Source organism: Pseudomonas sp. GW458-11-26-14-LB4, assembly GCF_059423925.1.
On sequence record NZ_JBWKYU010000029.1, the window covers coordinates 1 to 54,720 of the forward strand.

General features: G+C 61.9%; 56 protein-coding genes and 1 pseudogene (1 of these 57 only partly in view). 28 read left to right on the forward strand and 29 right to left on the reverse strand.

What is annotated here, in order from left to right; translation table 11 throughout:
• Positions 1 to 974 (reverse strand): hypothetical protein (locus AC07XZ_RS27300; protein ID WP_102688490.1); only part of this gene is annotated, 974 nt, incomplete at its 3' end.
• A 223-nt stretch (positions 975 to 1,197) separates the two neighbouring features.
• On the opposite strand from AC07XZ_RS27300, the gene AC07XZ_RS27305 reads away from it, so the two are divergent.
• On the forward strand, positions 1,198 to 1,470 hold the full coding sequence (locus AC07XZ_RS27305) for a hypothetical protein (protein WP_102688489.1): 273 nt from the start codon (positions 1,198 to 1,200) through the stop codon (positions 1,468 to 1,470).
• Between the two features lie 43 nt (positions 1,471 to 1,513).
• Here AC07XZ_RS27305 and AC07XZ_RS27310 read toward each other — a convergent pair whose 3' ends face one another.
• On the reverse strand, positions 1,514 to 1,720 hold the full coding sequence (locus AC07XZ_RS27310; protein ID WP_064382340.1) for a hypothetical protein: 207 nt from the start codon (positions 1,718 to 1,720) through the stop codon (positions 1,514 to 1,516).
• 234 nt (positions 1,721 to 1,954) lie between these two features.
• On the opposite strand from AC07XZ_RS27310, the gene AC07XZ_RS27315 reads away from it, so the two are divergent.
• The 4 genes from AC07XZ_RS27315 to paoC all read left to right on the forward strand — a co-directional run bounded on the left by AC07XZ_RS27315 (position 1,955) and on the right by paoC (position 7,723).
• On the forward strand, positions 1,955 to 3,709 hold the full coding sequence (locus AC07XZ_RS27315) for an L-lactate permease (protein WP_102688488.1): 1,755 nt from the start codon (positions 1,955 to 1,957) through the stop codon (positions 3,707 to 3,709).
• 242 nt (positions 3,710 to 3,951) lie between these two features.
• A complete protein-coding gene (paoA, locus tag AC07XZ_RS27320) occupies positions 3,952 to 4,575 on the forward strand; it encodes an aldehyde dehydrogenase iron-sulfur subunit PaoA (protein WP_064600752.1) in 624 nt (207 codons plus the stop codon).
• The gene (locus AC07XZ_RS27325) at positions 4,572 to 5,528 is read left to right on the forward strand and encodes an FAD binding domain-containing protein (protein ID WP_102688487.1); all 957 of its coding nucleotides are present in this window, start codon (positions 4,572 to 4,574) and stop codon (positions 5,526 to 5,528) included. Before paoA ends, AC07XZ_RS27325 begins: the two co-directional genes overlap by 4 nt.
• Positions 5,525 to 7,723 (forward strand): aldehyde oxidoreductase molybdenum-binding subunit PaoC, encoded by a 2,199-nt coding sequence (gene paoC / locus AC07XZ_RS27330; RefSeq protein ID WP_102688486.1) that lies wholly within the window; start codon positions 5,525 to 5,527, stop codon positions 7,721 to 7,723. Before AC07XZ_RS27325 ends, paoC begins: the two co-directional genes overlap by 4 nt.
• A 56-nt stretch (positions 7,724 to 7,779) precedes the next feature.
• Here the strand turns inward: paoC and AC07XZ_RS27335 are convergent, their stop codons facing one another.
• A complete protein-coding gene (locus tag AC07XZ_RS27335; protein ID WP_085748271.1) occupies positions 7,780 to 8,256 on the reverse strand; it encodes a (R)-mandelonitrile lyase in 477 nt (158 codons plus the stop codon).
• Between the two features lie 99 nt (positions 8,257 to 8,355).
• Between AC07XZ_RS27335 and AC07XZ_RS27340 the strand changes: the two genes are divergently transcribed.
• Positions 8,356 to 9,249: a LysR family transcriptional regulator gene (locus tag AC07XZ_RS27340; protein ID WP_085748270.1), complete on the forward strand. Its 894-nt coding sequence runs from the start codon at positions 8,356 to 8,358 to the stop codon at positions 9,247 to 9,249.
• Between the two features lie 6 nt (positions 9,250 to 9,255).
• Here the strand turns inward: AC07XZ_RS27340 and AC07XZ_RS27345 are convergent, their stop codons facing one another.
• Positions 9,256 to 10,200, reverse strand: coding sequence for an aldo/keto reductase (locus tag AC07XZ_RS27345; RefSeq protein WP_173892854.1), 945 nt, complete (start codon positions 10,198 to 10,200; stop codon positions 9,256 to 9,258).
• Between the two features lie 111 nt (positions 10,201 to 10,311).
• Here AC07XZ_RS27345 and AC07XZ_RS27350 point away from each other — a divergent pair, with 111 nt between their 5' ends.
• The 3 genes from AC07XZ_RS27350 to AC07XZ_RS27360 all read left to right on the forward strand — a co-directional run bounded on the left by AC07XZ_RS27350 (position 10,312) and on the right by AC07XZ_RS27360 (position 12,911).
• Positions 10,312 to 11,082, forward strand: a complete 771-nt coding sequence (locus tag AC07XZ_RS27350; RefSeq protein ID WP_102688484.1) for an alpha/beta hydrolase — start codon at positions 10,312 to 10,314, stop codon at positions 11,080 to 11,082.
• Between the two features lie 130 nt (positions 11,083 to 11,212).
• The gene (locus AC07XZ_RS27355) at positions 11,213 to 12,079 is read left to right on the forward strand and encodes a CAP domain-containing protein (RefSeq protein ID WP_102688483.1); all 867 of its coding nucleotides are present in this window, start codon (positions 11,213 to 11,215) and stop codon (positions 12,077 to 12,079) included.
• Positions 12,080 to 12,482: 403 nt separating this feature from the next.
• Positions 12,483 to 12,911: a nuclear transport factor 2 family protein gene (locus tag AC07XZ_RS27360; protein ID WP_102688482.1), complete on the forward strand. Its 429-nt coding sequence runs from the start codon at positions 12,483 to 12,485 to the stop codon at positions 12,909 to 12,911.
• A 67-nt stretch (positions 12,912 to 12,978) separates the two neighbouring features.
• Here AC07XZ_RS27360 and mqo read toward each other — a convergent pair whose 3' ends face one another.
• Complete coding sequence (mqo, locus tag AC07XZ_RS27365) at positions 12,979 to 14,628, reverse strand: malate dehydrogenase (quinone) (RefSeq protein ID WP_102688481.1); 1,650 nt, start codon at positions 14,626 to 14,628, stop codon at positions 12,979 to 12,981.
• 433 nt (positions 14,629 to 15,061) lie between these two features.
• Here mqo and AC07XZ_RS27370 point away from each other — a divergent pair, with 433 nt between their 5' ends.
• Positions 15,062 to 15,487: a nuclear transport factor 2 family protein gene (locus tag AC07XZ_RS27370; protein WP_102688480.1), complete on the forward strand. Its 426-nt coding sequence runs from the start codon at positions 15,062 to 15,064 to the stop codon at positions 15,485 to 15,487.
• 40 nt (positions 15,488 to 15,527) lie between these two features.
• Here AC07XZ_RS27370 and AC07XZ_RS27375 read toward each other — a convergent pair whose 3' ends face one another.
• Together AC07XZ_RS27375 and AC07XZ_RS27380 are read right to left on the reverse strand one after the other, a co-directional pair.
• A complete protein-coding gene (locus AC07XZ_RS27375) occupies positions 15,528 to 16,391 on the reverse strand; it encodes a methyl-accepting chemotaxis protein (RefSeq protein ID WP_371915880.1) in 864 nt (287 codons plus the stop codon).
• A pseudogene (locus AC07XZ_RS27380) lies at positions 16,383 to 17,141 on the reverse strand (MCP four helix bundle domain-containing protein); the annotation flags it as partial. The pseudogene AC07XZ_RS27380 and the gene AC07XZ_RS27375, both read right to left, overlap by 9 nt.
• A gap of 247 nt (positions 17,142 to 17,388) precedes the next feature.
• On the opposite strand from AC07XZ_RS27380, the gene AC07XZ_RS27385 reads away from it, so the two are divergent.
• Both AC07XZ_RS27385 and AC07XZ_RS27390 read left to right on the forward strand, forming a co-directional pair.
• Complete coding sequence (locus AC07XZ_RS27385) at positions 17,389 to 17,703, forward strand: DUF2388 domain-containing protein (RefSeq protein ID WP_039770957.1); 315 nt, start codon at positions 17,389 to 17,391, stop codon at positions 17,701 to 17,703.
• Between the two features lie 117 nt (positions 17,704 to 17,820).
• Positions 17,821 to 18,225 (forward strand): hypothetical protein, encoded by a 405-nt coding sequence (locus tag AC07XZ_RS27390; protein ID WP_173892852.1) that lies wholly within the window; start codon positions 17,821 to 17,823, stop codon positions 18,223 to 18,225.
• Here the strand turns inward: AC07XZ_RS27390 and ligD are convergent, their stop codons facing one another.
• The 5 genes from ligD to AC07XZ_RS27415 all read right to left on the reverse strand — a co-directional run bounded on the left by ligD (position 18,226) and on the right by AC07XZ_RS27415 (position 24,853).
• A complete protein-coding gene (ligD, locus tag AC07XZ_RS27395; RefSeq protein WP_102688477.1) occupies positions 18,226 to 20,772 on the reverse strand; it encodes a DNA ligase D in 2,547 nt (848 codons plus the stop codon). It abuts the gene before it with no gap.
• Between the two features lie 17 nt (positions 20,773 to 20,789).
• Positions 20,790 to 21,743: a methyltransferase gene (locus tag AC07XZ_RS27400; protein ID WP_102688476.1), complete on the reverse strand. Its 954-nt coding sequence runs from the start codon at positions 21,741 to 21,743 to the stop codon at positions 20,790 to 20,792.
• A gap of 12 nt (positions 21,744 to 21,755) precedes the next feature.
• Positions 21,756 to 23,132 carry an iron-containing redox enzyme family protein gene (locus AC07XZ_RS27405; protein WP_102688475.1) on the reverse strand — a complete coding sequence of 459 codons (1,377 nt, stop codon included), beginning with the start codon at positions 23,130 to 23,132 and terminating at the stop codon, positions 21,756 to 21,758.
• A 168-nt stretch (positions 23,133 to 23,300) separates the two neighbouring features.
• Positions 23,301 to 24,026, reverse strand: coding sequence for a tellurite resistance TerB family protein (locus AC07XZ_RS27410; protein ID WP_102688474.1), 726 nt, complete (start codon positions 24,024 to 24,026; stop codon positions 23,301 to 23,303).
• A gap of 92 nt (positions 24,027 to 24,118) precedes the next feature.
• Entirely contained in the window at positions 24,119 to 24,853 is a 735-nt protein-coding gene (locus AC07XZ_RS27415) for a GntR family transcriptional regulator (protein WP_007957169.1), read from the reverse strand.
• A gap of 117 nt (positions 24,854 to 24,970) precedes the next feature.
• Here AC07XZ_RS27415 and AC07XZ_RS27420 point away from each other — a divergent pair, with 117 nt between their 5' ends.
• The 3 genes from AC07XZ_RS27420 (at position 24,971) to pcsA (ending at position 28,611) form a co-directional block, all read left to right on the forward strand.
• Complete coding sequence (locus AC07XZ_RS27420; protein WP_085748258.1) at positions 24,971 to 26,326, forward strand: class-II fumarase/aspartase family protein; 1,356 nt, start codon at positions 24,971 to 24,973, stop codon at positions 26,324 to 26,326.
• Positions 26,327 to 26,396: 70 nt separating this feature from the next.
• On the forward strand, positions 26,397 to 27,698 hold the full coding sequence (locus tag AC07XZ_RS27425; RefSeq protein ID WP_102688473.1) for a cation:dicarboxylate symporter family transporter: 1,302 nt from the start codon (positions 26,397 to 26,399) through the stop codon (positions 27,696 to 27,698).
• Between the two features lie 190 nt (positions 27,699 to 27,888).
• The gene (gene pcsA, locus AC07XZ_RS27430; RefSeq protein ID WP_039767868.1) at positions 27,889 to 28,611 is read left to right on the forward strand and encodes a phosphatidylcholine synthase; all 723 of its coding nucleotides are present in this window, start codon (positions 27,889 to 27,891) and stop codon (positions 28,609 to 28,611) included.
• A 41-nt stretch (positions 28,612 to 28,652) separates the two neighbouring features.
• Here the strand turns inward: pcsA and AC07XZ_RS27435 are convergent, their stop codons facing one another.
• Together AC07XZ_RS27435 and AC07XZ_RS27440 are read right to left on the reverse strand one after the other, a co-directional pair.
• On the reverse strand, positions 28,653 to 29,465 hold the full coding sequence (locus tag AC07XZ_RS27435; protein WP_074687803.1) for a class I SAM-dependent methyltransferase: 813 nt from the start codon (positions 29,463 to 29,465) through the stop codon (positions 28,653 to 28,655).
• A gap of 25 nt (positions 29,466 to 29,490) precedes the next feature.
• Positions 29,491 to 29,763 (reverse strand): DUF4242 domain-containing protein, encoded by a 273-nt coding sequence (locus AC07XZ_RS27440; protein ID WP_007957179.1) that lies wholly within the window; start codon positions 29,761 to 29,763, stop codon positions 29,491 to 29,493.
• A gap of 230 nt (positions 29,764 to 29,993) precedes the next feature.
• Here AC07XZ_RS27440 and AC07XZ_RS27445 point away from each other — a divergent pair, with 230 nt between their 5' ends.
• Entirely contained in the window at positions 29,994 to 30,455 is a 462-nt protein-coding gene (locus AC07XZ_RS27445; protein ID WP_102688472.1) for a GNAT family N-acetyltransferase, read from the forward strand.
• A gap of 18 nt (positions 30,456 to 30,473) precedes the next feature.
• Here the strand turns inward: AC07XZ_RS27445 and AC07XZ_RS27450 are convergent, their stop codons facing one another.
• The 3 genes from AC07XZ_RS27450 to AC07XZ_RS27460 form a co-directional block, all read right to left on the reverse strand.
• Entirely contained in the window at positions 30,474 to 31,688 is a 1,215-nt protein-coding gene (locus AC07XZ_RS27450; RefSeq protein ID WP_102688471.1) for a cytochrome c biogenesis protein DipZ, read from the reverse strand.
• A gap of 77 nt (positions 31,689 to 31,765) precedes the next feature.
• Complete coding sequence (locus AC07XZ_RS27455) at positions 31,766 to 32,062, reverse strand: hypothetical protein (RefSeq protein WP_102688470.1); 297 nt, start codon at positions 32,060 to 32,062, stop codon at positions 31,766 to 31,768.
• Between the two features lie 29 nt (positions 32,063 to 32,091).
• The gene (locus tag AC07XZ_RS27460; RefSeq protein ID WP_007956290.1) at positions 32,092 to 32,361 is read right to left on the reverse strand and encodes a DUF2790 domain-containing protein; all 270 of its coding nucleotides are present in this window, start codon (positions 32,359 to 32,361) and stop codon (positions 32,092 to 32,094) included.
• A gap of 304 nt (positions 32,362 to 32,665) precedes the next feature.
• Between AC07XZ_RS27460 and AC07XZ_RS27465 the strand changes: the two genes are divergently transcribed.
• Both AC07XZ_RS27465 and AC07XZ_RS27470 read left to right on the forward strand, forming a co-directional pair.
• Entirely contained in the window at positions 32,666 to 33,406 is a 741-nt protein-coding gene (locus tag AC07XZ_RS27465) for a response regulator (protein WP_011333526.1), read from the forward strand.
• On the forward strand, positions 33,403 to 34,710 hold the full coding sequence (locus AC07XZ_RS27470; RefSeq protein WP_102688469.1) for an ATP-binding protein: 1,308 nt from the start codon (positions 33,403 to 33,405) through the stop codon (positions 34,708 to 34,710). The genes AC07XZ_RS27465 and AC07XZ_RS27470 overlap by 4 nt, the downstream gene beginning before the upstream one ends.
• 59 nt (positions 34,711 to 34,769) lie before the next feature.
• Here the strand turns inward: AC07XZ_RS27470 and AC07XZ_RS27475 are convergent, their stop codons facing one another.
• Positions 34,770 to 35,519 carry an HvfC family RiPP maturation protein gene (locus AC07XZ_RS27475; RefSeq protein ID WP_102688468.1) on the reverse strand — a complete coding sequence of 250 codons (750 nt, stop codon included), beginning with the start codon at positions 35,517 to 35,519 and terminating at the stop codon, positions 34,770 to 34,772.
• Positions 35,512 to 36,351 (reverse strand): HvfB family MNIO-type RiPP peptide maturase, encoded by an 840-nt coding sequence (locus AC07XZ_RS27480; RefSeq protein ID WP_102688467.1) that lies wholly within the window; start codon positions 36,349 to 36,351, stop codon positions 35,512 to 35,514. Before AC07XZ_RS27480 ends, AC07XZ_RS27475 begins: the two co-directional genes overlap by 8 nt.
• 343 nt (positions 36,352 to 36,694) lie before the next feature.
• Here AC07XZ_RS27480 and AC07XZ_RS27485 point away from each other — a divergent pair, with 343 nt between their 5' ends.
• On the forward strand, positions 36,695 to 37,741 hold the full coding sequence (locus tag AC07XZ_RS27485) for a class I SAM-dependent methyltransferase (RefSeq protein ID WP_085748248.1): 1,047 nt from the start codon (positions 36,695 to 36,697) through the stop codon (positions 37,739 to 37,741).
• Between the two features lie 81 nt (positions 37,742 to 37,822).
• On the forward strand, positions 37,823 to 38,665 hold the full coding sequence (locus AC07XZ_RS27490) for an NAD-dependent protein deacetylase (RefSeq protein WP_102688466.1): 843 nt from the start codon (positions 37,823 to 37,825) through the stop codon (positions 38,663 to 38,665).
• 229 nt (positions 38,666 to 38,894) lie between these two features.
• Here AC07XZ_RS27490 and AC07XZ_RS27495 read toward each other — a convergent pair whose 3' ends face one another.
• Positions 38,895 to 39,785 (reverse strand): LysR family transcriptional regulator, encoded by an 891-nt coding sequence (locus AC07XZ_RS27495; protein ID WP_102688465.1) that lies wholly within the window; start codon positions 39,783 to 39,785, stop codon positions 38,895 to 38,897.
• Between the two features lie 284 nt (positions 39,786 to 40,069).
• Between AC07XZ_RS27495 and AC07XZ_RS27500 the strand changes: the two genes are divergently transcribed.
• The 3 genes from AC07XZ_RS27500 to AC07XZ_RS27510 are packed head-to-tail and all read left to right on the forward strand — an operon-like array spanning position 40,070 to position 42,651.
• Positions 40,070 to 40,768 (forward strand): CoA transferase subunit A, encoded by a 699-nt coding sequence (locus AC07XZ_RS27500; protein ID WP_102688464.1) that lies wholly within the window; start codon positions 40,070 to 40,072, stop codon positions 40,766 to 40,768.
• Between the two features lie 24 nt (positions 40,769 to 40,792).
• A complete protein-coding gene (locus AC07XZ_RS27505) occupies positions 40,793 to 41,458 on the forward strand; it encodes a CoA transferase subunit B (RefSeq protein WP_007956272.1) in 666 nt (221 codons plus the stop codon).
• Positions 41,459 to 41,469: 11 nt separating this feature from the next.
• Positions 41,470 to 42,651, forward strand: a complete 1,182-nt coding sequence (locus tag AC07XZ_RS27510) for an acetyl-CoA C-acetyltransferase (protein WP_102688463.1) — start codon at positions 41,470 to 41,472, stop codon at positions 42,649 to 42,651.
• Between the two features lie 106 nt (positions 42,652 to 42,757).
• Here the strand turns inward: AC07XZ_RS27510 and AC07XZ_RS27515 are convergent, their stop codons facing one another.
• Positions 42,758 to 43,360, reverse strand: coding sequence for an NADPH-dependent F420 reductase (locus AC07XZ_RS27515; RefSeq protein WP_102688462.1), 603 nt, complete (start codon positions 43,358 to 43,360; stop codon positions 42,758 to 42,760).
• Positions 43,361 to 43,475: 115 nt separating this feature from the next.
• Between AC07XZ_RS27515 and AC07XZ_RS27520 the strand changes: the two genes are divergently transcribed.
• A complete protein-coding gene (locus AC07XZ_RS27520) occupies positions 43,476 to 44,369 on the forward strand; it encodes a LysR family transcriptional regulator (protein WP_085748314.1) in 894 nt (297 codons plus the stop codon).
• Here AC07XZ_RS27520 and AC07XZ_RS27525 read toward each other — a convergent pair.
• The gene (locus tag AC07XZ_RS27525; RefSeq protein ID WP_102688461.1) at positions 44,366 to 45,685 is read right to left on the reverse strand and encodes an Nramp family divalent metal transporter; all 1,320 of its coding nucleotides are present in this window, start codon (positions 45,683 to 45,685) and stop codon (positions 44,366 to 44,368) included. The genes AC07XZ_RS27520 and AC07XZ_RS27525 overlap by 4 nt on opposite strands.
• Positions 45,686 to 45,761: 76 nt before the next feature.
• On the reverse strand, positions 45,762 to 46,301 hold the full coding sequence (locus tag AC07XZ_RS27530; RefSeq protein WP_085748243.1) for a chalcone isomerase family protein: 540 nt from the start codon (positions 46,299 to 46,301) through the stop codon (positions 45,762 to 45,764).
• A 147-nt stretch (positions 46,302 to 46,448) separates the two neighbouring features.
• On the opposite strand from AC07XZ_RS27530, the gene AC07XZ_RS27535 reads away from it, so the two are divergent.
• Both AC07XZ_RS27535 and AC07XZ_RS27540 read left to right on the forward strand, forming a co-directional pair.
• The gene (locus AC07XZ_RS27535) at positions 46,449 to 47,222 is read left to right on the forward strand and encodes a hypothetical protein (RefSeq protein ID WP_102688460.1); all 774 of its coding nucleotides are present in this window, start codon (positions 46,449 to 46,451) and stop codon (positions 47,220 to 47,222) included.
• 86 nt (positions 47,223 to 47,308) lie between these two features.
• Positions 47,309 to 47,875 carry a DcrB/PsbP domain-containing protein gene (locus AC07XZ_RS27540; protein WP_102688459.1) on the forward strand — a complete coding sequence of 189 codons (567 nt, stop codon included), beginning with the start codon at positions 47,309 to 47,311 and terminating at the stop codon, positions 47,873 to 47,875.
• Between the two features lie 3 nt (positions 47,876 to 47,878).
• Here the strand turns inward: AC07XZ_RS27540 and AC07XZ_RS27545 are convergent, their stop codons facing one another.
• From AC07XZ_RS27545 to AC07XZ_RS27560, 4 genes are all read right to left on the reverse strand, one after another.
• Positions 47,879 to 48,595, reverse strand: coding sequence for an alpha/beta hydrolase (locus tag AC07XZ_RS27545; RefSeq protein WP_102688458.1), 717 nt, complete (start codon positions 48,593 to 48,595; stop codon positions 47,879 to 47,881).
• Between the two features lie 66 nt (positions 48,596 to 48,661).
• Positions 48,662 to 49,774, reverse strand: a complete 1,113-nt coding sequence (locus AC07XZ_RS27550; protein ID WP_102688457.1) for a succinylglutamate desuccinylase/aspartoacylase family protein — start codon at positions 49,772 to 49,774, stop codon at positions 48,662 to 48,664.
• A gap of 129 nt (positions 49,775 to 49,903) precedes the next feature.
• Positions 49,904 to 50,683 (reverse strand): ABC transporter substrate-binding protein, encoded by a 780-nt coding sequence (locus tag AC07XZ_RS27555; protein WP_007956251.1) that lies wholly within the window; start codon positions 50,681 to 50,683, stop codon positions 49,904 to 49,906.
• Between the two features lie 254 nt (positions 50,684 to 50,937).
• The gene (locus tag AC07XZ_RS27560; protein ID WP_102688456.1) at positions 50,938 to 51,372 is read right to left on the reverse strand and encodes a rhodanese-like domain-containing protein; all 435 of its coding nucleotides are present in this window, start codon (positions 51,370 to 51,372) and stop codon (positions 50,938 to 50,940) included.
• 100 nt (positions 51,373 to 51,472) lie between these two features.
• On the opposite strand from AC07XZ_RS27560, the gene ftrA reads away from it, so the two are divergent.
• Complete coding sequence (gene ftrA, locus AC07XZ_RS27565; protein WP_102688455.1) at positions 51,473 to 52,462, forward strand: transcriptional regulator FtrA; 990 nt, start codon at positions 51,473 to 51,475, stop codon at positions 52,460 to 52,462.
• Here ftrA and cobF read toward each other — a convergent pair.
• Together cobF and AC07XZ_RS27575 are read right to left on the reverse strand one after the other, a co-directional pair.
• Positions 52,431 to 53,186: a precorrin-6A synthase (deacetylating) gene (gene cobF, locus AC07XZ_RS27570; protein ID WP_102688454.1), complete on the reverse strand. Its 756-nt coding sequence runs from the start codon at positions 53,184 to 53,186 to the stop codon at positions 52,431 to 52,433. The genes ftrA and cobF overlap by 32 nt on opposite strands.
• Positions 53,183 to 53,755 carry a histidine phosphatase family protein gene (locus AC07XZ_RS27575; RefSeq protein WP_102688453.1) on the reverse strand — a complete coding sequence of 191 codons (573 nt, stop codon included), beginning with the start codon at positions 53,753 to 53,755 and terminating at the stop codon, positions 53,183 to 53,185. Before AC07XZ_RS27575 ends, cobF begins: the two co-directional genes overlap by 4 nt.
• A gap of 320 nt (positions 53,756 to 54,075) precedes the next feature.
• Between AC07XZ_RS27575 and AC07XZ_RS27580 the strand changes: the two genes are divergently transcribed.
• A protein-coding gene (locus tag AC07XZ_RS27580) for a MurR/RpiR family transcriptional regulator (RefSeq protein WP_011333500.1) crosses the window boundary here: on the forward strand, positions 54,076 to 54,720 show its 5' portion. Its footprint extends 210 nt past the window's final position; only the first 645 of its 855 coding nucleotides appear in the window; it begins with the start codon at positions 54,076 to 54,078; its stop codon lies beyond the right edge, outside the window.

Here is a 54,720-nt window from a genome sequence, read left to right on the forward strand (position 1 = left end):
AGATTGCCCTCGACCTGCGCCGCCATGTGCAGCGTGCCGGCCATCACGCCGGTGGTCGGGTTCTGCACCAGTTTCACCCAGGCCTTGTCGAACGTGTTGCCGAGACTGCTGCGGATCAAAGCTTCGCTGTCGGGGCGGTCGTTGGCCTGAATGATTGCGCGCACGCCCGCCACACCGACCGAAATCAGCGCCCCGGCCAGTTTGCCGGCCGCTGCCGCCACCGCGCTCGCGGCGCCGCGCGGGGCCATTTCTGCCTCCATGCGCTGGCTGGCGCGTTTGGCCACCGGCGCCATGGCCGTATCGGTCGAGGCCACGCCTTTCGAGCCGCCGTCGGTGTGGATCTTGTCGATCAGCGCGGCGTAGGCCGGCAGCGTGTTCAACGGTTCAGTGCTGACGATCTGGTACAGCGAAGCATCCCTCGCCGACGGCGGGCCAAGGGCGATGGCGGGGATTTTCTGCAACCGCCCGTTGAGCTGGGCGATGGGCACGCCGTGGCGCTGGGCGATGACCGGCATCTGCTGCGCCATCAGTTGCGCGTAGAACGCGGTGGACTGGCCGAGGATCGCGTCCGGGTCGATCTCCACCGCCACCGGCGCCAGTACGCGTTCCTGATATTGCTCCAGCAGATAGGCCGCCAGACGCTTGGCCGAGGCATCCTGCTCGCCGCTGGCACTGATCGTGTACCAGCTGACCTTCATCGACAGCCATTCCTGGGTCCAGTAGCTGCTGAACCACGGGATGAAATTTTCTTCAGTTTGCTCATAGACCCGAATGCGCCAATGTTCCATCGAGCCACGGGCGAACAGCTTGACCTGCTCGGTGGCCTGCTTCGAGGCACTGACGATTTCCCGGTCGATCTGCTGCCAGGTGGCCGGCGAGACCACCACCGCCGGCGCGCTCACCGGGGCCCGCGCCGTGGTGGCGCAGCCGGCCAGCAACACCAGTGCGGCGACGAGCAGCGCACGCAGGTTCACGGTGGCGGTCCTTATCTGTTCTTCGGGCGGGAGACCTGAAGAATCCGGGGGAGATGACATGAGTATAGGTGCGTGCGGTACGCCGTTTATCCGCTGGTCAGGGCTGCATCAGTCCAACCATCAATGGCGTCGATATTCACCATTGCGACGATTGCCTTCCGCCGACCGCTCGTCAAAGGCACGATTAACCCATCCGAAACACACCGCACGAGGAGTTCACATCATGATCAGTACCGTCACCCTCGCCGTGAGTTTCCCGGTCTTCGGCAGCAATTACTACGATCAGCACGTCGTGTCGCGCAAGACACAAGCGCTGGTGTTCGACGAAGCCTTCGAAGATCTGTTGATGCCCGCCGCCAGCAATCATTTCAGCAATGAAGTGGTCGGTCTCAACGATCAGTTCCGTTTTCTGAGCGACATTCTCGCCACCCATTTGCTGGACATCGAGGCCTCCGTGCCTGCGCGATCCAGCGTCCGGGCGAGCGCTCATTTTTAATGCCAGAGGGCGCTCCCGCAGGGGAGCGCCCTCTTCGTTTCAGTCAGTCATCATCCCGGTCGCGGTGATAACGACGCCCGTCGCGGCGGTCGTCGTCGCGGTCGTCCCAGCGTCGGTCATGATCGTAATAACGGCCATGATCGCGGTCGTAATGCCGGCCATGGCGATGGTCATCATCGAAATCCGCCACACAGCCGCCCAGCAGTACAGCGGCGGAAACGGTCAGCAGCAGGCTTGTTGCACGCATCATTCAGAATTTCCCTAAAACCAAGGTCTTGACGACGGAAACGGCAGCGCTGCCCGCACCGAAGAGGCGCGGTGTGCGCTGCCGCAGATACGACCGGGGAAAACGACGATGATTCACAGACCGCCGATGACCGTTGATCGCCTCGCCCGCCTCGCCCGAGCGCCGGCCAAATGCCACCTATACTGCTTGCAACGCGCAAAGGATCTGCCCCTCAAGAACAACAAGCAGAGGTGCGACATGGTCTGGCAACAAGTCTATGACCCGTTCGGCAATCCGGTGATTTCCACGATCATGGCCGCCGTTCCCGTGGTGGTGATGCTGGCGGCGCTGGCCTTCTTTCACGTAAAGGCTCATCTGGCCGCACTGCTGGCGCTGGCCTCAGCGCTGTTGATCTCGATCTTCGCCTTCGGCATGCCCGCCAACATGGCCGGTTCTGCGGCGCTGTTCGGGGCGGCCAACGGGCTGCTGCCGATTGGCTGGATCGTGCTCAACATCATTTTTCTGCATCGTCTGACCACCGAGAACGGCTCGTTCAAGGTGTTGCAGGATTCGCTCGCCCGCATCACCGACGACCGGCGCCTGCAATTGCTGCTGATCGCCTTTTGTTTCGGTGCTTTCTTCGAAGGGGCCGCCGGGTTCGGTACCCCGGTGGCGGTGACCGGGGCCATTCTGATCGGTCTTGGTTTTTCGCCACTGGCAGCGTCCGGTCTGGCGCTGATCGCCAACACTGCGCCCGTGGCCTTTGGCGCCCTGGGCACGCCGATCATTACGCTGGCCAAGGTCACCGGGCTGGATGAAATGGAGTTGTCGATGATGGTGGGACGGCAATTGCCGTTCTTCTCGGTGCTGGTGCCGTTCTGGCTGATCTGGGCATTCGCCGGTTGGCGCAAGATGCTGGAAGTATGGCCGGCGATTCTGGTGGCTGGCGTGAGTTTCGCCATCCCGCAGTTTCTGGTTTCGAACTTCCACGGGCCGATGCTGGTGGATGTGATCGCCGCGCTGATTTCCATGGCCTGCCTGACGTTGTTCCTCAAGGTCTGGAGGCCGGCGACTGTTCATACCTCGGCCGCGCTGACGGGACGGCATGACGACTCGAAGGTCGAAGAAGAAAAAATCACGGCCAGCGGTGCATTCAGCGATCAGGCGCGCCCGGCAGTGATGCGCGCGTGGATGCCGTGGATCATCCTCACGGTGTTCGTGTTTGCCTGGGGCACCCAGGGTTTCAAGAACATGTTCGACACCCGTCCGGCGATTGATCCCGTCAGCCAATCGGTCAGGCTCGATCCGCAGGGCAAACCGCTGCGCGAGGCCAATCCGGTGTTCGCCCCGGCCGTGACTTTCAGCTCCCTGCATCTGCAAATCGAAAAAGTCCCTCCGGTGGTCGCCGCGCCGAAAGCTGAAGAGGCGGTGTACAAGTTCACCTGGTTCACTGCCACCGGCAGCGGCATCCTGCTCGCGGCGATTGTCGGAGGGTTGCTGATGGGCTACTCGATCCCGCAACTGATCAAACAGTACCTTCGCACACTGTGGGTGGTGCGCTTCTCGCTGATTACGATTGCCGCGATGCTGGCGCTGGGATTCCTGACCCGCTACTCGGGGCTGGACGCGACCATGGGGCTGGCATTCGCTGCCACGGGGATTTTCTACCCGATGTTCGGCACCTTGCTCGGCTGGCTTGGCGTAGCGCTTACCGGGTCGGATACCGCGTCCAACGTGCTGTTTGGCGGCTTGCAACGGGTGACGTCGGAGCAGCTGGGCATCAGCCCGGTCCTGATGGCGGCGGCCAACAGCTCCGGCGGAGTGATGGGCAAAATGGTCGACGCGCAGTCGATCGTGGTCGCCTCAACCGCGACACGCTGGTACGGCCATGAAGGGGAAATCCTGCGTTACGTGTTCTTCCATTCCATCGTGCTGGCAATCCTGGTCGGCGGTCTGGTGACGTTGCAGGCGTATGTGGCGCCGTTTACGTCCATGGTGGTCGGCGCACATTGAGAATCGCGGGTGCCTCGGTTGTGAGAGTGATCTGACTCACAGCCAAGGTACCCGCGTTCCTTCTGTCGATTCATGAACCGCGCGCATGAGGCCATGCGCAAATCAAAGAAAACCTTTTCCTCTCCAGCGTGGTCACTCCTAGAACAGAGCGAGACTGGCAACCACGCCAGCGTACCCGTGCGGGTCTTTCACACCCTGCCGACCTGATAGAGGAAGCCAAGCAAATGAATGACCATCCGCCAATGGCGATCTCCCGACGCCGTTTCCTGATTCTCGGTGCCGTGACCGCAACCGCGTTCGCGATGCCCCCTTTCATCAGCCTCAAGGCCTACGCGGCCAGCCTGGAGCAACCGGCCATGGCCAAAGTAACCATCGAAGTCAACGGCAAGCCACAGGCGCTGGAGGTTGATACTCGCACCACCCTGCTCGACGCCCTGCGCGAACACCTGCAGCTGACTGGCAGCAAAAAGGGCTGCGACCACGGCCAGTGCGGCGCCTGCACGGTGATCGTCGATGGCCGGCGAATCAATTCCTGCCTGACCCTGGCGGTAATGCAGGACGGCGCCAAAGTCACCACCATCGAAGGCCTCGGCATGCCGGACCACCTGCATCCAATGCAGGCGGCCTTCATCAAGCATGACGGTTACCAATGTGGATACTGCACACCGGGGCAGATCTGCTCGGCGGTCGCCGTGCTCCAGGAAATCCGTGACGGCATCCCCAGCCACGCCAGCGCCAGCCTCACCGAAGCGCCGCAACTGATCGCCAGCGAATTGCAGGAACGCATGAGCGGCAACATCTGCCGATGCGGCGCCTATTCGAACATCATCGAAGCCATCAGCGAAGTCGCGGAGGTGCCAGCATGAGAGCGTTCAACTACAGCCGCGCCGACTCTCCTGCCGCAGCCGCTGCCCAAGCTGCGCAAATCGAGGGCGCCCGCTTTATCGCCGGCGGCACCAACCTGCTGGACTTGATGAAGCTCGACATCGAAACGCCCCAGCAGCTGATAGACGTCAATCACCTGGGCCTCGACCGGATCGAAGCCACCGACGACGGCGGCTTGCGCATCGGCGCACTGGTGCGCAATACCGATCTGGCCGCCGACAGCCGCGTCCGGAAAGACTACGCGCTGCTGTCCCGCGCCTTGCTTGCCGGTGCATCGGGCCAGTTGCGCAACATGGCGACCACCGCCGGCAATCTGCTCCAGCGCACGCGCTGCCCGTATTTCTACGACACCAATCAAGCCTGCAATAAACGCAATCCCGGCAGTGGCTGCGCGGCGATTGGCGGGGTCAGTCGACAACTCGGCATTATCGGCGTCAGCGACGCCTGCATCGCGACCCATCCGAGTGACATGGCGATTGCGATGCGGGCGCTGGATGCCCAGGTCGAAACGCTCAAAGCCGACGGCAGCACTCGACGCATCGCCATCGCGGACTTCCATCAATTGCCCGGCACCACGCCGAATGTCGAAACCAGTCTGACACCCGGCGAACTGATTACCGCCGTCACCCTGCCCGCGCCAGTGGGCGGCACGCATGTCTATCACAAGGTGCGCGACCGTTCGTCGTACGCCTTCGCGCTGGTGTCCGTCGGCCTGATCCTGCAGAAGGATGGCAGCGGCCGCATCGCCGTCGGCGGCATCGCGCCGAAACCCTGGCGAGTCGAAGCGGCGGAAGCCCTGCTGCCGCAAGGCGCGAAAGCCGTCAGCGCGCGCCTGCTCGACGGCGCCACGCCTACTTCTGACAACCAGTTCAAAGTGACATTGGTCGAGCGCACGATTGCCTCGGTGCTGGCCCAAGCGAGGGACGAAGCATGAAATTCGACACGCCCGCCACGACCAACCCGATTGATCAGTTGAACGTCATCGGTAAACCCACCGACCGCATTGAAGGCCCGCTGAAGACCAGCGGCCAGGCGCCTTACGCCTACGAGCAACATGAAGCCGTGAAGAATCAGGCGTACGGCGTAGTGGTCGGTTCGGCCATTGCCAAAGGTCGCATCATCCGCATCGATCTGGAGGCCGCCCGCGCCGCGCCGGGGGTGCTGACCATCGTCACCGCCGCCAATGCCGGCAAGCTCGGCAAAGGCCAATACAACGCCGCGCACCTGCTGGCCGGGCCACAAGTCCAGCACTATCACCAGGCAGTAGCGCTGGTGGTCGCCGAAACCTTCGAACAGGCGCGGGCTGCCGCGCAGTTGGTCAACGTCGAATACGCGGCCGACAAAGGTCAATTTGATCTGGCCAGCGTGCGCGACCAGGGCGTGGAACCGAAAGACGATCTGCCGGACGTCAAGCACGGCGATTTCGCCACCGCCTTCGCCGCCGCGCCCGTGCAGTTCGACCAGACCTACACCACGCCGGATCAATCCCACGCGATGATGGAGCCCCACGCGACACTCGCCGCCTGGAAAGGCGATCACGTGACGCTCTGGACTTCCAACCAGATGATCGCCTGGAGCGTCGGCGACATCGCCGCCACCCTCGGCCTGCCCAAGGAAAACGTGCGGCTGATCTCGCCATACATTGGTGGCGGTTTCGGCGGCAAGCTGTTCATTCGTGCCGACGCGATCCTCGCCGCCCTCGGCGCACGTCTGGCGAACCGACCCGTGAAGGTCGCCCTCGCCCGTCCGCAGATCGCCAACAACACTACCCACCGTCCGGCTACCATTCAGCGGATTCGCATGGGCGCCACGGCTGACGGCAAACTCACCGCCATCGCCCATGAAGGCTGGTCGGGCAACCTCGCCGACGGCAAGGTCGAAGTCGCGGCGCAACCGAGTCAATTGCTTTATGCCGCTGAAAATCGCTTGGTGACCATGCGCCTGGCGCCGCTGGATCTGCCGGAAGGCAACGCCATGCGCGCGCCGGGTGAAACGCCGGGGCTGATGGCACTGGAGATCGCCATGGACGAGATGGCGGAACAGCTCAAACTCGATCCGATCCAGTTCCGCATCCTCAACGATACGCAGGTCGATCCGGTGAAAACCGAGCGGCCGTTCTCCCAGCGGCGTCTGATCGAATGCCTGCAAACCGGCGCCGAACGTTTTGGCTGGGATAAGCGCAATGCGACGCCCGGCACCCGTCGCGAAGGTCGCTGGCTGATCGGCATGGGCGTTGCGGCGGCGATTCGCAACAACCTGCTGGTGAAGTCCGGCGCACGCGTACGGCTGGAGCGCGACGGCAAGATCAGCGTGGAAACCGACATGACGGACATCGGCACCGGCAGCTACACGATCATTGCCCAGACCGCCGCCGAAGTGATGGGCGTGCGTCTCGACGATGTCGTGGTGCACTTGGGCGATTCGAATTTTCCGGTGTCGTCCGGCTCCGGCGGCCAGTTCGGCGCCAACTGCTCGACCGCCGGGGTTTACGCGGCGTGCATGAAACTGCGCGAAACGGTCGCGACCAAACTGGGCATGAACGCGGGTGAAGCGCAGTTTGTCGACGGCCACGTGCGGCTGGGCAACCAGAACGTGCCGTTACGTGACGCCGCGCAACACGCCGCGATCGAAGTCGAGGACAGCATCGAATTCGCCGACCTCGCCAAGCAATATCAGCAATCGACCTTCGGCGCGCACTTCGTCGAAGTCGCGGTGGATGCCGCCACCGGCGAAGTGCGCGTGCGACGGATGCTCGCGGTGTGCGCCGCCGGGCGGATTCTCAATCCGAAATCGGCCCGCAGCCAGGTGATCGGCGCCATGACCATGGGCGTCGGCGCAGCATTGATGGAAGAACTCGCGGTGGACAAGCGCCAGGGCTTTTTCGTCAACCATGACCTGGCGGGCTACGAAGTGCCGGTGCATGCCGACATCCCGCATCAGGAGGTGATCTTCCTCGATGAAACCGACCCGATTTCCTCGCCGATGAAAGCCAAGGGGGTCGGGGAACTGGGGATCTGCGGCGTGAGTGCGGCGGTGGCGAATGCGATCTACAACGCCACGGGCGCGCGGGTGCGGGAGTACCCGATTACCTTGGACAAGATTCTCGCGTCACTGCCAGAGATGATTTGATTTGTGGAATGGCCCCACGGTGAGGACGTTCGGTCTCACCGTGGGCGACTTGTTGATTAGCGGACGTCGGGATACTCCGCCTCTCCCACCTGCTCCATCCAGTCCACCACTTTGCCATCCAGCATTTCAGCAATGGCGATATGCGTCATGGCCGTGGTCGGCGCCGCACCGTGCCAATGCTTCACGTTGGGCGCGATCCACACGGTGTCGCCTGGCCGAATCACCCGCACTGGCTGCCCCCATTCCTGCACGAAGCCTGACCCAGCGGTAACGATCAGCGTTTGCCCCAACGGATGGGTGTGCCACGCCGTACGCGCTCCCGGCTCAAAGGTCACGGTGGCGCCGCTGATCCGCGCCGCATCGCTGCCCTTGAACGGCGCATCGACCCGTACCGTCCCGGTAAACCAGTCGCTCGAGCCTTTGGCCGACGGTTGTGAGCCGTTGGGAGTAACGGTCACGCGAGATGTCTCGCTGGCCTGGACTTCGCCCGCCAGCAGGGAAAGGGTCAGCGCCGAAGCGGCGATCGGATTCATGTTGAGGCTCTCCAGAAAAGGGACAGCCTCCACTTTAACCAGCCCGACTCTTCAGATAATCGACTAGAATTCAAAAAAACTTATGCAGGGCACTCATTAATGCTTCGGGAAAATGCCAGTGATCTGCTCGCTTTCCTCGCCGTGGCGCGTGAGCGCAGTTTCACCAAAGCAGCTGCCAAACTTGGCGTTTCGCAGTCGGCGCTCAGTCATACGATCCGCAGCCTTGAAGCCCGGCTGGGCCTGCGCCTGCTGATCCGCACCACCCGCAGTGTCTCTCCCACCGAGGCTGGTGATCACTTGCTGCAAACCATCGGCCCGCGCTTCGAAGAGATCGAATCGGAACTGGCCGCCCTCAGCAACCTGCGGGAAACTCCCGCCGGCAAGATCCGTCTCAGCGCCACCGATCACTCGCTGAACTGGCTGTTGCGACCGGTCCTCAAAGAATTTCTTCTGCAATACCCGGACATCTCCGTCGAAGTCAGCTGCGACTACAGTTTCGTCGACATCGCAGGTCAGGGTTTCGATGCCGGCGTGCGGCTGGGCGAGGATGTCGCACAAGGCATGATCGCCACTCGTATCGGCCCGGACATGCGTATGGCGGTGGTCGGCTCGCCCGCCTATTTCGCCAGACGTATCGTACCGAAGACCCCGCGTGATCTGACCGACCACGCTTGCAATAACTTGCGCCTGCCTACCAACGGCGGTCTATACGCCTGGGAGTTCGAGAAGGATGGCGAACGCCTGAAGGTGCGAGTCTGCGGACAGGTAACCCTCAACGGCGTCTATCCATTACTGGACGCCGCACTCGACGGTTTCGGCCTGAGCTACATCCCGGAGAACATCGTCGCCCCCTATCTGGCTGAAGGTCGCCTGATACAAGTACTGGAGGATTGGTGCCCGGTGTTTTCCGGATATCACCTCTACTACCCGAGCCGGCGCCAGACAGCGCCGGCCTTTGCATTGTTGCTGGCGGCGCTGCGCTATCAAGGCTGAAACCGTCTAGTCCACCAACGCAATCAACTGCTGACGCTGCGCATCGGTCAGCATCAACCCGAACCCGGCGCCGGCATTGTCGGCCATGTACAACGGATTGCTGGTGCCGGGAATCACGCAGGTTACCGCCGGATGCGCCAGCAGGAATTTCAGCGCCAGTTGCGGCCAGCTCTTCGCCCCCACCTGAGCCGCCCAGCCTGGCAGCGGCTTGCCCTTGAGCCGCGCGAGCAGGTCGCCGCCGCCGAACGGCCGGTTGCAGATCACCGCCACCCCGCGTTCGCGGCACAGCGGCAGGATGCGTTTCTCGACCCCGCGATCATCCAGGGCGTAGTTGATTTGCAGGAAATCCAGCGGCTCGGCCTTGAGCACCGCTTCGACCTCCTCATAGGCCGACGGCGTGTAGTGAGTGATGCCGATGTAGCGGATGCGGCCCTGCTCTTTCCAGTCGCGCAGGGTCGGCAGGTGGGTTTGCCAGTCGAGCAGGTTGTGGATCTGCATCAGGTCGATGCGCTCGGTGCGCAGCAGGCTGAACGACTGCTCCATCTGCGCAATGCCCTCCTCGCGACCACGGGTCCAGACCTTGGTCGCCAGAAACGCCGGAGAGCGCGGTTCGTGGATCGACAGCAATTCACCGGTGGTTTCCTCGGCGCGGCCGTACATGGGGGAGCTGTCGATCAGCGTCCCGCCCTTTTTGAACAGCTCGCCGAGCACCGCCGGCAATTGTTTGTAGACCGGATCGCCGGGAGCGACGTCGAAACCGCGATAAGTGCCCAACCCCACCAGCGGCAGTGGCTCAGAGCTCGAAGGGATGGCGCGGGTCTGCATGGTCTGGGCTCCTGTGGCGTTCGGCGACGTAATGGTGGCCAGCGCCCGGTCAAAGGTGAAAACCGCTGACACGCCGGCTGCCAGTGTCAGCAACCGGCGGCGGGAATATCCCTCAGTGTGGTTCATGCTGGCGCCCTTGCCCTGTGGATCTGTTGCACCTTGTGTTTTGATGCAGCCCGCAAAACCGTTGGACTACACTGCGACAGCCAACCTGCGCGCCCGGTTAACGTTAGTCGAATGTCCAGAACCCTGTTGTCACTCGTCGCATTGATCGTCGCCGTGTACCTGATCCTGTGCGCGGCGCTGTTCGTTTTTCAGCGGGCGCTGATTTATTTTCCGCAGCCCGCCACCCTCGATTCGCCGGAGTCACGGTTGACGCTGGCCATGCCCGACGCCGAGATCCGCGTGACGGTGCGCGAGCGCGCCGGGCCCAGAGCGCTGATCTATTTCGGCGGCAATGCCGAGGACGTTTCGCGCAATCTGCCGGAGTTTTCCGAGGCGTTTCCTGACTATTCGTTGTATTTGCTGCATTACCGGGGTTTTGGTGGCAGCGGTGGCTCGCCTTCCGAAGAGGCGATCGCCGAGGATGCGCTGGCGCTGTTCGATCAGGTGTACGCCAGTCATCCGCAGGTCGCGCTGCTGGGACGCAGCCTCGGTTCCGGGGTCGCGGTGCGTCTGGCCAGCCAACGGCCGGTGGCGCGGCTGATTCTGGTCACGCCCTACAACAGCCTCGAAGAAATCGCCGCCCGTCAGTACCCGTGGGTGCCGGTGCAGTGGTTGCTCAAGGATCGTTTCCAGTCCGGTCAGTACGCGGCGCACATCCGCGTGCCGACGCTGCTGCTGGCGGCGAGCGATGACGAGGTGATTCCACGGGCCAGCACCGAACGCTTGCTGCACAGTTTTCCCGACGGCGTGGCCACGCTCAAAGTGGTGGCGGATTCGGCACACAATTCTATTTCCGAACGGCCGCAATACCTGCAATGGCTGCAAGACGTGTTGAATCGCTGAGCACTTCGTCGGCAGCCGTAGAAACCCGGCGCCGCCTCGTGAACCAAGTGCAAAAAGGCCAGTCCTACCCGCGCCGCGTTCTGCGGTTCACTTTCCTTCAGCCTTGTCTTTGTTCAGAGCTTTGCGTCCCATGCGCCACGCCGTTCGTTCGTCTCGCTTCGTTTCGCTGTGCCTGTTGATCCTTTCTCCCCTGCTTTCTCCCTCTGCCCACGCCGGCGCCGAGCGGCAACTGGTGGCTGCCATCAACGACTACCGCGCCCATCCTCAACGCTGCGACCGGCGCCCGGCCCAACGGCTGGCGCCGCTGACGCTGAAGTCGAATCTGGCGTTGCCGGTCGGCTATGGCTACGGCGGTGGATTGCGCGAACGATTGAAAGACTCCGGCTATGCCGCCGTGGCGGTGCGCAGCATCCGGATCGTCGGCGCACAGGACGCCGAAGAGGCGTTCGAAATGCTGCAAGACGATTACTGCGGCGCGTTGCTCGACGGTCAATACGCCGACATCGGCATCAGCCGCGCCCGCAGCGAATGGCAAGTGGTGCTGGCTCGGCCGGTGCTCGACAGCCGCGTCGGCGACAACCGCAGCGTCGGCAAGGCCTTGCTGGCCGAGGTCAACGCCGCCCGCGCCCGACCGCGCATGTGCGGCCGCCAGCGCTTCGCCGCTGCCCGGCCCTTGAGCTGGAACCCGGCGCTCGGCGCCGCCGCTCAGGGGCACAGCAAGGCCATGGCCTACGGCAATTATTTCGCCCACCGCGACCCGGACGGCGACGGCCCGGCCGATCGCGCCCGGGCGGCCGGCTACCGTGGCCGGCAGATCGGCGAAAACATCGCCGCCGGGCAAAGCTCACCGGGCAAAGCCATGGCCGGCTGGCTGGCCAGCCCCGGACACTGTGCCAACCTGATGAACCCGATGTTCACCCAGGTCGGCGCCGGGTTTGCCAGTGAGGCGCGCAGTGATGAAGGGGTTTACTGGACGATGCTGTTCGGGGCGCCTTGATCCGGTTCCATCCGAAACCGTCGAAGAGCGCTGCAAGTCGCAACTCGACGGCTGATCGTCAGACCGGAGAAATCGTGGCAAGGACGCCAATCATGATGGTCAACACAAGAAAGCCGCCGAGGAAAATCGCCATCTTAGCCATGAAGGCCTCCTGAATACTGAATGTCCGGCGCACCGGGCACTTCGGAATGAAGCGCGTCGCGTATGGCCGAACGGCAGGGCCATTTTGGGCCCGTGGCTGAGATGGTTACAGATGCAGATTCGACAGGAAAAAGCGGATCAGATGGATCGGGCTGGCGCATGGGTCGACATTCAGGTTGGTACAGAGGGTTTCCATTGCGCCGCTTTGATCTAGAGTCATGGGCGCCGCGCCAAGAACAACAAAAAATACAGGAGTGAAACCATGTCCGACCTGAACCTGCACCCCAACGCCGCCGAATCCCTGAACCGCTGGCACGAAATGATCCGCACCGGCAATCTCAAGGCCCTGCCCGAACTGCTCGATTCCAAAGCGGTTTTCCGCTCGCCGATGGCGCATACGCCGTACCCGGGTGCCCCGGTGGTCTCGATGATCCTCAACACCGTTTTCGAGGTGTTTGAAGACTTCAAATACCACCGTGAACTGGCGACGGCCGATGGCCTGAATGTGGTGCTGGAATTCAGCGCCAAAGTGGGGACGAAAGAGCTCAAGGGCATCGACATGATCCGTTTCGATGAACAAGGCAAGATCGTCGAGTTCGAAGTGATGGTGCGGCCGTTGAGCGGGTTGCAGGCGCTGGGTGAAGAGATGGGACGGCGGCTTGGCGCCTATCTGGCGGCCGCCAAGGCCTGAAATCCGAGCACAAAAAAGCCCACTGACCGTCACCGGTTCAGTGGGCTTCGTGTGTCAGGCGTCTGGATTACAGAGCCATGTCACGTGCAGCGCTTTCTTTCGGCGCCTGGGCTTTTTCAGCCGAGGCGTCCGCCGCTGGAGCTGCAACCTGACCAATCACCGGAGGGGTTGGCAGTTGCAGGATCTTGGCGGTGTAAGCCCATTCTTCAGCCACTTTGGCTGGATCGTTGTTCAGCTGGGTGCCATAGCTTGGAACGATCTGGTGCAGCTTGGCTTGCCACTCAGGGCTGGCGACTTTGTCCTTGAAGACTTTCTGCAGCACGCTCAGCATGATCGGTGCAGCGGTCGATGCGCCTGGGGATGCGCCCAGCAGTCCGGCGATGGAGCCGTCCTTGGAAGCAACGATTTCGGTGCCCAGTTTCAGCACGCCGCCAGCGGCTTCATCACGCTTGATGATTTGCACGCGCTGGCCGGCTTGCCACAGGCGCCAGTCTTCGGCTTTGGCGTTCGGGAAGTATTCCTTCAGCGCGTTCAGACGGTCTTCATCCGACAGCATCAGTTGACCGGCCAGGTACTCGACCAGCGGGTATTCCTTGATGCCGACCCGGGTCATAGGCCAGATGTTGTGGGTGGTGGTGCTGGTCAGCAGGTCCAGGTACGAACCTTCTTTCAGGAACTTGGTGCTGAAAGTCGCGAACGGGCCAAACAGGATGACGCGCTTGCCGTCCAGGACACGGGTGTCCAGGTGCGGAACGGACATCGGAGGCGCGCCCACCGAAGCTTTACCGTAGGCCTTGGCCAGGTGTTGTTCGGCGATGGCCGGGTTATCGGTCACCAGGAACGAGCCGCCTACCGGGAAGCCAGCGTATTCCTTGGCTTCTTCGATACCGGACTTCTGCAGCAGGTGCAGGGCACCGCCGCCGGCGCCGATGAACACGAACTTGGCGTCGGTTTCAGTCTTGGTGCCGTCTTTCAGGTTTTTGTAGCTGACGCGCCAGGTGCCATCGGCATTCTTGGTGATGTCTTGCACTTCGCTCGACAGCTTCAAGTTGAAGTTAGGCTTGGTCTGCAGGTAACCGGCGAACTGGCGGGTGATTTCGCCGAAGTTCATGTCGGTACCCAGCGGGCTCCAGGTGGCCGCGATTTTCTGGTTCGGGTCACGCCCTTCCATCATCAGCGGAACCCACTTCTTGATCACAGCCGGGTCTTCGGAGTACTGCATGCCGGCGAACAGCGGGCTTGCTTGCAGGGCTTCGTAGCGCTTTTTCAGGAACTTGATGTTGTCATCGCCCCACACGAAGCTCATGTGCGGAGTGGTGTTGATGAACGAACGAGGGTCCTTCAGGACGCCTTGACGAACCTGCCAGGCCCAGAACTGACGGGAGACCTGGAACGCTTCGTTGATCTCGACCGCTTTCGGGATCGTGACGTTGCCCTTGTCGTCTTCCGGGGTGTAGTTCAGCTCGGCCAGGGCGGAGTGACCGGTACCGGCGTTGTTCCAGCCGTTGGAGCTTTCCAGGGCGACGCCGTCGAGGCGCTCGACCATTTCCATCGACCAGGTCGGTTCCAGCTCATTGATCCACACACCGAGGGTGGTGCTCATGATGCCGCCGCCGATCAGCAGGACGTCGACTTTCTTTGCTTCTTCGGCATTGGCGGAAGACATCCCCATCGCCAAAGCCAGCCCCAGCAAGGCTGTGTTCACTTTCTTAAACATCTGTTGCACCTATGATAAAACGCCTTCCGCCCGCCGCTGTTGTACGTATGAGGTCCCCTCTTTCGCGACACTCAGGCCAGCGTCGCGGGTTCCGGCACACTTCAATTTTGACGGGTGGGCACACAAGACCGACAGGCAGTGTCGACCTCAGTTATATGTCCCTTCTGAACTGACTTCTTATCATTATTGGCTTCAGCTACTTGAGCGACAGGGGTTCTGTCTGGCCCGCCGAAAAGCGCGCCAGACTGAATTAGGTCAAACCAAGTGGGGCGAAGAATATCACGTCATGGCAAACCCGCGCGTCTGTTCGCGACCGGATAGTTTTCAATAGGTTCCTCGAGCGCTTTCTAACGTTGGTGCATTCCTGATAAGTTGTACGACGACTGACAAATTCCCCAGTCGTTTTCATTACCTACAACAACAAGGAATACCCATGAACAAATCCAGACTGCTGCTCGGTCTCATCTGCCTCTTCAGCGGCTACGTCGCCGCCGCCCCGGCGGAACAGGACGTCGCCCAGGCCGTCGATCACCTGACCCAGGCAATGTTGCACAAGGACATCGCCGAACTGAACGCGCTGACTGCCGACAACCTCACCTACGGCCACTCCAGCGGCAAGATCCAGGACAAGAAAGCCTTCATTGCCGATATCGAAACCGGCAAGAGCGCGTTCAAGACCCTGGAAATGCAAAACCAGACCATCACCCTGTCCGGGGACACCGCGCTGGTGCGCCATCATTTTTCAGCACAGGCCCTCAAAGGCACCGAAGTCGTGCCGACGGAAATCGAGAACTTCCAGATCTGGCAGAAGCAGGCTGGCAAGTGGTTGCTGGTGGGGCGTCAGGCGTACAAGTTCTGAAGCATGAGCTCTGCCGCTGACAAGGCGGCAGAGCCTGCTCTCACAACCGAAACCGATCCACCGACTGCGCCAGCCGCCCCGCCAGACTCGACAGCTCATCCGTGGTATTGGCCGTCTGACCGATCACCTTGCTGTTGCCCTCCGACATCCCCGCGATCATCTCCACCTGATGGGCAATCTCGTTGCTCGCCTGGCTCTGTTCGCCGATGGTGCGGGTGATGTCGTTGACCAGTTGCGTGGTGCTGAGGGTGGCGTCGAGGATTTCGCGGATGGCGCGTTCGACGTCGGCGGTGACCGCCATGCCTTTGTCGACCTGGGCGACACCAGCCTCCATGCTGCTGACGGCCTCGCGGGTGCTGTTCTGGATGCGTGCGACCATCGCGGCGATTTCCTGGGTCGAGGCGCTGGTGCGCGCAGCGAGGCTGCGCACCTCATCGGCCACCACCGCAAAGCCCCTGCCTTGCTCGCCCGCCCGGGCGGCCTCGATGGCCGCGTTGAGCGCCAGCAGGTTGGTCTGGTCGGCGATGCTCTTGATCACCTGAATGATGTTGAAGATGCCCTCGGATTCCTGATCGAGGGTGCGGATCACCTGCGCCGATTGCTGGGCGGAACGGGCGATGTCGTCCATGTCGCTGACCACCTGATGGATCACCTGCCCGCCGTTTTTCGCCAGTGACTCGGCCTGGCTGGCCATGTTCAAAGCACGCTCGGCGTGACGGGTGATTTCCTCGATGCTGGCGGTCATCTGGCTCGCGGCGGCAGCCATGGTGCCGGCGGCGGTGCTTTGCTGCTGGCTGCTGTCGGCCACCTGATGGCAGCCGTGGCTCAGTTGTTCGCTCATGCCGCTGACGCCATGGGCGTTGCGTCGCACCACGTCGATCATGTCTCGCAGGTCGCGCTGCATGGTGGCCAACGTGCGGATCAGCGCACTGGCTTCGTCCTTGCCGGACGGTTCGGCGATCGGCTCGCTGAGGTTGCCGTGAGCAATGCTTTCGGCGATGCGGCTGGCGGATTTCAGCGGCCCCATGATGCTCAGGATCACCCACCGGCCCTGGGCCAACAGCAGCAACAGACTGGCGATCAGAACGATGCCGAGCGCGACATTGGCGTTGTGGATCGCCGCCTCGGTGCCTTCGCTGGTCTGCCGGGTATTGGTTTCGATCAGCTCGCTGAGAGCGGCCATCTGTTCTTCGAGCTGGCTGAACGCGGTATTGAAGGTCCCCAGTTGTTGCTGGGCGCTGTCCGGATTTTCCAGCGCAAGACCGACGATCTGCTCGCCGGCGCTGATGTAGGTGTCGAGGCTTGGCTTGATCTGCTCGAGCGCGGACTTGATCGTCGGGTTCACCGGAAGCTTGAGGTTTTCACCCAGCACTTCGCGAAAATGCGCCGCATGCTCTTCGACCGAACTGCGCACCTCGTCCGCCGAACTGGTGCTTTTGCCCAGCCCCACCAGCATCGCCGAATACACGTCCGCGCGCAGGGCGTCGTGCATCATGTCGGCTTCCATGTGGTTGCGCAGCGCGCTCATGCTGACCGCGTTGTCACTGACCGCCGAAGCCATCCGCTGATTGCCGACATAACTGACCAGGCTCACGATCAGCGCCGTCAGCAGGCTGGTCGCAATCAGCAACACCAAACGCAGTTTGATCGACACCGTGATTTCCTCCCAGGTCGCGCCACGCGGCGCCGTTCAACGCTTCAGTTAAGCCTATTTCCATGAACACGCTGCGTTAGAGCGTCTCAGCGTGTTTCGTTACATCCAGTAAAAATGCCGCACTGTGCGACGGTTCTCATGCCGCCCCCAACCGGCTGAGCCGACTTACGGAACTCCCGTGCCCGCCGACACCTCTCACATTATGTGGTACTTCCTTTTCGCTTTACGCTGCTGGAGGAACACCGTCATGCGTCGTTTACTACTGGTTTCGTCTCTTATGCTGTGCCTGCCTTTCGGTTCGGCTTTCGCCCGCGTGGATGCGGGGGATGTCGCCACTTCGGCCGGCGTTTCCGCCTCGCTGTATTCCACGTTCAAGGATCACAAAATGGTGATTCCGGCCCGTGACGACTTGTCGGCATTCGTCGCCAGCGGCGGAACGATCCGTGGCGTGTACCTGGAATCGGTACTGCAGCAGGTGCGTCAGGACAATCCTGGCCTGAACGCCAGCGATGAAGAGCTGGCCAACGCCATCCTGGTTCACTACGAAGGTCTGTCGCAGTAACCACGGCACGTTCGATGATGATGGTGGCTGACGGACTTGCCACCGTTACGCCCTGCCGATGGACGGCTGGCGAACGACCATGGGCAAAACCGTCGAACGGCCTCTATGATGGAGGCCATGACGATTTCCGCCTCACTCCGCTCCCCTTGCCCGCCGGGTCTGTGCATCTGCGGGCGTGATCCGCTGCTGGATACGCCCGGCGCGGATGTGCGCATCCTTTTGCTGACTCGCGAGGAAGAAAAGCGTCTGCTCGAGCGTCTGGAAAACCTCAAAGACCTCGCCGACCTCCAGCGGCTGCAAGGCAAGATGTTCGATCAGCTCGGGATTCGCGTGCTGATCGCACCGAAGTTCGGTGAAGTGCGAACCGTGCGAGGCGGCATCGAAATCGAGGTCGAAGAGCTTCCGGGGCTCTGCCGCAAAACCCGCAAAACCATCCCCGCCGCCATCCGCCGTGGTCTGGAAAAAAACCCGCAAGTCGCCTTCGATCTGCTCAACGCTCACGACTTGCTGCGCGGCACCTGATCATTTTTTCATGCCCACCCGCTTACGCATCTCGGCCGTAATGCTCTGCCGGGTTTTCTTCATGTCTGCCCAAGGTCCATCCCCCACTTCCGCCAGCCGTTCGTGAACATTGCGCACATTCCATTGATCGGCACCTTTGATCTCGCCGACCTCCTCCCGAAACAGCGGCACCGACACCGGCAACCCTTCGCGGGTACGCGCTGCGTATGCGCAAATGGTGGTGGCGCCCAGGCCGTTGCGCAGGTAATCGATGAAGATCCGCCCTACGCGATTTTTCGGCCCGGACACCGCTGAAAAACGCTCCGGCAACAACTTCGCCATGTGCGTGACGATGGCGTGGCTGAAATCCTTGACCTCATCCCAGCCATGCTTGCGGGTCAGCGGCACCACCAGATGAATGCCCTTGCCGCCGCTGGTCTTGAGAAACGCCTTGAGGCCCAACTCGTCCAGCACGGTCAGGGTCAGCGCCGTGGCTTCGACCATGCTTTTCCAGGGCAGCGCCGGATCCGGGTCGAGGTCGAGGACAAAGCGGTCGGGCTTGTCCAGATCGGTGGTGGTAGCGTTCCAGGTGTGCAGTTCGACCGTGCTCATCTGCACCGCGCCGATCAAGGCTTCGGCGTTGTTGATCAGCATCACCGGCTGGCCGGTCAGCTCCTTGTCGAGCGTGCGGATGCCGGGGATCGCCAGGTTCTCGGCGTTCTTCTGGAAGAACAGCTCACCGGCGATGCCGTCCGGCGCACGTACCAGCGCCACGGGGCGGTCCTTGAGCTGCGGCAGAATCCATTCGGCGACGCTGGCGTAATACTCGGCCAGCTGCATTTTGGTGGTGCCACTGCTGGCGTCGATCACCCGGTCGGGGTGAGTGATCCGCACCTTGCCGTCGGCCAGATCGGTTTGGGACGGCGCGGTAGATTGAGCCTTTGAAGTCTTCATCGGTTTGGCGCGCTCCTCGGTGATGTCCTTGGCCGGTTTGTCCTCGCGCAAGCCATGAAAAACGGCGTGACGCACCGAGCCGTCCTGGGTCATTTCGGCGAACGCCACTTCCGCCAGCAGACTCGGTTTGAGCCAGTGCACACCCTTGGCCTCGAAACCGCTGGGCGGATTGATCACCGCCGGTTTCTTCACCTTCAATGGCTTGAGCTGCGCGAGGATGCTCTTGAGGGTGGTTTCATTGAATCCGGTGCCGACCTTGCCGGCGTACCGCAACTCGCCACTGTCACGATCATGCAACCCAAGCAGCAACGCTCCGAATGAACTGCGCGCGCCTTTCGGATCGGTATAGCCGACGATCACGAATTCCTGGCGATGCTTGCACTTGAGCTTGATCCAGTCGCTACTGCGGCGCGACACGTAAGACGAGCCGAGGCGTTTACCGATCAGGCCTTCCATGCGCATCTGGCAGGCGCTGTTGAGCAACGCCTGCGGGCTTTCGTCGAACGCTTCGGAAAAGCGCAAAAGCGGATCTTCGTGGGCTTTCAGCACCGTGGCCAGCGCTGCGCGCCGCTCCTGCACCGGTACCTCGCGCAGGTCGACACCGTTCAGATACGGCAGATCAAACAGGTAGTAGACGATGTTTTCGCTGCGTCCCGAATCGAACGCGTTTTGCAGGGCCTGAAAGTCCGGCACGCCGTCCGCGTCGGCGACGACCATCTCACCATCCAGCCACGCCGACTCCAGGCCCAGCGTCGCCAGGGCTTGCGCCTGTTTCGGCAATTTGTGCGTCCAGTCATGGCCATTGCGGGTGAACAACTGCACCTCGTCCTGATCGATACGCGCCATGATCCGATAGCCGTCGAACTTGATCTCGTATTGCCAATCCCCTTCCGGCGCACTCTCCACCAGGGTGGCCAGTTGCGGTTTGAGTTGCGCGGGAATCCTGGCCTTGTGCGCCCCGGCAAGTTTGCCCGAAGCCGGCTTGCGCGGCGCTTTCGACGAAGCCTTCAGCGGCTTGACCTGCTTCGCACTGAGGCTGGGTTTGTCGACGATCGTGCGTTCACTGAGCACGCTGTCGGGCTCGGCGACCAGCACGTCGTAATCGCTTTGCGGGCGCGCGGCGCTGTCCTGATGCTTGATCAGAAACCACTGCTCTTTTTTGCCTGGCATGTGGGTGCGCACCAGATTCCACACCCCGGCGAGCTTCTCGCCTTGCAGTTCGAATTTGAGCTTGCCCTTGGCGTAGGCTTTCTCCGGGTCTTCCAGCGGAATCCACACGCCGCGATCCCAGACGATCACATCGCCGGCACCGTAATGCCCTTCGGGAATGCTGCCCTCGAACGTCGCGTAATCCAGCGGGTGATCCTCGACGTGCACCGCCAGGCGCTTGACCTTGGGATCCAGCGACGGGCCCTTGGGCACCGCCCAGCTCTTGAGCGCGCCGTCGAGTTCCAGGCGAAAGTCATAGTGCAGGTGCGAGGCATCGTGTTTTTGAATGCAGAACTGCAGGGCATGATCGCCTGCGGATTTCTTGCCCCGACGGCGTTCTGCCGCCGGTTCAGAGGTGGCCGAAAAGTCGCGCATCCGGTTGTAGTCGTCGAGATTCCTGCTCATCCTGCACCTGCCTTGTTTCAGCCTGTTCGAGTCACCGTCAGCGCGACCACGGCGATCCGGTCGACGCGCTGATAGCCGGGGTTCAACAACTCTTCGCCGAACACATCGGGATCGAGTTCGCGGTAGGTCCAGCCGAAGCGCTTTTCATCCAGCCGTGGCACTACGGTATCGAGGAAGGGATCGCGGCCATCGACCATCGCCACACCGGTATAAAGCACCAGCGAGCCGCCGAGAGTCAGGCGATTGAGCGCCTGTTCGACGATCCGCAACGACAGGCCCGCCCCCAGCGTCCCGCCACCGTGGCGGTAAGCTCGCCCGGCCGGATCGGCCATGTAGGGCGGGTTGGCGACGATCAGGTCGAATTCGCCGTCGACGCCCTGCAATACATCACTGGCGCGCACTTCGACATTGGCTACTTCGGCCAACGCCGCGTTGATCGTGGTCAGGCGCAATGCGGCGGGGTTGATATCCACCGCCAGCACTTGCGCTTCTCGCCGGGCACGGCCGATCAGGATCGCGCCGACTCCGGCGCCACAACCGATGTCCACCGCCCGATGGATGGGCGCAAAGTTCTGCTGCAAATGGCTGTGGATCAGTTGAGCAAAGCGATAGGTGTCCGGGCCGAAGAACACTGAGTCGGCTGCATCGGTGGGAAACCCGGAATGCACAAACAACAGGTCATCCAGGCTCGACCAGCGCACCCGGCTCTTCAAGCGCCCATCGAACTCATCAATCACCTGGGCGTCCTGCAATTGCCGTTGTTCATCGGCGGACAGAAGGCCCGGTTCGAACGGGCGCGACCATCCGAACACATCCCGCAGGCAATCGGCGGCCTGCCCTTCGTCGCGCTGGTTGACCCGTTGGTGGGTCAGCGGCGTCGGGGTGATGAAACGATAGCCGTCGGCCTGCAGGCGCCGCCCCAGCTGCAGCAGCACCAGGTCGTTGGCGGACAGTTGTTCTTCCTGATTCATTGAATGATTTCCTTAACGCTGGCCGGATTTGAGTTGGATGAATCGGCGAGTGGCGAGCAGCCCGGCCGGATGCGCATGGCGTGCCGGCGCGAGCCAAGGGATCAACGTTGCGATTTGGGTGTGAGCGTCCTGCCCTTGCAGTGCCGCATTCAGGCGTTGCACATCGGGGTCCTGCTCGGGCACCTCAATCGGCGCGGGGACTGAGGGGCGGCGGCGGAACGCGACGGGTTTATCCGCAGAAATCCAGTCACCGGCAATCCAGTCGTGCACCAGTTGTTTTTCATAGGCGCTGAACACGCCGAACATCGCCGCACCATCGCCATCGATCAATTGCCAGAAGCGGCTGCCCTGTGGATCTTCGTGGCGCTTGATCCAGCCCTTGTCCTGCATGGCCTGGAGGAACCCGGACAGCTGCTGCGGATCGGCCAGCCACTGATTGACGGTCTTGCCTTCGAAGCGGCAATAGTCGGAGTGCATGTGTTGAGCGAACGGACACTTGCGCTCAAGCATCGCCAACAGTTCACGCTCCAGATCGAACTCCTCGATGATTGCGCGACTGCCCTGTCCCAGGTCATTAAGCCGATAGCCCAGCGAGACCCGGCGCAGGAAATCGCTGCGATCGGCTTCCAGAGGCAACAGATCAAGAACGGCCTGAACGGCTTTTTGCGCATGGCCGGTGCTGGCGTTGTCGATGGTCACGTGCAGGGTGAAATAGTAGGGATCGATCCCCAACTCACTGAGCTCGTAACTGCTGATCAACAGGTGCAAGGGCAGCTGTTCGTAACCAAGGTTGTAACCGATCACCTCCGGGAGAAAATCCATGCCGCCGGCACCCAGGGCCAATTGCAGCGCGCCTTGCAGGTAGCGTTCGTCGGGCAGAGGACTGCTGGGCTCGAGGCCTTGTTCGGCGAGCAGTTGACGGTAGATCACGACGTGATTCTGCGCCGGATTGCCATCGCCCAGCTCTTCCAGATAGGTGCTGAGCAGGCTGCTGAAGCGCGGATCGCGCCACTGTCCCAGCAGACCATAGAGCCAGGCGCCATCAACCAGCTTGGTCGGCGCCACCGCTTGCAGGAAATACAGCGCATGAGCCTTGCAACTGAAGAACTGCCGTGCGCCTCCAGCCTTGCGTTGTTGCAGGTAGTCGGCGTATTGCCGGGCGACATCGGCACAGTGCTCTGCCACCCAGGCATACCACTGCGCGGGGTCCGATGGCAGCTCATCCTTCAACTGCGCGGCCTGCAGCAGTTGATCTTCCAGAAAGGCGCGCGCCAGCGGCTGCGGATGTTCGTCGGATAAAAGCGCTTCATGGATACGCCGCAACTCACCCGAAGAGTCGAGCGGTCGCGATTGGGCGGGGGCAGCTTGCAGGTGAGTCAGGACAGTCATGGCAATATTCTCGATCAATTGGCAGGACGCTCAGTCACTCGCCTCTAATGCAGCAGAGAGGCGGCGCCTGCCGAAAATTCAATCGACGTTAAATTTGCCCGGACGGACGGAGCCCCCGACACGTTCCTGGTTTGAACAGACGCGGTCGAAGGCTGCGAGGTTTTGCTGTCAGGCCGTACCCTTGGCCTGCTGCTCCAGGTGAACCTGCAACTCGGGGTCGATCTGCAACGCCGCCGCCAGTTCATCCAGATAATTGCGCTCGGCGTCCTGCTGATCGTCCACCAGCATCACGCTGGCCAGATACATTTCGGCGGCCATGGCCGGATCGTTCTGCGCCGCCTGAGCCACTTCGGTGGGGTCCAGCGGCTTGGCGACTTCATCGTCGAGCCATTGCTGCAGGTTCGGGTCATCGATGTGCTTGCCGATTTCGCTGCTGATCAGGTGTTTTTCCGACTCATCGATCCGCCCGTCAGCCTTGGCCGCCGCGATCAATGCACGCAGGACGGCGTGGCTGTGTTCTTCGACCTGCGGGCCGGACAGCAGATCCGCGGTTTGCGGGGTTTGCTGCGGCGCAGCAGAAGCCTGACTGCGTTGCCAGGCCTGATACGCCTGGAACGCCATCATGCCCAGCGAGGCCAGCGCCGCGTAGTTGGTACCGCCGGAACGACGCTGCGTCCCGCCGCCCAGCGCTCCGCCACCGGCGAGCAATCCGCCAAGCAGCCCACCCAAGCCACCCAGCCCTCCGGCAGGAGAACCGCCGCCACTGCCGCCGCCCAGCAGACCACCGAGCAACCCGCCAAGCCCACCCGCTCCCCCGCCGGTCGACGCGCCACCTGGTTGTCCCGCCGAGGCTTGGCCTCGCAGCAGTTGTTCAAGCAGATCACTGGTGTTCATGACGTCGTCCTCAGGCAAAGGGGTATGACTGCGTCAGGCAACGATAGTCCTCTTGATGCGATGTGCCAGCACCGTTGGGCTGACGCCGGGCATCAACCCGGACTCTTTTCCCGGCGCATCTGTGTCACCAGTGTGAAGCGGTCTTCGGGGTGCGTGGTTTCCGATACCACCATCAGCGCGCCGTCCTCGTCACGGTACTGGCGAATGATGTTCAGCCCCGGCGACCCGGCTTCGGCGTTGAGGCTTTTGGCGATCTCCGGACTCAGCAACACCGCGCGCACCTGTTGGTCGACCACGTCGATGTGCCGGCCGAAATGGCGCTCGATCAGCGCGGCGATCAGTTCGTCCGGATGCTGTTCGGCCAGCTCGATGACTTCGGCGTAGGTTTCCTGCGCGTAGACATCGGTCCAGCACAGCGGCGCCCGCCGGTTCTGTTCGTCGACGCGAATGCTCGACACGCAAAAATAATGCTCCCCCGGCTCCATGCCCAGGCGTCGGGCCTGGGCGATGTCGGCGACAAAACGGGAGACGTTCTGAATGCTGCGCATCTGGGTTTCCGCCAGGTGCACCAGGTCGGACACCGAGGCCAGCGACTGCGAGTACCCGCCCTTCGGCGAGACAGACTCGACGCGGGTTCCGACCCGCTTGCGCCGCGAGACCAGCCCCTGATTCTGCAACTGCGTAATGGCCGCCCGCACGGTGTGCCGGCTCACGTCGTACAGCTCGCACAGTTCGAACTCGGTCGGCAGCAGCGATCCGAGCGGATAGCGACCGCTGGAGATGCCCTCCATCAAGTCTTTTGCAACGACCGCATAGCGCGTGTTCATACCTTTCATCAGTCCCGATGGTTAAGCGAGTTGACAGTGTATCAGCGAGGGCGCAAGAATTATGTACGGACATAATAAATATGTCCGATCAATAACAAACATATTCAGGATTCCCTCATGTCCAGCACTGTCTTCGACTCCGCCCTGTTCCGCGACATGTTCGGCACCGCCGAGATGCGCAGCGTGTTTTCCGACCAAGCCCTGATCGAACGCTACATTGAAGTGGAAGTCGCCCTGGCCCGGGCCGAAGCGCGCTGCGGCGTGATCCCGGCGGCTGCCGCCGAACAGATTGCCGAGCTGGCAACCTATGCCTCGCTCGATCTGGCGCTGATGCAGCACGAGACCGAAATCGTCGGTTACCCGATCCTGCCGCTGGTGGAGCAGCTGTCGAAAACCTGCGGTGAAGCCGGCCGTTACGTGCACTGGGGCGCGACCACCCAGGACATCATGGACACTGCCGTCGTCCTGCAAGTCCGCGCTGCGCTGGCCATCGTCGAGCGCGACATTCAAGCGGTGCGCGGTTTGCTCGCCGACCTTGCCAAGCACTATCGCGACACGCCAATGGCCGGCCGCACGCATTTGCAGCACGCGCTGCCAATCACTTTCGGCTATAAGTGCGCGGTGTGGCTGAGCATGTTCGACCGCCACGCCGAACGTCTGGTGGAGCTGCGTCCACGGGTGGAAATCGGTCAGTTTGCCGGCGCGGCGGGCACCCTCGCCTCCCTTGGCGACAAAGGTCTGGAAGTGCAGGAAGCGCTGATGGCTGAACTGGGTCTGGGCGTGCCGCAAGCCACCTGGCACGTCGCCCGCGATGGTCTGGCGGAAACCCTGAACTTCCTCGGTCTGGTCACCGGCTCGCTGGGCAAGATTGCCCTCGACGTCATGATGATGATGACCAGCGAACTGGGTGAAGTTTACGAACCGTTCGTCAAGGGCCGTGGCGCTAGCAGCACCATGCCGCAAAAGCGCAATCCGATTTCCTGCGAGCTGATGTATGCCGCTGCCAAAGGCGTGCGCCAGCAGGCGGGTCTGATGCTTGACGCAATGATTCAGGACTTCGAGCGCTCCACCGGTCCATGGCAAGCCGAATGGATCGCCATCCCGGAAGCCTTTGCCCTCAGCGCTGCCTCGCTGGGTCAGGCGAAGTTCATGCTCGCCGGCCTTGAAGTGCGCACCGAGCGCATGCGCAAAAACCTCGACATGACCCAGGGCCTGATCGTCGCCGAAGCCGTAATGATGGGGCTGGCGCCAGCACTCGGTCGTCAGGTTGCGCATGACGTGGTCTATGCCGCCTGCCGCATGGCCAACGATCAGGGCACCAGCCTGCTCGACGCGCTGCTGGCCCAGGGTGAGGCCACCGCGCAACTGGATGTCGAGGAACTCAAGCGCCTGACCGATCCGGCCAACTACCTGGGCCTTGCGCCGCAGATGGTCGACATCGCCCTGGCACGTGAGGGTTCGGTCAAACGCTGATCCTCACCGGGCTCGCCGCGCGCGAGCCCTCTGCCCATCGCTCGCCAATAACAACAACGAGATCGCAGACATGACCACCCCCGACAAAAAACCGCTGTACAAGGACCTGACCTTTCAGGTAATCGCCGCCATGCTGCTGGGGATTGCCTTCGGCTTCCTCGCGCCGGAACTGGCGGCCAGCTTCAAGATTCTCGGCGACATCTTCCTCAAGCTGATCAAGACCGCCGTCGCCCCGCTGGTGTTTTTCACCGTGGTCCACGGCATCGCCTCGGCGGGCGACATCAAACGCGTGGGCAAAGTCGGCCTGCGTGCGTTGATCTACTTTGAAGTGGTATCGACCATCGCCCTGGCCATCGGCCTGCTCTGGGGCAACCTGCTGAACATCGGCTCCGGCATGCACGACGCTCACCCGAGCAGCGCCACTGCCGCAGCCGCCAGTGCCGCCGTCGCCAAGGGCCATGCCCCGGCGTCGACCCTGGACTTCATCTACGGGATTTTCCCGGACAACTTCGTCGGCGCCTTCGCCGGCGGCCAATTGCTGCAAGTGCTGGTGATTTCGGTGCTGTTCGGCTTCGCCCTGCTGGCGTTGAAACCGGAACGCCGCAGCGTGATCGAGGATAGTCTGAGTCGGGTCTCGGAGTGCTTCTTCGAGTTCATCAACCTGATCATGAAGTTCGCTCCGCTCGGCGCGTTCGGTTCGGTGGCGTACGCGGTTGGCAGCAACGGCTCGGCGGTGCTGATGTCGCTGGCCAATCTGGTGCTGATGTTCTACGTCGGCGTGGCGTTTTTCATCTTTGTCGTACTGGGTGCGGTCTGCCGTATTTCCGGATTCAGCCTGTGGCGGTTCCTCAAGTACATCAAGGATGAGATTTTCATCGTGCTCGGCACCGCTTCATCGGAAAGCGCCCTGCCGCGCCTGCTGCAAAAACTCGAGAAGTTCGGTTGCTCGAAACAGAGCGTCGGTCTGGTGCTGCCCACCGGTTATGCCTTCAATCTCGACGGCACGTCCATTTACATGTCGCTGTGCGTGCTGTTCATCGCCAATGCCTACGGTGTGCCGATGAGCTGGGAGCAACAACTGGGCACCATCGCGATCATGCTGGTCACCTCCAAAGGCGCGGCGGCGGTGTCCGGTGGCAGCTTCGTGGTGTTCGCAGCAACCGTCACGGCGATTGGCGTCCTGCCGGTGGAAGGTCTGGCGCTGCTGTTCGGCGTCTACCGCTTCATGTCGATGGCCATTGCCACCTGCAACACCATCGGCAATAGCGTGGCAACCGTGGTGGTGTCGAAGTGGTCGGGGGAGTTCACCGAGCAGACCGCCAAGGCTGAATACAGCCGGGTGTTCGGCCGCAGTCCGGAAGCCGCGCTCTGACGGTTACCGATGTCACATAAAAATGCCCCGGCCCTGCCGGGGTATTTTTTTCAGGGCCAGCTAATCTTCAAGAATGGGTGAACCTTGACCCGGCCCGACCGGTCGATAACTGCAACCCCGACCCGGTTGGTCGCCACCCTTGCTGCCCAAGGGTTTACGCGGCTTGCTGCATTTTCTGGAGAACGCCTTCGTGATATCGACCGTCCACATCGCCAGGCTCAAGGCCTGGGGCGCCCATGGTTTCACCGCGACCGGCGTGGTCACCGCCTTCCTGGCCACCCTTGCCCTGCTGGAAAACCAGCCGATCCACTGCCTGATGTGGCTGGGCGTGGCGCTGATCGTCGACGGCCTCGACGGGGCGCTGGCGCGCAAGGTCAACGTGCAGTCGGTGCTGCCGAGTTTCGACGGGTCGATCCTCGATCTGGTGATCGATTACCTGACCTACGTGTTCATCCCGGCGCTGTTCATCTATCGCTACATTCCCCTGCCCGACTACACCTTGCTGCTGACCGTGTCGCTGATTCTGGTGTCGTCGCTGTTCTGCTTCTGCAACGTCAACATGAAGAGCAAGGACAACTACTTCGTCGGCTTTCCCGCCGCGTGGAACGTGGTTGCGTTGTGCCTGTACATCATTGATCCGGGGCCGTGGCTCACCTTCCTGACGGTGATTGGTCTGGCGCTGCTGACCGTGACCCGGATGAAATTCCTGCACCCGTTCCGGGTGCGCCGGTTCATGCCGATCAACATTGCGGTGACGGCGATCTGGTTGCTGTGCAGCCTGTCGCTGGTGCTGAACCACCCGGTGATCAACCCGCTGGTGATGGGCCTGTGGCTGCTGGCGTCGGCGTACTTTCTCGGCATCTGCATCTGGCGCACGGCGCTGGAGTGGTTCGACAGTGCGCATCTGAAATAGAAACTCCTGTGGGAGCGAGCCGGCTCGCTCCCACAATGGCTTCAGCGTTTGGTAATCACCACCTCCAGATACTCACTCGGCACCACCATCGATTCCGCTCCCGCCCGATTCAATCCGTCGATCAGTAACGTCAGGTCCGTTTCCAGCGCCTGCCCGCTTTCCGGCGGCAACGCCGCGAATGCCTTGTGTACCGGGCCGTACCAGTGGCGAAACACATCAATGAAATGCGCCGCCGAGCGATAGCGGAAGTTGAAGTGGCGTCGAGTCACCTGCAACTGAAACTGGCGATCGTCGAAATGCGAATGCAGCCAGGCTTCCGCGCCCCAGTTCGAGGGCGGTTGCGCAACGGGTGGCGGTGGCAGGTAGCGACCGAGGGTCTTGAACATCTGGCCGACGAAGCCTTCCGGCGTCCAGTTGGCCAGACCGATCCGTCCGCCACGGCGACAGACCCGACCCAGCTCCTTGGCCGCTTTCGCCTGATCCGGGGCGAACATCACGCCGAACGTCGACAGCACTGCGTCGAAACTGGAATCGGCAAACGGCAGCGCTTCGGCATCGGCGACCTGAAAGGTCACCTCCAGATGCTCGGCGCGCGCCCGGTCCTGGCCGCGCTCCAGCAACGCCGCAACGTAGTCGGTGGACGTCACCAGACAACCACGGCGTGCCGCCGCCAACGTGGCATTGCCGTTGCCGGCGGCGACGTCCAGTACTTCTTCATCGCAGCGCAGGTCGCAGGCTTCGGCGAGGGTTTCACCGACAATCTGCAAGGTGGTGCCGATCACGGCGTAGTCGCCACTGGCCCAGGCGACTTTCTGGCGTTCCTTCAGGGCAGTGAGATCAATGGGGGTACTCATGAATGGGGGCTCCACGGCAGAGGGGTCAATCGGCGGTCGTCGGATCGATGATGCTCGTCACCCGGGACACGCTGTTGGCCGGAAATCCCCCACGCTTGGCGTGTTCGCGCACCAGTTCCTCGTTGGGTGCGATGTACACGCAATAGATCTTGTCGGCAGTCACATAACTCTGCAGCCACTGCACCTCTGGCCCGAGTTCACGCAGCACGTTGCAGGACGTTTGCGATACGGCCTTGAGTTCTTGCTCCGATAGCTTTCCGGCTCCTGGAATCTCGCGTTCAATCACGAACTTCGGCATGGCAACCTCGCTTTCTTTTTATGGATGTCAGAGCCGTTGGCGGCCCTGCTCGCCCACTATCGCGCGGGCGCTGTCCGGCGTCCCTGCCAATCGTCCGGAGAGCCCGTAAAACCGGGCGTTGGCCGATGAGTGGCGGGATTTTGTAAAGGCCCCGAAACACTGTCGGGGGGTTGCCAACGCGCCGGCTGATCGGCTCTCATGCAGACCCTCCCCCGAAACGGAATTCGATCATGTCCTTGCGCTTCGAATGGCTCGCCGATCACATGCAACACAGCGACACTTACGCGGCATGGATCCACCGCCAGTTTCACTACGAATATGCCGAGCAGCCCCTGGCCGAATGGCAGCGCGAATTTGCCGAGGGCCAGACCAATGGCGACTGGCGCTGCCTGATTGCGCTGGACGGGGATCGACTGCTGGGCGGTGCGGCATTGGCACGGGCGGACCTTGCCCTACGACCGGATCTGGGGCCGTGGCTGGCCTGTGTGCTGGTCAGCCCCGAATCACGCGGTCAGGGTCTGGCAGAGAGGCTGATCGACGGAATTGCCGAAGAAGCGAAACTCCGGGGCCTGCCGCGTTTCTACCTGCACACTCAAAGCAAAAAGGACTATTACGCCAAACGCGGCTGGACGGTGCTGGAGCGTTTTCACGCCTGGGGCAACGAACAATGGCTCATGGTGCGCGACCTGTGAGCCATTGAGTTTCGCGGTTTACGCAGCAGGTGCCTTGGCCTCTTTGAGCAGTTGCTGAATCATCTGCTCCTGCGCCTGGTAACTGCCTTCGCCAAAGTGGGTGTAACGCACCTGCCCCTTGGCGTCGACCAGGTAATGCGCCGGCCAGTACTGGTTATCGAAGTTGCGCCAGATCGCGTAGTTGTTGTCGATGGCCACCGGGTATGTAATGCCGAGCTTCCGCACCTGATCCTTGACGTTGTCGATGATCCGCTCGTAGCCGTATTCCGGAGTGTGCACGCCGATCACCACCAGACCGTCCTTGCCGTACTTTTTCTCCCACTCTTTCACATACGGCAGGGTGTGCTGGCAGTTGATGCAGTCATACGTCCAGAAGTCCACCAGCACCACTTTGCCGCGCAGGGACTCAGCCGTCAGTTCCGGCGAGTTCAGCCATTGCACCGCGCCGGACAGCGACGGCATCGCGCCTTTGCCGGCCTCGTCTTCGGTCGAGTCCGCACGCACTTTGCTGACGAAGTAGTCCACCACCTTCGGCACGTTTTCCAGCACGCTTTTCTCGACCGACGCCACGCCTTGGGACGAAGTGTTGGCCAGCAGCAGGTTGTCGGCACCGGTGGCGATCACCGCCGCCGTCGCCAGCACCGCAACACCCGCGCCGCGGCGGAACCAGCCGGTAAACGGAATCGACGGTTTCAGCCGGTTGACCAGGCCGCGACCGGCGAAGATCAGCGTTCCCAGCGACAGCGCACTGCCTGCGCCGTAGGCCAGCAGCAACAGGCTGGTCTGGGCGTTGGCGCCTTGCAGCATGGCACCCGTGAGGATCACGCCGAGGATCGGACCGGCGCACGGCGCCCACAGCAGACCGGTGGCGACACCGATCATGATCGACGCCATCGGGCCGGTCTTTTTCCGGCTGTCCGGGTCGAGGCGATTGCCCAGCAGCACGAAGGGCCGGGCCAGCCAGTCACCGATACGGGCGGAAATCAGCGACAGCGCAAACAGCACCATCACCGCCAGCGCAATGTGACGACCGGTGTTGCTGGCCTCGATCACCCACTCGCTGCTGACCACCGCCAGGCTGGAGATCAGGGCAAAGGTCAGGGCCATGCCGCCGAGGGTCAGCAGGATCGAAGAACGAGTGCGGTCGGCACCGGCGAACAGAAACGGCACCACCGGCAGGATGCACGGACTGAGGACAGTCAACAGACCGCCCAGGAAAGCGATGAGAAACATGAGGTTCACCTTTTGAATGAGGGATGGTCTGTTGACTGGATCGGGGGCCGCCCGTTACGGGCAGCCCCCTTCAATCCTCAAGCCGTCTGGTTGTCCAGCCATTGGCTTTGCGGCGTGCGGCTGGCACCGTTCTCGGCCAGCGTCTGGCCTTGCGGCGTACGGCTGGAACCGTCGGCGGCGACCATTTGCCCCTGCGGTGTGCGGCTGGCGCCGTCGGCGGCGATCAGGCCGTCGCTGCCCGGCTTGGCCACCGGAGCCAATTGGAAGCAGGTGCTGCTGCCACAGGTGTTCTGTTCGACGGCAGCGTTGGCATGGGCCGCGACGCCGGCGAGGGAGAAGGCAACAGCGGTCAGATAGCGCGATACGTTGTTCATGGCGATGTTCCTTTTATAGAGGTGGGTAATCAGTTGTCTTCGTTGCAGCCGTCGGCGAATTTGCGGTAGTCGAGCACCTGGGTCTTGCCGGCCGAGTCGAGGTAGGTCAGGCGGGCGTCGACGATGCCGCAGGTCATCGAGTTGTCCTGTTTCAGCGACACGACTTTCTGGATGTCCAGGTGGCTGCCGTAGGAGTAGGTTTGCGGGGTGACATCGGCTTCGGCGCGGGCCGACAGGGTGCAGATGTTCAAAGCGGCAAACAGGCAAGCGGCAGCGATCGATTTGGTCTTGGTGTTCATGGCGTTTTCCTCGGGCTTCAATGGTTGAATCGTTGAGTGGGCCGAGGCTTTCTGTGTGTGCCTCGATGGAGCTCATTTAAAGCTCGCGAGGTATCGCGCATGTGTCGGCAAATGCCGTGTATAAATCGCTACGTATCCGCACGCGCCCGGGATACACAGCGATACAAAACCCTGTAAAAATCCGCTTTTTGCGTCGGCGTGTATCCGTCACAGCGCTGGATACACTGCAATACAAAGGCAGGCAGGCGGCCTCGCGCAGGCTCGATAGACTGCCTGGCAATCCCCTTTGATTGAGGTTTGGCCCATGGAACATGTCGATCACATCCTGATCGTCGACGATGACCGCGAGATTCGCGAACTGGTCGGCAATTACCTGAAGAAGAACGGCCTGCGCACCACGGTGGTTGCCGATGGCCGGCAGATGCGCAGTTTTCTGGAAGCCAATACCGTCGACCTGATCGTGCTCGACATCATGATGCCCGGCGACGATGGCCTGCTGCTGTGCCGCGAATTGCGCTCGGGCAAACACAAGGCCACACCGATCCTGATGCTGACCGCGCGCAATGATGAAACCGACCGCATCCTCGGCCTGGAAATGGGCGCCGACGATTACCTGACCAAACCGTTCGCCGCCCGCGAACTGTTGGCGCGGATCAATGCCGTCCTGCGGCGCACCCGGATGCTGCCGCCGAATCTGGTGGTCACCGAAAGCGGCCGGCTGCTGGCGTTCGGTCGCTGGCAGCTCGACACCTCCGCCCGGCATCTGCTGGACAAGGACGGCACCATGGTCGCGCTCAGTGGTGCGGAATACCGTTTGCTGCGGGTGTTCCTCGACCATCCGCAACGGGTGCTGAGCCGTGATCAATTGCTCAACCTGACACAGGGCCGCGACGCCGATCTGTTCGACCGATCCATCGATCTGCTGGTCAGCCGCCTGCGCCAGCGCCTGCTGGATGACGCCCGCGAACCGGCCTACATCAAGACCGTGCGCAGCGAAGGCTATGTGTTTTCGCTGCCGGTCGAAGTCCTCGGAGCCCCCGCATGAATCTCGCCCTGCACTGGCCGCGTACCCTCGCCTCCCGCTTGTCGCTGATTTTCCTGATCGGCCTGATCCTCGCTCAGGCGCTGTCGTTCGGCGCGCAATATTACGAGCGCTACGAAAGCGCGAAAAACACCATGCTCGGCAACCTCGAAACCGACGTTTCGACCTCGATTGCCATCCTCGACCGACTGCCCGCCGAAGAACGCCCAATGTGGCTCAAACGCCTGGCTCGCAAGAATTACGGCTATCTGCTGAGCGAAGGCGAACCGGGTACACCGCTGGATCCGCAGGACGTGCCGATTGCCGTCACCTCGATCACCGACGCAATTGGCGAGGCCTATCCGCTGACGTTCACCGATATTCCCGGCCCGAAAAAACACTTTCAGGGCCACCTGCGCCTGAGCGACGGCAGCCCGGTGACCATCGATGTGCGCCCGTCGATGGTGCCGCTGTCGCCATGGCTGCCGGTGGTATTGCTCGGGCAACTGGCGCTGATGCTCGCCTGCACCTGGCTGGCGGTGCGCATCGCCATCCGCCCCCTTACCCGCCTCGCCAACGCTGTGGAAACCCTCGACCCGAACGCGCACCCGATCAACCTCGACGAAAAAGGCCCGAATGAAGTGGCCTACGCCGCCCGCGCCTTCAACTCGATGCAGGCGCGCATCGCCGCGTACCTGAAAGAGCGCATGCAACTGCTCGCGGCGATCTCCCACGATCTGCAAACCCCGATCACCCGCATGAAACTGCGGGCAGAGTTCATGGACGATTCGGTCGAGAAAGACAAACTGTGGAACGACCTCGGCGAGATGGAACATCTGGTGCGCGAAGGCGTGGCCTACGCCCGCAGCATCCACGGCTCGACCGAGGAAAGCCGGCGCACCAATCTTGATTCGTTCCTCGACAGCCTGGTGTTCGACTATCAGGACATGGGCAAGGAAGTGCAGTTGAGCGGCAAGAGTGACGCGGTCATCGACACCCGCCCCCACGCGTTGCGCCGGGTGCTGGTCAACCTGACCGACAACGCGCTGAAGTTCGCCGGCGCTGCCGAGTTGCTGATTCAACGGGACAAAAGCGGCCTCTCGATCAAGGTCATGGATCGCGGCCCGGGCATCGCCGAAGAAGAACTGGCCCAGGTGATGGAGCCGTTCTACCGCGTGGAAAACTCGCGCAACCGCAGCACGGGAGGCACCGGGCTGGGGCTGGCGATTGCCCAGCAACTGGCGATGGCGCTGGGCGGTTCGCTGACGCTGAGCAATCGCGAAGGTGGCGGGTTGTGTGCGGAGCTGAAATTGCCGCTACAGGCCTGAACCAACAAAAAGCCCTGTGGGAGCCAATGCTCTCACAGGGCTTTTTGTTGTCGGTGAGATCAGTTGATGCCGATCACTCCGTCCTCATGCAGTTGCTGCAACAACGCCAGACCGCTGTCCATGAATGACACTGTTTCCGGCAACCCCGCCTCCAACGCCAACCCTTGCAGTTGCTCACGACCATTGAGCAACGGGAACTCCTCGATCCGCTGCAACAACCGCCACGCCAGCGGGCTCAGCTCGGAAAACTTCACACTGAAATCTACCGCACGCCGTACCAGCAACAACGTTGGCTGGGCCGGTGGTGTAGACGGTTGATGGTCAGGGCTGAGGATTTGCACCGGCCAGGTGTACGCCAACGGCCAGGCCAGTGCCGAAACCTGCAACGGCCGATCCAGCAAGTGCGCCGGATCGCTCGCCGGCAAGGCTTCGGCGTCGGACTGCTGCAACACCATTTCCACCCATTCGTAATGCGCCAGCTCCACCAGAAACGCCGGCCAGTCGCCCTCGCTCAACACGGCAGGTTCCGAGGCGAGGTAGCCGACAAACTCCTCGGCGATCTCACCGAATTTCGGCGTCTGCGCGCGGTAGTCCCGCAGAAAGCCGCGGATCAACGTGCGCCAGCGTTCCTGGCCGATGATCCGGATCAGCACCGGAAATGTGCTGCCCAGCAGTTGCGAGACATTGTTGAACACCAGATCGCGATAGACATTGACCCGCGCCGCGTTCATGGCGGCGGGTGGCGCTTCATGTTCTGGATCGCGCAAATAGCGGGTCAACGCCTGTTGTTGCAGCAGAAGATTATCCACGCGGGCCTCCTTCGGCTTGCAGGCGGCGGACGGTTTGCAGTTCGGCCACCAGTTCAGAAAACGCCGGGAAATTGAAATCACGTTCCAGCAAGGTTGGCTGCGCACCGAATCGGCCATAAGCGTCTGCCAACAACAACCAGACCACCGGTTTGACCGAGGCGCCGTGGGTGTCGATCTTCAGTGTGTCGGACTCGTCGAAATGCCCGGCCACGTGCATCCCGACCACCCGGCCCGGCTCGATGGCGGCCAGGAACGTCTGCGGATCGAAACCGTGGTTGATCGAATTGACGTAGACGTTATTGACGTCCAGTAGCAGATCGCAATCGGCCTCGCGCAGCACGGCGTTGGTGAAGGTCACTTCGTCCATGTCCTGCCGGGGCGCCGCGTAATAGGAAACGTTTTCCACCGCCAGTCGCCGGCCAAGAATGTCCTGGGCCTGGCGGATCCGTGCGGCGACGTGGCGCACCGCTTCTTCGGTGAACGGCAACGGCAGCAGGTCGTAGAGGTGACCGTCGTCGCTGCAATAGCTCAGGTGTTCGCTGTACAGCGGTACTTTGTGATGATCGAGGAAGGTCCGCACTTCCCGGAGAAAACCGACGTCCAGCGGCGCCGAACCACCGAGCGACAACGACAGTCCGTGACAGGACAACGGATATCGCTCGGCCAGCTCACGCAACGCGGCGCCATGAGCGCCGCCGACGCCGATCCAGTTTTCCGGGGCGACTTCCAGAAAGTCGAAATCGCCGGTGCGAGCGGCTTGCAGGTCTTTCATCAGGCCGCGACGCAGGCCGAGCCCGACACTGGCCTGCAAGGTGGGGTGGGGAATCTGCATGGGCAAGGTCTCTGCTGAGGAGCCGCCGGGGGCGGCGACTGACAGGCTCAGTTAAACCGGCGGGTGTATCGCGGCTGTGTGGGTAATGCGGGGGAAGTGGCGGGATTTGTATCGGCGGCGGGCCTGTACACAGTGGGATACAGACACCGTCGCGATACACAACCCCGAAATCCACACAGCCCGCTCCCGCCGGCGCCAACAGCGGCTAGACTCAATCAGTACCCAGTCGAGGGGGATGCAGGACAGCAGTGTCGCCCTGCCCGTTTCCACGACCACCGCCCGGTGGTGAATGCCTCGACCCCCAACGCCACCGGACTGTGATCCTGTCAAAGGAGCACATGAAATGGACGAGGCCAGACTCAACGAATTCATGGGCAAACTGGTCAACGACATGGGCGGCGCGGCGATGCTGGCCAATGTCATTGTCGGCGAAGAACTCGGCCTGTATCGGGCAATGGCCGACAGCCAGCCGGTCAGCCCCGAATCCCTCGCTGCAAAAACCACCTGCAACCCGCGACTGGTGCGCGAATGGCTGAGCGCCCACGCGGCGTCCGGCTACATGGAACACCACGACGGCAAGTTTCGTTTGCCGGAAGAACAGGCGCTGGCCCTGGCCAAGGAGGATTCGCCGGTGTACGTGGCCGGCGGCCTCGGGGTGGTGGCGTCGTTTTTCCATGACAAGGACAAACTGGTCAAGGCCATGCGCGGCAACGGCGCCCTGCCTTGGGGCGATCACCATCCGTGCATGTTCACCGGCACCGAGCGCTTCTTTCGTCCCGGCTACAAGGGGCATTTGATCGCCGAGTGGCTGCCGGCGCTGGACGGCGTGGTGGCCAAACTCGAAGCAGGCGCCAAGGTCGCCGACATCGGCTGCGGTCACGGTGCGTCCACGGTGATCATGGCCCAGGCGTATCCCAACTCGCGGTTCGTCGGCTTCGACTATCACGCGCCTTCGATCACCGTTGCCACCCAACGGGCCGAAGAAGGCGGCGTCAGCAGTCGTGCGCGGTTCTTCCAGGGCACGGCGAAAAGCTATCCCGGCGATGACTATGACCTGATCTGCTATTTCGACTGCCTGCACGACATGGGCGATCCGGTCGGTGCGGCAAAGCATGCGTTTAAATCCTTGAAAGACGACGGCACGGTGCTGCTGGTCGAGCCGTTTGCCAACGACACCCTGGACGAAAACATCACGCCGGTCGGGCGCTTGTTCTATGCCGCGTCGACGTTCATCTGCACGCCAAACTCGCTGTCCCAGGAAGTGGGGCTCGGCCTCGGTGCGCAGGCGGGAGAATCGCGCTTGCGCAAAGTGTTTACCGAAGCAGGTTTCAAACACTTCCGGCGTGCGACGCAGACGCCGTTCAACCTGATTCTGGAGGCTCGCAAATAACCTCGGGCAGCGGATGCCTCTGAAAAGAGGTGTCCGTCGGTGCTAACCTGCAAGGCACTTACAGCCTGCGGAGCGCTGATCATGCTCGACCGTCCCCTCCCCGACCCGCTCGACTATCTGCAAGAGGTCATGGCCGACGGCGACTTCATTGTGCTGACCGGCGCCGGCATCAGCACGCCATCGGGCATCCCGGATTATCGCGACACTGACGGCGTACGCCGTGGCCGGCAGCCGATGATGTACCAGGAATTCCTCGCTGCCCCGGAATCGCGTCGGCGCTACTGGGCCCGGGCCATGCTCGGCTGGCCGCGCGTGCGCCAGGCACGGCCGAACGCGGCCCATGAGGCGTTGGCCAGTCTGCAAAGCCACGGACGGATCGGCGGTTTGATTACCCAGAATGTCGACACCTTGCATGATCAGGCCGGTAGTCACGACGTCATCGAACTGCACGGCAGCCTGCACCGGGTTCTGTGTCTGGATTGCGGTCAGCGCAGCGAGCGGGATTCGATTCAGCAACTGATGGAAACGCAGAACCCGTATCTGGCCGGCGTCGATGCCGTGCAGGCACCGGACGGCGACACCCTGCTCGACCCGGCTTTCGAGGCGCGCTTCCAGGTGCCGCACTGCCCGCATTGCGCAGGCGAACGGATGAAACCGGACGTGGTGTTTTTTGGCGAGAACGTGGCGCAGCCGACAGCAGCGCGGGCCATGGCGCTGGCGGAAAATGCCGCCGGGATGCTGGTGGTGGGTTCGTCGTTGATGGCGTATTCGGCGTTTCGCCTGTGCCGGGTGATTGCGGATCGGGGCAAGCCGCTGATTGCGATCAATCTGGGGAAGACGCGGGCGGATGAGTTGCTGGATTTGAAGATTGAGGGGTGTTGTGAGGAATTGTTACCGCTGTTGGCTCAAGCAATGAATGGTTGATGGTGGGAGGGAGATGTCCGGCTTGCGATCCCTAACCCCTCTCCCAAGGGAGAGGGAACTGACCACGCTGAATATAAGAGTTACATCGACCTGAAATATCGAGTCGAACTCAAGAGTTGATGAGCCTGAATCCATAATCGACTCGGTGGCTCAGGTCGATGTACTAAGCAGCACGACTCGGTCGGCTCCCTCTCCCTCCGGGAGAGGGCTGGGGTGAGGGGGATGGATTTCAAAGATGTCCAAAATCCTCAGCCTTGAGAATGTCAAAAAGCGCCTGCGCCGCCGCCGACAGTTCATTCCCCGGATCCGTCAGCACGCCTATCGCCCGCTCAACCACGGGCTCGTGCAAGGTCAGGCAATGCGCGCCCAACTCGCGCATCTGCCCGGCACACAACGCCGGCACCGCACTGACGCCCAGCCCGCTCGCCACCATGCGCCCGACTGTCGCCAGTTGATGGCTTTCAAATTCCACCGGCAGTTTCATGCCCCGGGCCTGCAAGTGTTCCTCCAGCATCACCCGAACCGTGGACGGTCGTTGCAGGGTGATGAACGGTTCCTGCAGCAGGGTCTGCCAATCAATGTCGCTACGGTCGGCCAGCGGCGAATCCTGCGGCACCACCGCAACGAAGCGATCCTTATAAAGAGGCGTGAAGGTCAGCGAGGTGTTCTGCATCGGCTCGAACGCCACGCCAAGTTCCACCTGGCGATCGCGCACCATTTCCAGCACTTGCTCATTGATCACGTCGTTGACCGTAACGTTGACGTTCGGATAACGCGCGCGGAAGGTCTTGAGAATCGGCGGCAGCAGATTACCGGCAAACGACGGCATCGCCGCCAGCGTCACCCGCCCGCGCTGAAGGCTGAAGCGCTGGCGCATTTCGTCCTCGGCGTTGTCCCAGTCGGCGATCAGGCGCCGGGCCAGCGGCAGCAGCGATTCGCCCTCCGGGGTCAGCGCCACGTTGCGCGTGTTGCGGCTGAACAGGCGCCCGCCCAGACCTTCTTCCAGCGCTTTGATGGTCAGGCTCAGCGCCGATTGCGACAGGTGCAGGCGCTCGCAGGCCACGGCAAAGCTCAGGCTCTGGGCCACGGCGAGAAAAGCGCGGATCTGCTTGATGGTCATGAACGATTCACTCAAGGGACTAAGCTGAACACCTCATTGATCGTTCCCACGTCGAGGCGTCGAACCGTCCGCGTGGTAACGCAGCCCGTGACGCTCCGCGTCACTGGGACGCGGAGCGTCCCTAGAGGCATTCCCACGCAGAGCGTGGGAACGATCAACGAGGTCAATTATTGAGCTTTATCAATCAATCAACCTTAAAAATCAACTTAACAAATATATCCTTCAGCGCGACACTCCAGTCATTCGGCTAGCCAGCCGCCCGACAAACAATAAAAGAGGTGCATATGGCAGGTTTCGACAAGCGCGTGTATTCCTACGAGGAAGCCATGGCAGGTCTTGAAGACGGCATGACCGTGATCGCCGGCGGCTTCGGTCTGTGCGGCATTCCGGAAAACCTGATCGCCGAGATCAAGCGCAAGGGCACCCGCGACCTCACCGTCGTCTCCAACAACTGCGGCGTTGATGGCTTCGGCCTCGGCGTGCTGCTGACCGACCGCCAGATCAGCAAGGTGGTCGCCTCCTACGTCGGCGAAAACAAACTGTTCGAAGAGCAACTGCTCAAAGGCGACATCGAAGTCGTACTGACCCCGCAAGGCACCCTCGCCGAGAAAATGCGCGCAGGCGGCGCCGGCATCCCGGCGTTCTTCACGGCTACTGGCGTCGGCACTCCGGTCGCCGATGGCAAGGAAGTGCGTGAATTCCACGGTCGCAAGTACCTGATGGAAGAGTCCATCACCGGCGACTTCGCCATCGTCAAAGGCTGGAAAGCCGACCACTTCGGCAACGTCATCTATCGCCACACCGCCCAGAACTTCAACCCGCTGGCCGCCACCGCCGGCAAGATCACCGTGGTCGAAGTCGAAGAAATCGTCGAACCCGGCGAGCTGGATCCGGCACACATCCACACGCCCGGCATCTACGTCGACCGGGTCATTTGCGGCACGTTCGAAAAACGCATCGAACAACGCACCATCCGCAAATAATCCAGGCTGACGGAGAACAAGAACATGGCACTTACCCGCGAACAAATGGCTCAACGCGTCGCCCGCGAAATGCAGGACGGCTACTACGTGAACCTCGGTATCGGCATCCCGACCCTGGTCGCCAACTACATCCCCGAAGGCATGGAAGTCATGCTGCAATCGGAAAACGGCCTGCTCGGCATGGGCCCTTTCCCGACTGAAGACACCATCGACGCCGACATGATCAACGCCGGCAAGCAAACCGTGACCGCGCGCATTGGCGCGTCGATCTTCAGCTCCGCCGAATCCTTCGCAATGATCCGTGGCGGTCACGTCGACCTGACCGTGCTCGGCGCCTTCGAAGTGGACGTGCAAGGCAACATCGCCTCGTGGATGATCCCCGGCAAACTGGTCAAGGGCATGGGCGGCGCGATGGATCTCGTAGCCGGCGCGGACAACATCATCGTCATCATGACCCACGCGTCCAAGGACGGTGAGTCCAAGTTGCTGAGCCAGTGCAGCCTGCCGCTGACCGGCGCCGGTTGCATCAAGCGCGTCCTGACTGACCTTGCGTACCTGGAAATCGAAAATGGCGCTTTTGTCCTCAAGGAACGCGCACCTGGCGTCAGCGTCGAGGAAATCGTCGCCAAAACCGCTGGTAAACTGATCGTCCCGGATCACGTACCGGAAATGCAGTTCGCTGCCGAGTGAGGAATTCGAAAATGCAAGACGTCGTCATTGTTGCCGCCACGCGTACCGCGATCGGCAGTTTCCAGGGATCGCTGGCCACCGTCTCCGCCGTGGACCTGGGCGCAGCGGTCATCCGTCAGTTGCTTGAGCAGACCGGCCTGGACGGTGCTCAGGTCGATGAAGTGATCATGGGCCAGGTACTGACCGCCGGCGCCGGCCAGAACCCGGCGCGCCAGTCGGCGATCAAGGCCGGTCTGCCCCACGCCGTACCGGCCATGACCCTGAACAAGGTTTGCGGTTCGGGCCTCAAGGCCCTGCACCTCGGCGCCCAGGCGATCCGTTGCGGCGATGCTGACGTGATCATCGCCGGCGGCCAGGAAAACATGAGTCTGGCCAACTATGTGATGCCGGGCGCGCGCACCGGTCTGCGCATGGGTCACGCTCAAATCGTCGACACCATGATCAGCGACGGCCTGTGGGATGCGTTCAACGATTACCACATGGGCATCACCGCCGAGAATCTGGTCGAGAAATACGAGATCAGCCGCGAGCAGCAGGACGCCTTCGCCGCTGCGTCGCAACAGAAAGCCGCCGCTGCCATCGAGGCCGGTCGTTTTGTCGATGAAATCACCCCGATCCTGATTCCGCAGCGCAAAGGCGATCCGGTGGCGTTCAAGGTCGACGAGCAGCCACGCGGCGACACCACCGCCGAATCCCTGGCCAAACTGCGTCCGGCCTTCAAGAAGGACGGCAGCGTCACCGCCGGCAACGCTTCATCGCTGAACGACGGCGCGGCTGCCGTGATTCTGATGAGCGCCGAAAAAGCCAAGGCCCTGGGCCTGCCGGCCCTGGCGAAAATCGCTGCCTACGCCAACGCGGGCGTCGACCCGGCGATCATGGGTATCGGCCCGGTTTCCGCCACTCGCCGCTGCCTGGACAAGGCTGGCTGGAGCATCGGCCAACTCGACCTGATCGAAGCCAACGAAGCCTTCGCCGCACAATCGCTGGCGGTGGCCAAGGATCTGCAATGGGATCTGGACAAGGTCAACGTCAACGGCGGCGCCATCGCCCTCGGTCACCCGATCGGTGCATCGGGCTGCCGCGTGCTGGTGACCCTGCTCCACGAAATGATCAAGCGTGATGCGAAAAAGGGTCTGGCGACCCTGTGCATCGGCGGCGGTCAGGGCGTGGCCCTGGCGCTGGAACGCGCTTAAGCGCAAAAGAGGTTCAACAGCGGGCGGCGGATCCACGACATCCACTGCCCGTTGGCAACAAACCCGGTACGACTCACGTCGCACCGGGTATTTTTTTGCCCGGTCGTCAGCCAAATTTCACCAGATTCAGCACCGGCAACGGCCCGCCCGGGAACTGCACCAGTCGCGCACCCACGCTCAACTCGCCCAGATCGATACCGAAGAAGCCGAGCTGATCGATCAGCGCTCCCACTTCAGCCTTGGCCTGCGCATCATCGCCGGACAGGAACAGAACACGCTTGCCCCCCTCCGACGCCGGATCCGCTTCCAGCAAACGCGCCAGCAAGTGGTTGAACGCCTTGACCACCCGCGCGCCCGGCACCCATTCGGCGAACACTTCGCTGGACGGCCGCCCCTGCAAATCCACCGGTTTGAACAATGGCGCTTCAATCGAATTGTTGGCGTCGATAACGATCCGTCCACCGAAGTCCGGGAGCCCGGCCAGTGCGGTCGGCAGTTTCGACCAGTTCACCGCGACCAGCACGATGTCCTGAGCCGCTGCTTCTTCACGGCTAACGGCACGGGCAGTCGGGCCGAGTTCCGCGACCAGCTCCGCCAGGGTCTCCGGCCCGCGACTGTTGGCGATGACCAACGGGATGCCCTGACGCGACAAGGCTTTGGCAAACGCTGAACCGATGGCGCCAGCGCCGATGATTCCGATAGTGCTCATGGTGTTCTCCTCAAAGTGGGGGTAAGACTCGAAACGAATCTTGCGCTTGCCATTCCCACTTGATTAGCCGGTAATGTCTTGAATAATCTTCAAGCATCGCTATCAGGTCGAACCAATGGAAACCCTTGCCAATCTGGAATCTTTCGTCCGCAGCGCCGAGACCGGCAGCTTCTCCGCCGCCGCACGGTTGCTGGCGCTAACCCCGGCGGCGGTCAGTCGCAACGTGGCGATTCTCGAACGCAACCTCGGCGTGCGGCTGTTTCAGCGCTCGACCCGCAAGCTGTCGTTGACCGAGGCAGGTGAAGGTTTTCTGGCGAGCATCGGCGGCAACCTCGACGCCTTGCAGGCAGCGATTGCGACGGTGGCGACCGAGCGCGGCGAGCCGGCGGGCGTGCTCAAGATCAGCCTGCCGCCGACGTTCGGCATCGATCACATGCTGCCGCTGCTGCCGGAGTTTCTGGCGCGCTATCCGCTGATTCGCCCGGAATGGCACTTCGAGAATCGTCAGGTGGACTTGATCGCCGAGGGTTACGACGTAGCGATTGGCGGCGGATTCGAGCTGACACCCGGCGTAGTCGCCCGGCCATTGTCGTCCGCCGAAGTGCTGGCGGTGGCGTCGCCGACGTATCTGGCCGGCCGCACACTGCCGCGACATCCGGCTGATCTCGCCGATCACCACGGCATCGTCATGCGCGGCCTGCGCACCGGGCGCCTGCGCCAATGGCAGATGCACAACGAAGCCGGCGAACAGGCCAGCGCCCTGCTCAACCCGAACATCGTGCTGAATGACCCGATGGCCATGCGCACCGCGGCGTTGTTGGGTCTGGGCGTGACGATGCTGGTGCTGCCCGATGTCAGTGCGCAGATCGAACGCGGTGAACTGGTGCGACTGTTGCCCGACTGGCAATGCGATGCCGGCGCGATTTCGCTGTACTACCCCAGCCGCACTTTACTGCCGGCCAAGACCCGGGTGTTCATTGATTTTGTGGTGGAAGCGTTTGGCCGTTAGGCCGCCAGCTGCAGAATCAACCAGGCATTCGCCCCGCTGATCACCACAAACAATCCCCACGCGAGCACCTTGGTTGGCAACCGGTTCACAAACGGCCCCATCAGTTGCTTGTCGTTGGTCATGCGAATCAGCGGATACAGCGCAAACGGCAGTTGCAGGCTCAACACCACCTGGCTCAACACCAGCAACTTGCCCACCGCGCCGTCGCCCATCAGCCACACGCCGATGAATGCCGGAATCAGCGCCAGCCCACGGGTGATCAGGCGCCGCTGCCAGCAAGGGATCCGCAGGTTCAGATAGCCTTCCATGATCACTTGCCCGGCGATGGTGCCGGTGAAGGTCGAACTCTGCCCCGAGGCCAGCAACGCCACGCCGAACAGCACACTGGCCAGCGCGCCGCCCACCAATGGGTCGAGCAAGTGATAGGCGTCCTGGATGTCGACCACGTCGGTGTGTCCGGACTGATGAAAGGCTGCCTCCGCGAGAATCAGGATCGCCGCGTTGACCAGCAACGCCAGCGCCAGCGAACCGATGGTGTCGATACGCGCCAGTTTTACCGCGTCCTGCTTGCTGGCCAGATCCTTGCCGATCAGCCGTGTCTGTACGATCGACGTGTGCAGGTACAGGTTGTGCGGCATGACAGTGGCGCCGAGGATGCCGATGGCCAGGTACAACGGCGCGGCGTCGCTGATCGCCGACAGTGACGGTTTGAAGCCTAGGGCGACGTCCGGCCAGTACGGTTTGATCAACAGCAATTCAACGAAGAAACACGCGCCGATGGTGCCCACCAGCACCAGCATGATTGCCTCCAGCCGGCGGAAACCACGGTTCTGCAGGGCCAGCACCAGCAATGTATCGAATGCGGTCAGGGCGATGCCGAACGTCAGCGAACACCCGAGCAACAGGTGAAACGCCAGCGCACAGCCGAGCACTTCTGCCAGGTCGGTGGCGATGATCGAGATTTCCGCCAGCACCCATTGCAGCCGCGCCGTCGGAGTGCTGTAGCGTTCGCGGGACAGCTGCGCCAGATCGCGCCCGGTGGCGATGCCCAATCGCGAGCACAGACATTGCACAACCATGCCCGCCAGACTCGCCAGCAACACCACGAACAACAGGCTGTAACCGAAGCGCGAACCGGCCTCGATGGCGGTGGCCCAGTTGCCCGGATCCATGTAGCCGATCGACACCAGCAAACCGGGGCCGGCAAAGCGCAGCACGCGTTTGAAGAACGAGGCGTTGGGATCGACCGGAACACTGCCGGCCACTTCCGGCGGGCAGAACGGCGCCGTAGCGATTTTGGGCAAGCTGAATTTCACGCACACATCCAGAAACAAGTCGAAAGACGCAGCTTAGACGTTTCAGTCGGCGCGCCCAAGCGTAGATGTGCTGCGATCAGGGTTTGGCAGTACCCAGCAGTTGCTGGCGCAGTTCGGGATTGCGCGTGCGTGGATCCAGCCAGATATTGAAAAAAGCCTGGGCGAACAGAGGGTCATTGATCTCGTGCTGCAACTGTTGGCCAACAAAAAACCGCGCGCCCTGCCCTGGCAGATACACCCCGGTGATCCGCGTGCCGGCCTGCACGTCGACGAACGATTGCTGCATCTGGGCCTGCCACACCGCCAGTTGCGCAGGACTGATGGAGGCGCCTGCCAGGCGTTTGATCTCGTCGACGCTGGCCTTGACCAAATCTTCGCGGGACACGCTGCGCCGATAGATCAGCTCCAGGGCGAAGGGCTGACCATCGGCCAATGGACGCGCGGCGCTCCACAACCGGGCGTTGTAAACGTCGAAACCGAACACGCTGAAATCGCCGGTGCCGATGATCTGCGCGCCGGGCACCGCGTCTTGCCAACTGGCCCAAGTGGGTGTCAGCAACAACGCCCACAAGCCGATCCCGCAGCATCCACGCAACAACTTCGGTGTATTGCTCATCGCGGTATCGACTCCGGTAAACCCTGATACTCAGAGCATAGTCGGCTATTGCGCTCGTCATTTTGTATACATGTTTTGCATGCATATGCAGCAATCCGTGAACCACAATGCTAACGTGGCCCTTATTGACCCGACGGAGACACCTGCGTGCTGATCCTCAAACTGCTGCTGATTCCCGGTTTCCTGCTGCTGATTTCCCTCGCGGGCAAGCGTTGGGGCCCCAGCGTCGCCGGGTGGCTGTCGGGGTTGCCAGTGGTGGTCGGGCCGATTCTGTTTTTCCTCGCCATCGAGCAAGGCCCGGCGTTTGCCGCGCAATCGGCGGTGGCGGCGCTGTCGGCCATGTTTGCGATGATCGCGTTTTGCATCACTTACGCGCAGGTGGCGCAGCGGGCGAGCTGGCCGCTGGCGTTGGTGGTTTCTTTATCGGTCTGGGCCGTGCTGGCGTTGATCCTGTCGCTGATACCGGCCTCTCTGCCCTTCTCGATTGCCGCCGCTGCAACTGCCCTGCTTGCCGCGCCATACCTGTTTCCCAAGGTACAACCGGTGGTAAGTGGCCCGGCGCCGAAGTCGGACAAACTGGTCTGGCGGATGATCGCCGGGGCCGCGCTCACGCTGGTGGTGACGATGCTGGCCAGCACCGTCGGCGAGCGCTGGAGCGGTCTGCTCGCGGTGTTCCCGGTGCTCGGCAGCGTGATGGCGGTGTTTTCCCAGCAGACCCGTGGCCCGGCGTTTACCGCCGCGTTGTTGCGGGCGACAGCGACGGGGATGTATTCGTTTTCGGCGTTTTGTCTGGTGCTGGCGCTGACGGTTCCCAATCTGGGTTTCGGCGGTTTCGTGGTGGCCGTGGCCATTTCGGTGGCGATGCTGGGCGTCACCCGGCAGTTGCTGGCCAAACCCGCGCCGGCACCGTCGCCGAACTGAACCCGCCCGGACAAACCGCTCTGGAGTGCCGGGTGTGCTCCGTGGGATGATCGCCGCCCAAGCGCGACCATCCCTCGGAGATTCGAATGTCATTGCTTAGCAAGAAAGCCGTCGTCCTGTTGTTGGCGGCGGTGGCCGGTTTCGGTGCCATCAATGCTCAGGCAGCCAAAGCCAAAGAGAAGGCTGTCACCGAGAAAGTCTCGATGCTCGACGGCAAATTCAGTTTTGTCCTGCCCAAGGGCTTTGTCGGCGACCCGCTGCCAGCCGGGCCGACCGGTGCGAAGGGCACCATGTACAGCAACGACGCCACCAAGACTGTGGTCATCGTCGCCGAAAACCAGATTCCCGAAGGCAACAACGTCAAGGACAACGACAGTACGTTCCTCGACGGCACCGTCTCCGATTTCATCGACGCCCAACGCAAGGCCCTGCCGGACTTCAACAAGCTCAGCGAAAAGAGCCTGACCCAGAAAGGTAACGGCCTGGGCTTGCGTCAGGTCGACAGCACCGCCACCCAGGGCGGCGGCCAGACTCTCAACACCACGTTGCTGGCCGGTTCCGGCACGCGCATGGCGCTGGTCCAGGTGATTTCCCGGGCCAGCGACAAGAGCGGTCACGAGGCATTGGTGAAAACCATCCTCAAGGAAAAGTGATCTTCACGGGTTGAGTTGCTGCAACCAGCCATTCAGATCCCGCAGTTCGGCCGCGCTGATGCTGTGGCCAACGCCGGGATAGGCATGAAATTGCGGTTTGTACGACAGCTTCTGCAACAACGCATCGGCCTCGGTGCCACCGCTGTACGGCACTCGGTCATCCGCGGTGCCGTGGCCGATGAAGATGTCCAGCGGCGGATGCTGCTGCTCTGATTTCAGCTCGCTCTTGAGCACCGGCAATACCCGCCCGCTCAACGCCGCGATGCCACCCACTACCGCCGGCTGCCGCAGCCCGACCTCGTAGGTCATCATCGCGCCCTGGCTGAAACCGATCAGGTACACCTTGTCCGGTTGCGCGTGATATTTCTGCGCCGCTGCGGCGATAAAGGCCCGCAGTTTCTGGCTGCTGGCCTTCAGATCATCCGTCTCGCCGTTGTAGGCACCTTCGCCTTTCTTGCGAAACCACTGGAAACGCCCTTCACCCAACGCCATCGGTGCCTGCACCGACAGGTAGTTGTACTGCTTGGGCAGCTGAAATTTCATACCGATCAAGTCTGCTTCGTTGCTGCCATAGCCATGCAGGAAAATCACCAGCGGACGCTGTTCGGCGTCCGGGTGAACCTGGGCCAGGTAGTTGAGCGGCAGATCGTTTTGCAGCGAGGTCTGAGCCTGAACGGCAGTGGACGCGAGCAGCGTCAACAGCGTAAACACCTTCAACATAAGCCTTCCTTCACACAGTGCAGGGTTCGGCGCAGAGCCTAACACTGTGATCCGGAGGATGGGGTGTCAGTCGTTGATCAGCTTGCCGACTCGAATCGGCTCGCGCCCCGCCACTTTCGCCTGCCAGATGCCCGGCTGGGTGTAGCGACCGCGATCGATGGCGAACAACACGCCACTGGTGCCGGCACGCACGGTGGTCACGCGGTCGTTCAACGGATCGACCACTTCGAACAGCGCATCGCCGCGCTCGACCCACTCACCGGCATCGCGCAGGAAACTCACCACGCCGTGGTGCGGGGCGAACAGGTATTCGGTGCCTTCGAACGGCATGCCTTCGCAGCATTCCTGCGGCGCCTTCGGCCATTCGCCGCTGATGAAGCCCTGCTCGGCCAAAAAGCCCAGAATCGCCTCGCAATTGGCCTGAGCCTGATCGACGCGGGTGTCGCCCATGCTGCCCAGTTCCAGTGTGGTAGCGAGGTTGGCCGGTGGAATCGCAGCCTCCGGGAACATCCGCGCCAGGCGCAACCACGGCGAGGAGCAGGATTCATCGAACGAACTGCCACCGGAATCTTCACACAACAGCGCCACGCCAGCCTTCAGGCGTGCGGCGAGGGATCGCCACTGCGGCCAGTGCTGCGGCAAGGCGTAGATATGAATCGCGGCGTCGAAATCGCAATGCAGATCGAGGGTGATGTCGGCCTCACAGGCGTGGCGCAGCAACAGGCGGTGCAGCGCTTCCAGTTGCGACGCCGGCGCTGGCAACGCATCAAGCACCTGGCCCATGGTCTGGCGGATCAACGCAATGTTGGCTTGGGCATCACCACCCAACTGATGCCCGATGCGTTCGGCCACCGGCGCGCTGAGTTCGACGAAGGAGCGGTTGAAGTTCTTGCCGCTGCCCAGCTCGAAACGCCCCATGTGGCTGCCTTGCAGGTGCTGATCGAGGCCGATCGGGTTGGCCACCGGCACCAGTTCGATCACGCCTTGCAACTGGCCGTTGCTTTCCAGTTCGGCCAGGCGTTTTTTCAGCTCCCACGCGGTACGCATGCCCGGCAGTTCATCGGCGTGCAGGCTGGCCTGGATGTAGGCCTTGCGCGGGCCGGCGCCGTAACGGAACACGCTCAGGGAACGTTCGCTGCCCAAGTGGCTCCAGGGCAGAAGGTGGTCGATGCGTTGCATGGGGAACTCCGGAAATTCTGTAGTCGTTGCCGAGGCAATGACTGCATTGAAAATGTGCTGACAGGATAAATCACGGGCGAAAAAAAAGTGGCCACCGCGCAAACGGGGCCACCTTTTTTCTACGGCGTATTAATGGCCGTACACGTCAAAGTCGAAGTACTTGTCCTGCACTTGCTTGTACTTGCCGTTGGCGCGGATTTCGTTGATGGCGGTGTTGAATTTCTCTGCCAGCTCGGTATCGCCTTTACGCACGGCGATACCGGCGCCGCCGCCGAAGTACTTGGCGTCTTCGTAGGTCGGGCCGACGAATTCAAAGCCTTTGCCGGCGTCGGTTTTCAGGAAGCCGTCGCTCAGGTTGACCGAGTCGGCCAGCATCGCGTCGATACGACCGGACACCATGTCCAGGTTGGCTTCCTGCTGCGAGCCGTAACGCACCAGTTCGATCCCGGCCGGCACCAGCACTTCGGTGGCGTAACGGTCGTGGGTACTGGCGCGCAGCACGCCGACTTTCTTGCCTTTGAGCTCAACCAGCGGGTCTTTCACGCCCGAGCCTGCCTTCATCACGAAGCGCGCCGGGGTGTGGTAATACTTGATGGTGAAATCGACGTTTTTCTTGCGGTCGTCAGTGATGGTCATCGAGGACAGGATCGCATCGATCTTCTTCACTTTCAGCGCCGGGATCAGGCCGTCGAACTCTTGCTCGACCCAGGTGCATTTGACTTTCATCTGCTCACACAGCGCGTCGCCGATGTCCACGTCGAAACCGGCCAGTTTGCCGTCAGGGGTTTTCATCGAGAATGGCGGGTAACCGGCTTCGATACCGATACGGATCGGTTTGGCGTCTTCGGCCACGGCGGTCAGGGACAACATCGACAGTGCCAGGGCACCGAACATAACCAGCTTTTTCATTTATTACTCCCGTGTGCGGAGGCTTTTATTGGCAGCTTTCGATTGTCAGGTTCGGCCTTGGGCTGTGTAGCGCAAAGAAACCGAATTGGCCGGCAGTCTATGGCGGCGCGCACGGGGCAAATTGTGTTTAAGCGACAAATACTTACAGAAAATCGGCGAGTGCCATCACGTGGGAAAAGTGTGCGCCAGAGCGGTGCAAGGGTTGTAGGACAAAGCCGACAAAAGGTGCCGCCGAAGCGGCAACCTTCTGGCTATCAGCAGTCGCAAGCGATCGGCGCAGTGGCGACGCGCGCTGTCGCAACACTCAACTGGAAGCCTTCATCCAGCCACCCGGTCACCCCGCCGATCATCTCCTTGACCGGATAACCCAACGCCGCCAGCTTCACCGCAGCTTTGTTGGCACCATTGCAGTGGGGACCGGCGCAATAAACCACGAAAAGCGTGTTTTTCGAGTAGTCCACCAACCCTTCCGCCGTCAGCAAACGCCCGGGAATATTGATCGCCCCGGGGACATGCCCACGCTCGAAGGCCAGCGGCCCGCGCACGTCCACCAGCACAAAGTCGACTTCGCCGGCTTCCTGGCTGCTGAAGACGTCGGAACAATCGGTTTCGAAGGTCAGACGGTTGCTGAAATGCATCAGGGCAATGGCCGAAGGGGCAGCAGGAATTTCGCGAACCAGGCTGGGCATGTTGAATCACTCCTTTGTCTGTGGGGATGAACAGACTTTATCGAGCCGCCGCTTGCCGCTACAGTGGCGCACAAGACACTCACCGGGAATTTTCCGCCAAATGCCTGATTCACCTGGATTGGTCGCGATTCTGGCCTACGACGGCCTCTGCACATTCGAGTTCGGCATCGCCGTGGAGATCTTCGGCCTGGCCCGGCCGGAGTTCGACTTTCCGTGGTACGAGCACTGCATTGCGGCGGTCGATCAAGGCCCGATGCGCGCCATGGGCGGGATCCAGGTGCTGGCCGATGGCGGTCTGGAATTGTTGGCGGATGCGCGCACCATCATCATTCCTGGATGGCGCGACCGCAGTGCACCGGTGCCGGAAGTCTTGCTCGAAACATTGCGTGACGCGCATTCACGCGGCGCTCGGTTGCTGTCGATCTGCTCCGGTGTGTTTGTGTTGGCAGCAAGCGGCCTGCTCGACGGGCATGGCGCCACCACTCATTGGCGCTACACCTCGGAGCTTGCCGAGCGCTTCCCGGCCATCGATGTCGATCCTGATGTGCTTTACGTCGATTCCGGCCAATTGATCACCTCCGCCGGCAGTGCAGCGGGGATCGACGCCTGCCTGCACCTGGTGGCGCGGGACTTCGGCACCCAGATCGCCAACTCGGTGGCGCGGCGGCTGGTGATGTCGCCGCAGCGCACCGGCGGTCAGGCGCAATTCATTCCGACGCCGGTCAGCCCGACGCCGCGCAGCGACCTGTCACGCGTGATGCAGTGGGCCCGCGAGCGCCTGCACGAACCGCTGGAAGTGCGCGATCTGGCCAGCGAAGCGGCGATGAGCGAACGCACCTTCCTGCGCAAATTCACGGAGGCCAGCGGCCAGTCCCCCAAAGCCTGGCTGCAACACGAGCGTCTGGCCCGAGCCCGGGAATTGCTGGAAAGCACGCCGCAGAACACCGAGCAGATTGCCCTGCGCTGTGGCTATCGCTCGGTGGAAAGCTTTCGTGTGGCGTTTCGCAGCGTGGTCGGGGTGCCGCCGTCGGTGTATCGCGAGCGCTTTGGTCGTGAGATCAAGGCTTGCGCAGAAGATAGGTGTCCATGATCCAGCCATGCTCGGCCCGCGCAGCCTTGCGCACCCGTTCTATCTCATCGGCAACGTCGCCGAGCTTGCCATGGATGAGGATTTCGTCCGGCGTGCCGAGGTAGGCGCCCCAGTAGATCTCTGTCTCCTGATCCGCCACCTGATGGTAGGAATCTTCGGCGTCGAGCATCACCACCAGACTGTCCGTGTCACTCACCTGCCCTGCCGCCAGGCGTCGGCCGGTGGTGATTTCAATCGAGCGGCCGATGGTGTTCAACGGCACCTTGTGTTGTGCCGCCAGGGCCTGAACGCTGGTGATGCCGGGAATGACTTCAAATTCAAACGCGCATCGCCCCGAATCCAGAATCGCCTGCAGGATACGAATGGTGCTGTCGTACAGCGCTGGATCGCCCCACACCAGAAAACCGCCGCACTGCCCGTCAGCCAATTCGTCACTGATCAGGCGTTCGAAGGTTTGCTGCTTGGCGCGGTTCAGATCATCGACGCTGGCGCTGTAGTCCACATCGCCGCGCTCGCGCTCCGGGCTGTGGGCTTCGGCGAAACGGTACGTACGATCAGTGATGTAACGCTCGCAGATTTCTCGCCGCAGGTCGATCAGCTTGTCCTTGCTCTGGCCCTTGTCCATCAGGAAAAACACGTCCACCCGGTTCAGCGCCTTCACCGCCTGCATCGTGATGTAATCCGGGTTGCCGGCACCGATGCCGATCACCAGCAATCGCTTCATGGCTCTGCTCCTTCCACACTCATGCCGGACAAGCGTAGCCGCCAGCGCCCGGTAAACCGCAGATCGACCGCCGCCAGCGGCTCGACATCAATGCTGTGAAACGCCTCGCCCTGCGCGACCTGCATCAATGCAGCACGAATCACGAACGGATGGGTGACCGCCAACACGTGTCCCGGCGTGGCTTGCAGTGAAACCAGCCACGCGGCCACTCGTTCACGCAGTTGCGCCACCGACTCACCGCCATGGGGTGCGGCGTGCGGATCTTCGAGCCAGGCTTGCAATGCCTCGGGTTCGTTCCGCTGCAAATCCTTTATCGACTGACCTTGCCAGCGTCCCCAGTCGCAATCACGCAGGGCCTGATCAATGTGTATGTCGTGACCAAACCACGCCGCCGTCTGGCGAGTGCGCAGTTCCGGGCCGCAAATCAACCGTGACGCAGTGTCCAGACGCGAAGCCAGCGAGTCGGACGCCAGCGCCACGTCTTCAACAGGCTCGTTCGTAGGAAAACACGCCAATTTTTGTGCGACTGTTCTGGCATGGCAGATCAAGGTCAAACGGGTGGTCTGCACGGGAGGCTACTCGGCTGAAAGACAGGACGGTCATCGACGTAATCGCTGATGAAGCGGCAATTGTGCCGTAAACCGGGATGCTCCGGGCGAGTGGATTGGATGATCCGAGCGTGTGAAAGCGGCAATGTCTGACACCATTATGGGCAATGGACTACAAAACTGGTCGACATACGTGTAACCCTTGCGTTACGGGCATCCCGCCTCATTTTGGGGCCTGATTTAAACGCGGAAAAATTCGCTAGACATGTAGCGTCAGTTACATAAATACTGTTTTAACGGATTGTGAAGCGAATTCAACACCCCATCCAGCAGGAGCCCGGATGCCCCCTTTAAGAGACCTGATCACCGACCCCGGCCTTGACCTGACGCCGTCGGAGCGCAAAGTCGTTCGCGCCTTGCTCGATCAGTATCCACGCAACGGGCTTGGCCCGATGGCGCGCCTGGCCGAACATGCCGGCGTCAGCGATCCGACCATCGTGAGGCTGGTGAAAAAGCTCGGCTTCGGTGGTTACGCCGAATTCCAGGACGCCCTGCTCAGTGACATGGACCATCGCCTGCGCTCGCCGCGCACTCTGTTGCAGCCGCGCTCGCATCAGAACAAGGACGATGCCTGGAGTCATTATCTGGCTCATAGCCACAACCTGCTGGCCGAAACCCAGGCCCTGACCCAGCCGGAAGATGTGCGAATTCTGGCCGACTGGCTGCTCGACACCCGCCATCAGGTCTACTGCTTCGGCGGACGCTTCAGCAGTTTGATGGCGACTTACCTGCTCAATCATTTGCGTCTGCTGCGCCCCGGTTGCTTTGCGCTGGAAGACAACGCGCAACTGCCGGATCGTCTGTTCGACCTGCAACGTCAGGACGTGGTGCTGGTGTTCGACTATCGCCGCTACCAGACCCAGGCCCTGCGCGTGGCGAGCGCGGCGAAGAACAGCAACGCCCGCGTTGTGCTGTTCACCGACATC

Bases quoted from the DNA above. Each gene is read 5' to 3' on its own strand.
- AC07XZ_RS27545 (WP_102688458.1), bottom strand. From the start codon at position 48,595: ATGTTGAAGGTGTTTACGCTGTTGACGCTGCTCGCGTCCACTGCCGTT.
- AC07XZ_RS27390 (WP_173892852.1), top strand. From the start codon at position 17,821: ATGACGATTTCCGCCTCACTCCGCTCCCCTTGCCCGCCGGGTCTGTGC.
- AC07XZ_RS27350 (WP_102688484.1), top strand. From the start codon at position 10,312: ATGTCCAGAACCCTGTTGTCACTCGTCGCATTGATCGTCGCCGTGTAC.
- AC07XZ_RS27560 (WP_102688456.1), bottom strand. From the start codon at position 51,372: ATGCCCAGCCTGGTTCGCGAAATTCCTGCTGCCCCTTCGGCCATTGCC.
- AC07XZ_RS27470 (WP_102688469.1), top strand. From the start codon at position 33,403: ATGAATCTCGCCCTGCACTGGCCGCGTACCCTCGCCTCCCGCTTGTCG.
- AC07XZ_RS27485 (WP_085748248.1), top strand. From the start codon at position 36,695: ATGGACGAGGCCAGACTCAACGAATTCATGGGCAAACTGGTCAACGAC.
- AC07XZ_RS27460 (WP_007956290.1), bottom strand. From the start codon at position 32,361: ATGAACACCAAGACCAAATCGATCGCTGCCGCTTGCCTGTTTGCCGCT.
- AC07XZ_RS27505 (WP_007956272.1), top strand. From the start codon at position 40,793: ATGGCACTTACCCGCGAACAAATGGCTCAACGCGTCGCCCGCGAAATG.
- AC07XZ_RS27335 (WP_085748271.1), bottom strand. From the start codon at position 8,256: ATGAATCCGATCGCCGCTTCGGCGCTGACCCTTTCCCTGCTGGCGGGC.
- AC07XZ_RS27510 (WP_102688463.1), top strand. From the start codon at position 41,470: ATGCAAGACGTCGTCATTGTTGCCGCCACGCGTACCGCGATCGGCAGT.
- AC07XZ_RS27435 (WP_074687803.1), bottom strand. From the start codon at position 29,465: ATGAGTACCCCCATTGATCTCACTGCCCTGAAGGAACGCCAGAAAGTC.
- AC07XZ_RS27420 (WP_085748258.1), top strand. From the start codon at position 24,971: ATGTCCAGCACTGTCTTCGACTCCGCCCTGTTCCGCGACATGTTCGGC.
- AC07XZ_RS27305 (WP_102688489.1), top strand. From the start codon at position 1,198: ATGATCAGTACCGTCACCCTCGCCGTGAGTTTCCCGGTCTTCGGCAGC.
- AC07XZ_RS27555 (WP_007956251.1), bottom strand. From the start codon at position 50,683: ATGAAAAAGCTGGTTATGTTCGGTGCCCTGGCACTGTCGATGTTGTCC.
- mqo (WP_102688481.1), bottom strand. From the start codon at position 14,628: ATGTTTAAGAAAGTGAACACAGCCTTGCTGGGGCTGGCTTTGGCGATG.
- AC07XZ_RS27410 (WP_102688474.1), bottom strand. From the start codon at position 24,026: ATGAACACCAGTGATCTGCTTGAACAACTGCTGCGAGGCCAAGCCTCG.
- AC07XZ_RS27490 (WP_102688466.1), top strand. From the start codon at position 37,823: ATGCTCGACCGTCCCCTCCCCGACCCGCTCGACTATCTGCAAGAGGTC.
- AC07XZ_RS27495 (WP_102688465.1), bottom strand. From the start codon at position 39,785: ATGACCATCAAGCAGATCCGCGCTTTTCTCGCCGTGGCCCAGAGCCTG.
- AC07XZ_RS27530 (WP_085748243.1), bottom strand. From the start codon at position 46,301: ATGAGCAATACACCGAAGTTGTTGCGTGGATGCTGCGGGATCGGCTTG.
- AC07XZ_RS27400 (WP_102688476.1), bottom strand. From the start codon at position 21,743: ATGAATCAGGAAGAACAACTGTCCGCCAACGACCTGGTGCTGCTGCAG.
- ligD (WP_102688477.1), bottom strand. From the start codon at position 20,772: ATGAGCAGGAATCTCGACGACTACAACCGGATGCGCGACTTTTCGGCC.
- AC07XZ_RS27515 (WP_102688462.1), bottom strand. From the start codon at position 43,360: ATGAGCACTATCGGAATCATCGGCGCTGGCGCCATCGGTTCAGCGTTT.
- AC07XZ_RS27480 (WP_102688467.1), bottom strand. From the start codon at position 36,351: ATGCAGATTCCCCACCCCACCTTGCAGGCCAGTGTCGGGCTCGGCCTG.
- AC07XZ_RS27375 (WP_371915880.1), bottom strand. From the start codon at position 16,391: ATGCAGCGCGACCTGCGAGACATGATCGACGTGGTGCGACGCAACGCC.
- AC07XZ_RS27445 (WP_102688472.1), top strand. From the start codon at position 29,994: ATGTCCTTGCGCTTCGAATGGCTCGCCGATCACATGCAACACAGCGAC.
- AC07XZ_RS27385 (WP_039770957.1), top strand. From the start codon at position 17,389: ATGCGTCGTTTACTACTGGTTTCGTCTCTTATGCTGTGCCTGCCTTTC.
- AC07XZ_RS27355 (WP_102688483.1), top strand. From the start codon at position 11,213: ATGCGCCACGCCGTTCGTTCGTCTCGCTTCGTTTCGCTGTGCCTGTTG.
- AC07XZ_RS27345 (WP_173892854.1), bottom strand. From the start codon at position 10,200: ATGAACCACACTGAGGGATATTCCCGCCGCCGGTTGCTGACACTGGCA.
- AC07XZ_RS27315 (WP_102688488.1), top strand. From the start codon at position 1,955: ATGGTCTGGCAACAAGTCTATGACCCGTTCGGCAATCCGGTGATTTCC.
- AC07XZ_RS27455 (WP_102688470.1), bottom strand. From the start codon at position 32,062: ATGAACAACGTATCGCGCTATCTGACCGCTGTTGCCTTCTCCCTCGCC.
- AC07XZ_RS27325 (WP_102688487.1), top strand. From the start codon at position 4,572: ATGAGAGCGTTCAACTACAGCCGCGCCGACTCTCCTGCCGCAGCCGCT.
- AC07XZ_RS27450 (WP_102688471.1), bottom strand. From the start codon at position 31,688: ATGTTTCTCATCGCTTTCCTGGGCGGTCTGTTGACTGTCCTCAGTCCG.
- AC07XZ_RS27310 (WP_064382340.1), bottom strand. From the start codon at position 1,720: ATGATGCGTGCAACAAGCCTGCTGCTGACCGTTTCCGCCGCTGTACTG.
- ftrA (WP_102688455.1), top strand. From the start codon at position 51,473: ATGCCTGATTCACCTGGATTGGTCGCGATTCTGGCCTACGACGGCCTC.
- AC07XZ_RS27360 (WP_102688482.1), top strand. From the start codon at position 12,483: ATGTCCGACCTGAACCTGCACCCCAACGCCGCCGAATCCCTGAACCGC.
- AC07XZ_RS27550 (WP_102688457.1), bottom strand. From the start codon at position 49,774: ATGCAACGCATCGACCACCTTCTGCCCTGGAGCCACTTGGGCAGCGAA.
- paoC (WP_102688486.1), top strand. From the start codon at position 5,525: ATGAAATTCGACACGCCCGCCACGACCAACCCGATTGATCAGTTGAAC.
- cobF (WP_102688454.1), bottom strand. From the start codon at position 53,186: ATGAAGCGATTGCTGGTGATCGGCATCGGTGCCGGCAACCCGGATTAC.
- AC07XZ_RS27440 (WP_007957179.1), bottom strand. From the start codon at position 29,763: ATGCCGAAGTTCGTGATTGAACGCGAGATTCCAGGAGCCGGAAAGCTA.
- AC07XZ_RS27340 (WP_085748270.1), top strand. From the start codon at position 8,356: ATGCTTCGGGAAAATGCCAGTGATCTGCTCGCTTTCCTCGCCGTGGCG.
- AC07XZ_RS27540 (WP_102688459.1), top strand. From the start codon at position 47,309: ATGTCATTGCTTAGCAAGAAAGCCGTCGTCCTGTTGTTGGCGGCGGTG.
- AC07XZ_RS27500 (WP_102688464.1), top strand. From the start codon at position 40,070: ATGGCAGGTTTCGACAAGCGCGTGTATTCCTACGAGGAAGCCATGGCA.
- AC07XZ_RS27405 (WP_102688475.1), bottom strand. From the start codon at position 23,132: ATGACTGTCCTGACTCACCTGCAAGCTGCCCCCGCCCAATCGCGACCG.
- AC07XZ_RS27520 (WP_085748314.1), top strand. From the start codon at position 43,476: ATGGAAACCCTTGCCAATCTGGAATCTTTCGTCCGCAGCGCCGAGACC.
- AC07XZ_RS27370 (WP_102688480.1), top strand. From the start codon at position 15,062: ATGAACAAATCCAGACTGCTGCTCGGTCTCATCTGCCTCTTCAGCGGC.
- AC07XZ_RS27465 (WP_011333526.1), top strand. From the start codon at position 32,666: ATGGAACATGTCGATCACATCCTGATCGTCGACGATGACCGCGAGATT.
- paoA (WP_064600752.1), top strand. From the start codon at position 3,952: ATGGCGATCTCCCGACGCCGTTTCCTGATTCTCGGTGCCGTGACCGCA.
- AC07XZ_RS27425 (WP_102688473.1), top strand. From the start codon at position 26,397: ATGACCACCCCCGACAAAAAACCGCTGTACAAGGACCTGACCTTTCAG.
- AC07XZ_RS27415 (WP_007957169.1), bottom strand. From the start codon at position 24,853: ATGAACACGCGCTATGCGGTCGTTGCAAAAGACTTGATGGAGGGCATC.